Genomic DNA, 50,142 nt, shown 5'->3' with positions numbered 1-50,142 from the left:
AACCGGGCTAACGTGACCGGCAAAACTCCGGGGTGGAAGGCAGCGCTGAACGCGCTGTCGCTCTACTACGGCGACCGCATCACCCTCCACTAGAAATGATCACCGGCCCGCCCACAAAGATCCGGACAGTCCCGGGCACGAAGGTCGTGGTTGACTTTTCTTTCCTTTTGTTGGGCAGATGAGAGGCGTGTAGCACCGTGGACATCGAGGTGTATGCGGAGGTCTCAGAGCGGGTCAGGAGGATTGGCGACGACGAGGGGCTCGGCGTGCTGTAGGGGGTGTATCCGGCGGTGGTATTGCCCGCGACCCGATTCTGGATCGCCGGTGTGTTCGCGGTGGCGGGACTGGCATTGCTGGCCGAGGCCACTTTCCTCGCCGTTGTACTGCTGGTGATCGCGGCTATCTTCGCGGTGCGTATCCTGCCAGGCATCAGCACGAACAGAAGGAACGCGGGAAAGTGCGCGGTCACCTTCGAGCGCGGTCTGGTGTTCATCGGCGGTCAGGGGCGCGTCCGTATCCTTCCCTGGCGCACCGCCTCGGTCCTGCAGCGGATCGTGGAACACCGGCAGAACGGTGTCCTGGTGCGCACGACCTACCGATACCAGCTGACCGGTTCAGACGGGACAACGCTCACGCTGTTTGGCGGCCTGGTCAACCCCGAGAAGTGGGGCTGGGAGATCCAGGACGGCATCACCCGCGCCCAGTTGCCTGTTGCGTTGGAGACCGTGGCGGGGGCGCCTCGATGACCTTCGGCCCGATCGACGTCGACGGCCAGGCAGTGACGGCCGCAGGCAAGTCGGTGCCGTGGTCGGAGCGAACCGGCGGCCGACGGGTTCGGTCAGGAACATCCACTCGGGGCAGTCCGGCCGGTCGTTTCGGCATTGGAGGCATTGGAGCCCGCGTTCGGGGACCGGGCGGCGGCGGTCATTGCGCAGTTCCTCCCACAGGCCAGGCGGGCCGGGATGGCCAAGGTCGGGTTCGCTGAGGTCCAGCACGATGCCGAGTCCGACGTGGAAGACGCCGTTTGCCACTGGAGACTGCCTTCTACGACCGCGCTGCTGGATTCCAGGATGCGTCAAGTCAGGAGGTACCGGACATGCGATGCGCGTCTGCCGAGTTGGTGAGGCATCACTAGCTAGTGCCGCCTCAGGCAACATTCGCCCTGTTGACGACGGCTTGTAGCCGTTCGTCGGCGGCGTGTTTGTTCCGCCAGATGATGTAGCGGCGGATCATGCTGCCCTGTTCCTTGTGGCTGGCGTGGTCGGTGCCGTCGAGGGCGAAGTAGCGCAGGGCGGTGAACTGGGCTTCGATCCGGTTCAGGTAGGAGGAGTTGGTCGGGGTGTAGGCGATCTCGACGTTGTTGGCTTCGGCCCAGTCCGCGACTCGGCGGCAGCGTTTGGTGGTCAGGTGCGGGGAGTAGTTGTCGCAGACGATGGCGATGCGGACGTCGGCTGGGTAGAGGCTGCGCAGGTAGCGGCAGAACTCCAGGAACTTGCTGCGGTTCTTGGTCTTCTTGATGTGCCCGTAGAGCTTGTCGGTGCCCAGGTCGTAGGCGGCGAACAGGTGCCGGACCCCGTGGGGGCGTGTGTAGGTCGCTCGCCGCCGGGGCCGAGGCGCCCGGTCGGGGTCCTTGTGGCGGCCGCCGCGTTCGGTCCAGTGACGGCCGGGATGGGGCTGGAGGTTGAGCGGCCCGAACTCATCCATGCAGAACACCGCCTCGGTTCGTCATCGTCGGGAATGATTTCTCCGTCGGCGATCGCGTACAGGTGCTCAACACGGCTTTCTTGGCCGCGTAGTCCGGGTCACGGGAGGTCTTCCAGGTCTTTATGCGTTGAAACGAGACGCCCTCCTCGCGGAGCAGGACCCGAAGGCCCTCGTGGCTGATGTCGTCGACCACCCCCTCAGCGACCAGGAAATCGGCCAGCTTGGCCAGGCTCCAGGTCGAAACGGCAGGCCGTGCTCGGCGGGCTTGGACTTGACGATCTTCTTGATCTCCCGGCGCTCGGCAAAGGTGAACTTCTTCGGCCGCCCGCCCTTGTACTTCGGATACAGCGAATCGAATCCGTCGGCGTTGAAGTTATGGATGACATCCCGTACCCGGTCGGTGCTGGTGAACGTCACCTCAGCGATCTTGGCCACCGGCATGCCCTGCGCCGACAAGAGCACCAGCTGGGCCCGCCGCCAGGTCACTACCGATCCAGTGCCCCTGCGGATGATCCGCAGCAGCCGCCTGCCTTCGTCTTCATCGATCTCGCGGACCCGTACTCGTTCTGCCACTCCGACAGACTGCCGGTGACGTCCCGACCGGGACAGCACCCCGCTCGGCGCGTCACATCATGACAGGGCGAACGTTGCCTGATGCGGCAACTAGGACCGGGTGGGTGGGGCGCTGGTGTCGGCGGGTGCGCGGGATTTGCGGATGAGTGCCAGCCCACCGCCCGCGAGGGCCACGGCGGCGGCGATGATGATGGGGAGTTGCCAGCCTTCCTGGTAGAGCTTGGTCCAGAACTCGGCTGGCAAGTCGCTGTCGTAGCGTGCCTTGAGGCGGGTGGCGATGCGGTTTGCCGCGAGGTGGCCGAGGACCTGCGCCGACAGCGTGCTGCCCAGAAGGTAGGAGGCCTGCTGGATACCGCCGGAAAGAGCCGGCAGGCCTGCGGCGGGCCGGTTCAGGAGCTCTGTGGCGCCACCGATCGTGATGAACGTCAACGCCACCCCCGCCACGGCGGCCAGCACCGCCGCCATCGGCCGAGGGACGAAGTAGGCGATGTGGCCTGACCAGGGCCTGGCGACGAGAAGATCGGCGATTCCGGCCAGTACGGCACCGATAGCCAGCACTCCGCGTCCCCGCAAGCGGGCGACCAGCGGCGCGCCGGCGGCAGCAGCCGCGGCGACGGCGACGGCGACAGCGACGGCGCCGACGGCGACCGGCCAGCAGTACGTCGACAGGTTCTTTCCCGAAAAAGGCGAATAAGGAATGACACTGTAGGGGAAGACGGCGAGGAATCCGGCCACACCGAAGACGCCTAGAGTGGTGGCGGCAGCGGTCGTCAGGGCGGAGGCCGGCAGCAGGGGCGAAGCGGCCGCGTCGCCGCCTGTCGTTCTGGTGACGGCGACTGCCCCGAGGCCCAGCAGGGCAGCGGCGGTCAATGCGGTGACCGTCAACGGGTGAGTCCAGCCGTAGACGGTGCTGCCGTCAATCCCGAGCATCCCTGCGGTGAGCGTTCCTGACAGCAGGGCGATGGCCGGCAGGTCCAGCCGGCGGGCCGGTGGCGGCTGACGGCGGATCTCTCGCATTCCGATCAGGGCCAGGACAAGGACCAGGACGGCCAGCGGCGCCGGGGCGAGGAACAGCCACCGCCAGGTGTCGCCGTACGCCAAGCGCTGGAACGCGCCGAAGAGGTAGACGAATGCCGGCCCGGCCACGGTGGCGGCCGTCAGGGCGGCGCCCACCAGAGCCAGTGGCCAGGCCAGCTTGCGGCCGGGGAACATCTCGCGCAGCACGCCCAGGCCGCTGGCCAGTACGATGCCCGCCGCCGCGCCCCGGCCTGTCTGCCCGGCCAGGAACATGAGACCACCCTGAGCCATCCCGGCCAGCACCGTGCTGGGCACGAACAGCCCGAGACCGACGAGGAAACTGATCTTCCGCCCGACCCGGTCCGCCAGCCACCCCGCGGGCAGCACCACTGCCAGCAGCGCCAGGGTGTAGGCGTTGAACGACCAGAAGAGGAGCGTTGAGTCCTGGGCGAAAAGGTCGGTGCTGAGCGAGATCTGGCCCAGGTTCCGTTGGACTGCGGTGACGTTGAACGCGGTGGCGAAAGTACCGAGGGCGACCGCGACCGTCGCTAGCCACGGCACACCCAGCCCCCGCGCCCGTGCCGGTACCCGCGCCGGTGGAACGGCCCATGGCGGAGCACCTACCTGGCCGTAGGGACCTCCCCCGTGGGGATGGCCGGGCGGCGCGTTCATCCCGACGGCCGGTGTGACGAACGGGGCACCTCGCTGGAGGTCCGCCGCCGGTACGGTCGGCGGCGGCTGGAGGGGGAGGCTTCGCTCGACGGCCGTCGCACCGGCCGCCAGGATGGCCTCGGGACCCCCTGCCGCCTCCGCCGTGCCCAGGCCCAGCAGGGTGAGCAGGGCCTGCGGTGCGGTCGGCCGGCGGGCGGGGTCCTTGGCCAGGCAGGCGGTGACCAGCCCTGCCAGCGGAGGCTCGAGCGCGCTGACGTCCGCGTCGACGTGCAGGATCCGATGCATGACCGCCGGGACGGTGTCGGCGCCGAACGGAGTGCGGCCGGTGGCGGCGAACAGGATCGTCGCCCCCCAGGCGAACATGTCCGTCCACGGACCCGGCTCCAGCCCCTGTATCTGCTCGGGCGCCATGTACGCCGGAGTCCCCACCACCTGGCTGGTCATGGTGGAGATGCCCTCAAGCGCCCTGGCGATGCCGAAGTCGATGACCCGCGGGCCGTCCTTCGCCATCAGCACGTTCGGCGGCTTGAAGTCGCGGTGCATCACCCCCGCCTGATGAATGGCCGCCAGCGCGGTCACCGTGCCGATCGCCAGCCTCTGAAGGTCCGCGCCGCCGCGCGGCCCTTCGACCCCCACCAGCTCCTGCAGTGACAGGCCCTCCACGAACTCGCTCACGATGTAGGGCTGATCACCGTCCACGTCGGCATCCAGCACCTTGGCCGTGCAGAAGTCGGCGACCCTCTCCGCCAACGCCAGCTCCCGCACGAACCGCTCCCGCGCCCTGGCATCACCGGCCATCTTGGCTTGCAGCAGCTTCACCGCGACCAGCGCACCATCCGGCCCACGCCCCGCGTACACCACGCCCTGCCCGCCCTCACCCAGACGCCCGGTCAGCTCATACCGGCCCAGACGGAGGGGATCGCCTGACAGCAAAGGAGAAGACATAGTTGTCTATTTGACCATGTACACCCGACGCCGTGTGCGCGATCGTCTCGGAGCCTGGTGACAAAGGGGTTCTAGGGCCTGTCGGGAGTTCGGATCATGGGAGGGCTGGCAGGCTGCGTAGCCAGATGATGGATCCGCGTAGGCGGAGCCCTGCCAGGTAGCTGTCGGGTGTCTTGTCGTAGCGGGTGGCCGGTCCTCTCCATTCCTTGAACTTGTTGATGCAGCGTCGACGGTGTTGCGTTCCTTGTACAGCGCGGTGTCGTGGCTGAGTGGGCGGCCGCCAGAACGTCCCTTCTTCTTGCGGTTGGCGGCCTGGTCGGTTCTTCTGGGATCACCGCCTTGATATGAGGTCGGCGCAGGTCGGCGCGGTTGGCGCGGGAGGAATAGGCCTTATCGCCGGCGGCCGCGGCCGGCCGGGTGGGAGGACGCCCGGCCGGGCCTCGCACCTTGATCTTGTCCATCACGGGGATGAAGCGGGGACTGTCGGCGGCTTGGCCGGGGGTTGGCACCAGCGACAGCGGGCGGCAGCGCCGGTCGGCGGACAGGTGGATCTTGCTGGTCAGCCCGCCCCGGGACCGGCCAGCTGCGCGGCCTTCAAGCGGGCCTTGCGGCGTCGGCATACCCGGCGGCGCTGCTCACGGCCAGAGCCGTGGCCGGGGCCACCACCGGCAGCCGCGTCTACGGGGCCGTCCGCCCGTCCGGTTTGTCCCTTTGGCGGAGCCCCTTTTCCGCCACCACGGCCTTCTCCAGCTCCTGAAGCAGTTCGGGGGCCAGTCACACCGACCGCGTATGGGCAGGCGGCTTTGCCCGGTCCTTCCGCCCAGCGTTCGGTCGATGCTCGGCGACCGAGTCGAACTCGACGACGGGCTGAGCGCAAAGGCGTCCGCTCTCGTCGCGGGCTCCGGTAACATGGCTCCCTTCGGCACCCGCTGCAGCAAGTGGCCCAGTCGCGTGTTCCCGATGACGCACGACAGAGACTTGGGGTCCACGTCGCCTTCGAGCATGAACAGGTGGGTGCTCCGGGCGTACTGCGAACTCAGGCCGTCGATGCCGGCCTCGTGCGTGGCGATGCGGATGACCTTGGGCAGGTCGAGGAACGTCCCGACAGTGGTGTCGATCGCCTCGTCGGTGATGTTGATGTTGATGTTGGGGTTGGCGTGCATTCGGCGGTTCAGCGTGCTGAGGTCCTTCGGCTGGGGCAGCGGCAGCGGCCAGGGGACACGCTCAATCTGAATCTCGGTGCGGTCTTCGGTGACGACGGTCCTGATGTGGGGGGACATGCAGGACTTCCTCGCCTGCTCGATGCCGTCCGTTGCTCCTCACGGGACGGCTTCGCCGGCCGTGCAGGGGGACATGGCTCGACGCCCACGCGCAACCATCGGTGTACGCAAAGCCGGGCGAGCCCGGTCATCGAGGGAGGCCGCGGATGGGGGTAGCCGTCGTGCTATCAGAGCACTAGATGAGTGATTCCCAATTGATCATGCTGTGGTGGATGCGTCGCGGCACCCGAAGAGGGCGGGCGGCCTGGCGGACACGAGTATTTGACTTGCCAGCCGCCGGATACCCGGTAGTTGTTATGGGATGCAGAACAGAACCGACTTGCCGCGCGCGTTCGACCAGCGCAGCCTGCTCATGACGCTCCTCGACTACACCCGCGCCACCACCGCCTATAAATGCGAAGGGCTCTCCGATGCGGACGCCCGCGCGACACCGTTGCCGACTTCGCCGATGATGTCGATATCGGGCCTGGTCAGCCATCTGCGTTGGGTGGAGTGGTCCTGGATCGAGGAGCGTCTCCTCGGCGAGACGGCCGATCACCCCTGGATCGACCCTGATGACCCGGACCGGGAGTTCCACTACGAGCTCGACCGGCCGCTGGCCGACATACTGGCCGACTATCAGGCCCAGTCCGCTCGCTACAACGAGATCATCGCCGGCATGGATCTCGACACCAAGACCATCTGGAAGGCCCGCGAGACCGGCGAGCCGGTCACTCTGGGCTGGGTGATCATGCACCTCATCGAGGAGAACGCCCGACACAACGGGCATATCGACATCATCCGCGAGCTCGTCGATGGTCAGGTAGGCGACTGAACCCGACTAATCCGAACGATCGGGTCACGGCTAGTGGGAAGCAAGTGTGACCGACGGACAGGCCAGCGTATTCGGTTGGGTCGCATGGGCAATATGAGACCGGCCACATGGAGTTTCGGAGATCAGCGGGATTGATTCGAAGCGGCCATCTGCCCGTTCGACAAGATCGCGACGCTCGAGCATGGCGGCCATCTGCGAGCGCCCGGCGTTGTGCACGCACACGAACAGCACCGACGGCACGCCGGTGCTCATGCGCTCGCTCCGGTCGCGACGCCGGGGGTTTGCAGCAGGGCGGACAGCCGGGCCAGAGCTAGCCGCGACCACGAATTCGTCGTCCCAAGATCAATTCTGGCTGCTTTCGGCGTGTGATTATCTCCTGAACGCATGCCCGATGTCCGCTGGGCGGCCACCGGATCGGCCTGACTCGACGCTTGCCGCTCGAAGCGCCCAGCGCATCCTCATACCTGGTAATCCAGACCAGGCCGCCGGGGCGAGAGGTCTCTCGTGGGGCCCTGTCCACCCAGTCGCACAGGGGTTGCCCGCTGCTCACCGGCCATCCGTGTCGGACCACGTTCCCCTGGGGCAACACGAGCAACGTCGGCGGCCCGCCAACACGCCGAGGATGGTCCGGGTCTTCGGCGCCCGCTCGACGTCGACCCTGACCAGCTACACCTGGCTGGCCAGGCCCTGGGCGACCCGATCCAGCACCGCGTCCAGCCCGCGACACGGAGAGCACCATTTCGCCCACATGCCCAGCAGCGCCGGAATCGAGGCGGCACACCCGGGCGGGCCGTCTTCACCGGGCGACCTACCGCAGGATGCGGGGCGACCGGGCGGCGGCTACGGTGGAGTAATGCCGTATCGGCTGGTCTCGCCGATGCGAGTCGCTCGGCCATCGAGGTCTTCGCGCCGCCCCTGACCGGTTGCCCGAAAACACGCTTGCGGGCGTGTGGCCGCGCGTTCGCCGCACGCCGCTGAGACCGGCTCCTGACCGTGGGAGGAGCGACGGTGGACTACCGTGAGTTCATCCAGGTCACGCGGCGCAAGGGCGGCATCGACGGTGACCTGGCCGAACGCGCCGCGCGGGCGACCCTGACGACGCTGGCGAAGCGTCTGTCGCCCGGGCAGGCCCGCGACCTTCTCGAACAGCTCCCCGCAGAGATGGAGCCCTGGCTCCACACCCAACGCGCCGCCGAAGGCTTCGACATCGATGAGTTCCTGTGCCGCGTCGCCGAGCGTGAGGGTGCTGACGTCGAGACCGTCGAGCTGCACGCACACGCCGTCTTCTACGTGCTCGGGCGGGCGGTGAGCTGCGACGAGATCGCCGGCGTGGCCGACCAGCTGCGCCAGGGCTTCGCACCGCTGGTCGGCGAGGCCCGGTGCAGGTTCTTCGACGTCATGCCGGCCGAAGACTTCCTGGCCAAGGTCGCCGAACGCGTCGGCCTCGGCGTCGACGAGGCGCGCCGCGCTACCGAGGCGGTACTGGAGGCACTTGCCGAACGCATCGCCGGTGGCGAGGCGGACGACCTGATCCCGCGGCTTCCGCTCGCGCTGCACGGTCCGCTCAGACGCGGCCGGGCCACGAGCGGCGGGACGGCGCGACGGATGCCGCTGGACCGGTTCGTGGACCGCATCGCCGAGCTGGCGGGCGTGGACCCGTTCGAGGCGCGCGAGTACGCCCGCGCGGTCTTCGCCACGTTGTGCGAGGCGGTACAGGACGAGTACTTCTACGTCACCTTCCAGCTGCCGCCGAACTACCACGCGCTGCTGCCGGAGCCATGATGTCCACCCTTCCGGCGTACTGCACCGAGGAGGCTCACGGGCCGGCGACGCTGCGCGGCCGTGCGGCCGAATGGAGCGCCGCCCTCGATCTGCTGGCCGCGGTGCACGAGGGGCGCTCCAGAGTCCTGCTCGTCGAGGGCGAGCCCGGGATCGGCAAGAGCCTCCTGCTCCGCGAGGTGACGCGAACGGCCCGCACGCGCGGCTTTTCGTCGGTGACGGCCGGCGCCCCCGAGCTCGGCCGGATGCCACTCGTGGAGTCGCTGCTCTCGGCACTCGGCGAGGACGTGATCGCCAACGGCGAGGGACCGTCCGCCGAGCCGGACCGGCGTATGTGGCGGGTCGAGAGGATCCGCGCAGGCCTCGACAAACGAGCCGGAGCCGGTCCTGTGCTGGTGAGCCTCGACGACCTTCAGCTGGTGGCGCCGACGGCGCTCGTGACGCTGCGGGCCTGGACGTCACAGCTCGCCGGCCGGCCCGTCGCGTGGCTGCTGGCCCGCAGCACGGTGAGGGCGGGAAAGGCCGCCGGCAGCCTCTTCGACCTCCTCGAATACGACGGCGCGCGGCGGATCACCCTGCCGCCCCTCGAGGAGGACGCGCTGACCGGGATCGCCATCGACATGCTCGGTGCCGTGCCCGATCCGCGGCTGACGGCGCTCGCCGACCAGTCAGGCGGCAATCCATACCTGCTCACCGGGCTCATCGCCGGGCTGCGCGGCGAGAACGGGATCCAGATCTACGACGGCGGCGCACGTCTCGTCGCGGCCGGCCTGCCGCGGCGGTTTCAGGCGGCGGTACGGCACCTGCTCGACCAGCTGAGCCCGCGGACGCGCCATCTGCTGACCGTGACCGCGATTCTGGGCCGTTCGTTCTCGCCGGACGTCGCGGCCGCGGTGCTCGGCACGACCCCGGCCGCGATCGTCCCACGGCTCGACGAGGCGCTGTCCGCGGGTGTGCTCATCGTCGCGGGGGAGGAACTGGCCTTCCGGCATGGCCTGCTGTGGCAGGCGGTCACCGACGCCGTTCCGGTTCCCATCCGGAAGGCGCTGCACCGGCAGATCGGCGAGGTCCTGTTCGGCCGGGGCGGGCCCGCGACGGCGGCCGCGGCGCATCTGATGCAGGGCGTCCGCGCGGCCGATTCCCGTGGCCTCGACGAGCTGGACCGGCTGGTCGACGACGTCCTGCCGGTCTCACCGCGGACCGCGGCGGACATCGCGCTGCGGGTGGTGAGCCTCACCGATCCCGCCGAACCGGCCCGGCCGGACCGCATGCTCACCGCCGTCCGCACACTCATCGAAGCGGGCCGGCTGGACGAGGCCGCCGGTTTCACCGAATCGGCCCTCACCCGGCCGCTGACCGCCGCCACCCACGCGTGCCTGTGCTGCCTCCGGTCGGAGATCCTGCACATGCAGGGCCGGGCCGCCGAGGCCGCGGCGGACGCCGCGACCGTACTGGCCGAACCGGGCCTGCCGGACCGGCTCCGCGACGCCGCCGAACTCGCGCTACTCAACGCGCAGGTCGCCGCCCGTGACGGCACGCTCGCGCGCCGGCACGCGCAGGCGATCGTCGAGGCGTCCGGCGAGCACGGCGACGTCCTCGTCGCCGGGGCGTTCATCACGCTCGCGCTCGCCGCGTGGGACGCGGGCGACCTGGCCGAGGGCCTGCGGCTCGCCCGCGAGGCCGTCCGTCGGGCGGCGTCCACCGACGCCTGCTGCCTGCACCCCCGGATGATCCTGGCGATGCTCCTGACCGACGTCCGGCGGCTGGACGAGGCACGTTCGGTGATGGCGAGCGCGGGCGACGATACCAAGGTGCGCGGACGTCTCGTGTGGGCAGCGGCTCCCGCCGTGCTCCGCGCCCGCCTGCATCTGGCAGCGGGCCGCTTCGAGGAGGCGATCGCCGTGGCCGAGGCGGGCCTGGCGGCCACTGGCGGGCCGGGCCCGCACGTGCTGATGTCGTCCGCGCTGGGGGTGCTCGCCGTCGCCGCGCTGCGGTCCGGGGACCCGAACGTCGCACAGCGGTACCTCGACCGGGCACGGCCGGGGCTGTCGCAGTACGGTTCGCCACACGCGGAGGCCCGTTTCGCGCTCGTGACGAGCCAGATCGCGATGGCGCGCGATGGTGCCGGTGCCGTGGCGACCGCGCTCGCGGAGCTGTGCGAGCAGGTACCGGGGCACTCCTGGGCGTTGGTCAGCGACCCCACCGCGGCGGCCTGGCTGGTACGCACCGCGCTCGCCCTGGACGATCGCGCTCGAGCCGAGACCGTGGTCGGCGCCGCGGAACGGCTCGCCCGCGACAACCCCGGCTTTCCCACCGTCGCGGCGGCCGCCGAACACGCTCGCGGCCTGCTCGACGGGGACGCGTGCGCGCTGGACCGCGCGTCCGTGGACCACACCGACCCGTGGGCACGCGCGTCCGCGGCGGAGGACCTCGGCGCACTGGCCGCGAGCCGGGGCACCGGGTCACGGCAGTCGGCCATCGCCGGCCTGGACCAGGCGCTGGCCGGCTACGACGGCATCGGCGCGACCCGGGACGCCGCCCGGGTGCGCCGACGGCTTCGCCGGCTGGGCGTGCGGCGCCGCCACTGGACACAGGGCGACCGTCCTGTCTCGGGCTGGGGCAGCCTCACCGACACTGAGCGCCGGATCTCCGGGTTGGTCGCCCAGGGACTGACCAACCGGCAGGTGGCCGACCAGCTGTTCATCAGCGTGCACACGACCGCCTTCCACCTCCGTCACATCTTCCGCAAGCTCCAGATCGGCTCACGCTTCGAGCTGGCCCGGCGGGTCATGGAGGAGAACCGGCAACGGACGCAGCCCGACGCACGTCTCGGCGCAGCGACACCGGTCAGCGCACCTCCCCGGCCACGTCAGGGTCGTGGCGATCGAGCCGGCGGTCCACGGCCCGCATGACCTCCGTGCCGGCCGGGGCCCGCGCGGCGTACGGGCGGTGCCCGATGGCGACCGGCAGGACCAGAGAGGATGGACCCGTGTCGGCAGGAGTACGGCCGGGTATCGCGCAAAGTGACGCCCCGTCGGCGACCGTACGCCCTTGGCTGGTCGCGGTGATCGTTGATCGACGGGGGACAGTGGACACCGGTATGGCGCCACTCATGAGAGAGATGACATTGCCGATGAGGCGCTCCAGAGCCGGCCGACTGCACGGGATGGAGCCGGCCACGATGCTGCGACGGGATCCTTTCGCGGACGTGCAGGAGCTGGTCAACCGCATGACAGGGCTCATCCAGCCCGCGGTCGAGGCCGAGGCCGAACGGCCCTGGGTGCCGGTCGCGGAGATCGACGAGAACGATGAGGGCTATCTCGTCCGGCTGGAACTGCCCGGCATCGCGCCTGCGGACATCGATATCGGCATTCGTGACCGTGAGCTGTGTGTGAACGGCGAGGTCAGAGAGGAAGAGGAGGGCTCGAACGCACTGCGTCTACGGACCGGGCGGTTCCATTATCACGCCTCGCTGCCCTCCGATGTCGACCCGGACAACGTGGAGGCGTCCATGGACGAGGGAGTCCTGACGCTGCGCATTCCCAAGGCCAAGCGAGGCCAGGGTCACCGCATCGAGATCACGGATGGCCGGTCCGGACGCAAGCGGTCCGAGGGCAAACGGTCCGAAGGTAAGCGCTGACGACATCACAGCGCGCTGCGCAGCTGCCCGGGGCGACCCCGGACGGTGCCCGGCACGCCCGCCTTGGGCGACCCGAGCAGCTGGCCGCGGATCGAGGGGGAGCCATGGCAGTGAAGCTGAGTGAGCGGTCCTTCGAGTACGCGAAGAAACTGATCGACGAGGGGAGAGCCGCCGTCGACGAGATGGGCGAATGGAGCGAGCACCAGCCGTCCACACAGCAGGAGAACGAGTTCATCGAGAAGTTCGGATTCGACGACTACGGCAGGTGGTACCTCGGTATCGACGACGACTACTCCAAGGACGAGAAATCCAGGTACAAGTTCCCCTACGGGGACTTCGAGAGGGTTCACCGGTGCGGTGTGATCGCCGCGGAGGTGCGGGCGGCGCAGCGGAAGTACAACGACATCGAGGTCGCCGCGGCCCACCTGCACGGCATGCTCGACAAGCTGAAGTAACGCCCCGAGGTTTATCGCTGCGCGTTCCGGGCGACCGCCGCGAACTTGTCCAGCGCCCGTACGGTCTCGTCCGCGGGGAGCGTGGGTAGGTCGAACAGCACCCGGTCCACGCCCGCATCCGCCAGCCGGGCGACGATGTCACGATCGCCGGGCACGGCGTAGACGGTCACAGGGATCGATCCGCGTTCTGCGTCGGACGCGCGGCGCCGCAATTCGGCGATCTTGCGGATGATCTCCTCGACGCCCAACCCGTAGGTCGGCATCCAGCCGTCGCCGTACTCCAGCACGCGATCGAGCGTTTTCGGCCCGGAACCGCCGACGAGGATCGGGGGATTCGGGCGTTGTACGGGCTTGGGCCAGGAGAAGATCGGGTCGAAGTCCACGTAATCACCGTGGAACTCGGCCTGTTCCTTTGCCCATATCTCCTTCATCGCAAGGACCCGTTCGCGCAGCAGGCTCATACGGGTCTTCGGATCGGTGCCGTGATCGCGCATCTCCTCGCGGTTCCAGCCGGCGCCCACGCCGACGACGACCCGTCCGCTGGAGACGTGGTCGAGGCTCGCGATCTCCTTGGCCGCGATGATGGGGTCGCGTTCGATGAGGAGGAGGATCCCGGTGCCGAGCAGGAGCCGTTCGGTCGTCCCGGCCATCGCGGTGAGGGCCACGAACGGATCGAGCGTCCGGTAGTACTTCCGCGGAAGTTCGTCGCCCTCGGGCCACGGCGACTCCCGCTTCACCGGGATGTGCGTGTGCTCGGCGATGAACACCGACTCGAAGCCGCGCCGCTCGAGCTCGCCGCCCAGCCTCGCAGGGTGAATGCCCTCGTCCGTGATGAACGTCGCGATGCCGAATCTCATCCGTGCCCCCGGAATCTCCCCTGCTGACTCCTTCCAAGGCGGGCGTCCCGGCAAACTCGATCGGCTTCGGCGTGTCACTCGTTAGACGATCAAGGCGCAATTCGCAGCCCACCACGCGAGAGCGATGCCGGATGGAGCCCGCGCGAGATCTCGCGCAGGTCCTCCAGCACGTCCGTCAGGCCCTGAGCGGTCCGGGCCAGGCTGGTTCCTGAGTACGTCCTGCCCGGGGCCGAGGCACGCCTCCGCCGAGAAGCTCGCCGATCTCGCGGGACACCGTGCGGAAGATCTGCGGCTGCACTACACCATCAGGGGATGTCATGCGCGCCCGCCGGGGCGGAGTTCGTCCGGCGTCGATCCCCGCGCCCCCGGGCACGGCCCGGGAGGCCGCGCGCCCGCGCCGCGGCCGGCCACCGGGACCGCCATGTCTACCAAGGTTGAGGATGCGACCGGCCGCGCGATGGGCGACCGTCGAGATGTAGGCCTATTGGCGCAGGGCCTCGGGCGTCTGAGCCGGTCACGAACCGCCAAGTGGCCGACCAGCTCTTCATGAGCGCGCATACGGTCGCCTTCCACCTGCGGCACGTCTTTCGCAAGCTCGAGGTGACCTCGCGGGTGTGCAGTTGACCCCGCGTCATGAAGGCGAGCAAGTGATCAGAGCGGACCGCCGCTAGTGGCCGGTGATCCAGGACCCCTCCGGGACGGCCTAGCCGATTAGGGGATGTCGCCCGAAGTCCCGGTGCGGCGCGGCCTGGGTGGCTCCGGCCGACAGCGCGGGTCGGCCGCTGTGACCCTTGCGGTTCGGCCGCTGTGACCCTTCGGGAGGAGATCGAGATGAGCCAGGCCACGACGGTCGACCGCGGCAAGTGGGCGGAGTTCTTCGACACGCTGAGCGCGGATCACGCCGGTCACAGCGCCGCCATCGAACTGCTCGGCGCCGACTTCGGCGACCAGTTCGAGACCGAGCGGCTGCCGTTCGCGTACGCCTCCTACGATCTCCGCGACGATGTGGTCGTTATCGGAGTCGGGGGGAACTCGGCGCGATTCCCGGTTCTGCTCCGCCACATGATCGAGCATCCCACGGAGATCGACTTCACGGTCCCAGCCCCGGCCGAGGCCGACATCCGGATCGTCGGCGGGGACGGGACCGCGACCCTGCTGCGCCTGCGTCCGGAACCCGCCCTGCCTCCCTGAGTCAACCGGCGGACGCCGTGCGGCGGCCGTCCGGTGCCGCAGGCCCGGCGGACCGTGGAGATCTCGGGCTCCGGGCGGCCGCGTCGGCGGGCGAGCCCGCGTCCGGTCCACGGATGCGTCCGTGGTCCGGACTGACGTCGCTCACCCTCCGCCGTACCGTCCGAATCATCCGCTGAGACGCCCGTGGACCAGCCGGACGGCCATCGCGCCTTCGCCCACGGCCGACGCGACGCGCTTGATGGACCCACTCCTGACGTCGCCGACCGCGAAGACGCCCGGCAGGCTGGTCTCCAGGGGCAGCGCGTCGTCGCCGGTGCGGATGAAGCCTTTGGCGTCCAGCTCCACTTGGCCGGCCAGCCAGCCGACACAGGGGTCGGCGCCGATGAAGATGAACAGGTTCCGGGCCTCGTGGACGCGTCGTTCGCCGGTACGGTCGTCCTCGACGACGACCGCCTCCAGGGTCTCGTCGCCGACCAGCTCGCGCACCTCGGTGCGCAGGTGGACCTCGATGCCCGGGGAGCGCTCGATCTGGTCGATCAAGTAGCGGGACATGTTCTTGCCCAGGTCACCGCTCCGGACGAACAGCCTGACCCGGTCCGCGCGCTTGGCGAGATAAAGGGCGGCCTGGCCGGCCGAGTTGCCGCCGCCGACGACCGCGACGGGCACGTGGACGCACTGCAGCGCCTCGACCTCGGTGGCGGCGTAGTAGACGCCGCAGCCCTCGAACCGTTCGAGGCCAGGGACGTCGAGCCGCCGGTAGCGGGCACCGGTGGCGAGCACCACCGTGCGGGCGCCGATCCGGCCGCCGTCGCCGAGGGCGACGCCGTAGCCGCCGTTCTCGACCTCCAGCGCTGTGGCCTCCGCGGGGACGCCGAGCCGCGCGCCGAACTTCTCGGCCTGGATGACCGCGCGCTCGGCGAGTTCGGCGCCGGAGATTCCAGAGGGGAACCCCAGGTAGTTCTCGATGCAGGAGGACGTGCCGGCCTGGCCGCCGGTGGCGACCGCGTCGACGACGACCGTGCTCAGGCCCTCGGACGCGCCGTAGACGGCCGCGGCCAGTCCGGCGGGCCCGGCACCGACGATGACGAGGTCGGCGGCGTCGCCGTGGGCGGCCGGTGTAGGCAGGCCGATCGCGCGGGCCAGCTCGGCGTTGCTCGGGTTGCGCAGGATCCGGTCACCGTTGAGGATCACCAGCGGGGTCTCCTCGGGCCGGACGCGCAGCCGCCGCAGCGCCTGCTCGGCCTGCGTGTCCTGTTCCAGGTCGATCCACCGGTGCGGGAGCCGGTTGCGCGCCGCGAAGTCCCGCAGCCGGCGGATGTCGGGGGAGAACCGGGAGCCGATGATCCGCAGCCCGGCGCCGAGCTCGATCAGCAGCGAACGCCGAATGAAGTAGGCGCGCAGGACGAGGTCCCCGAGCGCGAGGTCCCGGGCGATCAGCCGGCGCAGGCGCTCCGCCGGGATCCGCAGGACCGCTCCCGGCTCGTCGACCACGGCTCCGACCAGCGCCGCCTGCCCGGTGAGCAGGCCGAGCTCGCCGAGGAAGCGGCCCGGGCCGTGTACCCGGATCACCTTGTCGGCGTCGACCATCGCGACCGAGCCCTCCAGAACCACGAAGAAGTCGTAGTCCGGCTCGCCCTGCCGGAACAGGACGTCGCCCTGTCGGGTCGGGAGGCGCTCGCCGTACGCGGACAGGCGCTGGATCTGCTCAGGGTCCAGCCGCGGCCACGCGCCGTGCAGGTCAGGTGTCTCTTGCAACGTTCTTTTCCACCCATGCGCGCAGCGCCGGAGCCGGCGCGGCGCCGGCCTGCCGGGCGATCACCGTGCCGTGCCGCATGAGGAGCAGGGTCGGCACGGCCTGGACGGCGAACCGCTCCTGGATCTTCGGCGCCCGGTCGACGTCGACCTTCACGAGCTTGATCCGGCCGGCCATCTCGCGGGCGAGCTGTTCGAGCGCCGGGCTGACCATGCGGCACGGGCCGCACCAGGTCGCCCACAGATCGACCACCACCGGCACGGAGGCGCGCTCGGCGACGTCGGCGAAGTCGTCGTCACCGGCATCGGCGATCCACGGAAGCGGCCGGTGGCAGTTCCCGCAGCGCGGCGTACCGTCGGCCACCGCCGGCACGCGGTTGCGCTTGCCGCAGTGCGGGCATTGGACGATCATCGATGCCCCCTCACGGGTTCTCGTAGGAGACCTCGAGCTCGCCGTCCTCCAGGTCCACGCGGATGACCGCGCCGTCGAGGATGTCCCCGGACAGCAGCGCACGGCCGATCCGGGTCTCCACCTCATGGGCGATGAACCGGCGCAGCGGCCGGGCGCCGTACACCGGGTCGAAGCCCTGCCGGGCGATGAAGGCGCACGACTCGGGCGTGACCTCCAACGTCATCCGGCGGTCGGCGAGGCGCGCCCGCAGGTCGTTGAACATCAGGTCGACGATCTGTTCGATCTCGCGCTGCGTCAGCGGTTTGAACAGCACGGTGTCGTCGACCCGGTTGAGGAACTCGGGCCGGAAGTGCGAGCGCAGCGCGTCCATGACGGCATCGCGCGCGTCCGGCTTGAGCTCGCCGTCGGAGGTGACGCCGACCAGCAGATAGTCCGAGCCGATGTTGGACGTCATGATCAGCACGGTGTTGCGGAAGTCCACGGTACGGCCCTGGGCGTCGGTCAGCCGGCCATCGTCGAGCACCTGCAGCAGAGTGTTGAACACGTCGGTGTGCGCCTTCTCGATCTCGTCGAGCAGTACGACGGAGTACGGCTTGCGCCGCACCGCCTCGGTGAGCTGGCCGCCCTCCTCGTACCCGATGTATCCGGGTGGGGCACCGACCAGGCGGCTGACGGTGTGCCGCTCCTGGTACTCGCTCATGTCCAGCCGGATCATGTTCTCCTCGGTGTCGAACAGCGCCGCGGCGAGCGTCTTGGCCAGTTCGGTCTTCCCCACGCCGGTGGGGCCGAGGAAGATGAACGAGCCGATCGGGCGGCGGGGGTCCTTGATCCCGGCCCGGGCCCGGATGATCGCGTCGGTGACGAGCCGCACCGCCTCGTCCTGGCCGACGACGCGCTCGTGCAGCACCTCGTCGAGCCGGAGCAGCTTCTCCCGCTCGCCCTCCTCGAGACGGCTCACCGGGATCCCGGTCCAGCGAGACACGATCTCGGCGATCTCCTCCTCGGCCACGACCTCGCGCAGCAGCCGCCGCCCGCCCTGCTTCTCGGACAGCCGCTCCTCCTCGGCCTCCAGCCTGCGCTGCAGCTCCGGCAGCAGGCCGTGGCGCAACTCGGCGGCCCGGTTCAGGTCGTAGTTCCGTTCGGCCTGGTCGGCCTCCCGGCGGACACGTTCGATCTCCTGGCGCAGGTCCTGCACCTTGCGCAGCGCCTGCCGCTCGGCCTCCCACTGGGCCCGCATCGCGTCGGCCTCGGCCCGCAGGTCGGCCAGCTCCTTGCGCAGGTCCTCCAGGCGCGCCCGGCTGGCCGGGTCGTCCTCCTTCGACAGCGCGGCCTCCTCGATCTCCAGGCGCATCACCCGCCGGGTGAGCTCGTCCAGCTCGGCCGGCATCGAGTCGATCTCCGTACGGAGCTTCGCGCACGCCTCGTCGACCAGGTCGATGGCCTTGTCCGGCAGGAACCGGTCGGAGATGTAGCGATGGCTGAGCGTCACCGCCGCGACGATCGCGGAATCCTGGATCTTCACGCCGTGGAAGACCTCCAGGCGCTCGCGCAGGCCACGGAGGATGGAGATGGCGTCCTCGACCGACGGCTCGTCGATCATCACCGGCTGGAACCGGCGTTCGAGCGCGGCGTCCTTCTCGATGTGCTTGCGGTACTCCTGCAGCGTGGTGGCGCCGATCATGTGCAGCTCGCCGCGGGCCAGCATCGGCTTGAGCATGTTGCCGGCGTCCATCGCGCCCTCGGCCGCGCCGGCACCGACGACGGTGTGCAGCTCGTCGACGAACAGCAGGATGCGGCCCTCGGCGGCCTTGACCTCGTTGAGTACCGCCTTGAGGCGTTCCTCGAATTCGCCGCGGTACTTCGCGCCCGCGACCAGCGAGCCCATGTCGAGAGCCCAGACGGTCTTGTCCCGCAGCCCTTCCGGCACGTCGCCCTGGTCGATGCGCTGGGCGAGGCCTTCCACGATCGCGGTCTTGCCGACACCCGGGTCGCCGACGAGCACCGGGTTGTTCTTGGTCTTGCGGGACAGGATCTGGATGACGCGGCGGATCTCGGTGTCCCGGCCGATGACCGGGTCGAGTTTCCCGGTCCGTGCCTCGGTGACCAGGTCCCGGCCGTACTTCTCCAGGGCCTCGTAGGCGGCCTCCGGCATCGACGAGGTCACCCGCTGGTTGCCGCGGACCTTCGTCAGCTCCTCGAGGAACCGGTTCCGCGTGACCCCCTGGATCAGCCCGTCCTCGATGAGGGCCAGCACGAGGTGCTCGACCGAGACGTACTCGTCCTTCAGCCGTTTCGCCTCGCGCTCGGCCGTGTCGAACAGCCGGGAGAGCCGCTGGGTCACGTACACCTGACCGGGCGCCGCGCCCGGGCCGGTGACCCGCGGGCGCCGCTCGAGCCGCGACTCGGTCTCCGCGCGCAGCAGGTCGGTGTTCACGCCGGCCCCCGCCAGCAGCCGGGGAGCCAGGCCCTCCGACTGGTCGAGCAGGGCGAGCAGGAGGTGCTCGGCGTCGACCTCGGTGTGTCCGAAGCGCAGGGCCTTGGTCTGCGCGTCGTGCAGGGCTTCCTGGGACTTCTCGGTCAGTCGGTTCAGGTCCATGATCGGTCTCCGGGACGTGGACGGACGCGTTTTTGTGCGGCCTCGAGAGCGGCGATGCGGTCGAGCAGGTCGCACACGAGGCCGAGCGCGGCGTAGTTCAACGAGAAGCCGGCGCGGAGTCGCTGCACGCGGGCGAGGACCGCGAACTGGTCGCGGGCGAGCCACAGCGCGCCGGAGGCGTCCCGCTCGGCGTCGAGGATGCCCAGGACGACCAGGCGGCGGACCAGTTCCGGATGGACCCGGGCGGCCCGCGCGAACGTCTCCAGGTCGAACCGGACGGGTGGTACGGGCCGTGCCGGCCGGACAAGCGCGTATCTCATCACCGCCTCCTCGGGTCGAAGGACGACGTGGCGGCAAGCTCCTGGAAGAGGCGTTTCTCCTCCGGACTCAGCCGGTGCGGCACCTGGACCTGGACCTCGGCGAACAGATCGCCGGGCCTGCCGCGCGGATTGGGCAGGCCGCGGCCCCGCAGCCGCAGCCGCCGCCCGCAGGACGTGCCCGCCGGCACTTTCACCTTCGCCTCGCCGGCCGGAGTGTCGACCGGGGCGGTGGTCCCGAGTGCGGCCTCCCACGGCGTCAGCGGAAGCCGTACGGTGACGTCGCGGCCGCCGACGCGATACCGCTCATGCGCCCGGAGCCGGACGACCAGGTACAGGTCGCCCCGCTGCCCGCCGTCCGAGCCGTGGCCGCCCTGACCGGCGAGCCGGATGCGCTGGCCGTCGGTGACCCCGGCGGGGATGTCGACGTCGATGGTCCGCGGGCCGTCGGGCCCGGAGATCGTGATCCTGTGGTGCCCGCCGTGGTACGCCTCTTCCACGGTGAGTTCCAGCTCGGCCTCCTGGTCGGCGCCCGGGATCGGCCCCCGGCCGAAACCGGCGCCGCCACGGTGCCCCCACCCGGATCGGCGGCCGAAGATGCCGCCGAGCAGGTCCTCGATGTCGACCTCCTCGGCGCCGGCCCCGCCGAACCCCCCGAAACCGGTGTCGCCGAATCCTCCGGCCCCGGCACCCGCACGCGTCCGCCCCCCGGCGCCGGCGCGGGCGCGGGCCCACGTCTGCGGGTCGACGTCTGGCGGCACGCGCCGGAAGTCCTCGCCGAAGGCGTCGTAGCGCTTGCGCTGCTCCCGGTCGGACAGCACGGCGTACGCCTCCGACGCCTCCTTGAAGCGCTCCTCCGCGTCCGGGTCCTTGTTGACGTCGGGGTGGTATTTGCGGGCCAGCTTGCGGTACGCGCGCTGGATCTCGTCCTGGCTCGCCGTCCGCGGCACCCCGAGGACCTCGTAGAAGTCACGAGCCGGGGCCATCGGTCTGTGTTCCCTTCGACACCACGACCTGCGCCGGGCGCAACTGGCCGTCCCCGGAGCCGTACCCGGGGCGGGTCACCTGGACGACCGTCCCCTCCGGCACCTCCGCGTCGGGAACGGTGGCCACCGCCTCGTGCCGGGTCGGGTCGAACGGTCGCCCCACGTCGTCCTGCCGCGGGAAGCCGAGCCGGGTGAGTAGCTCCAGCGCTTGGTCGCGTACGGCCCGCACTCCCTCGAGGAGGACCGCGCAGTCGGCACCGCCGTGCTCGATCGCCCGTTCGAGGTTGTCCACGACGGGGAGCCACTCCGCGACGGTGCGGGCCCGTTCGGCGAAGCGCTGCCGCTCGGCGTCGCGGGCCGCTCGCTTGCGGTGGTTGTCGAGGTCGGCGAGGGCACGCTTCCAGCGGTCCTCCAGTTCCGCGATCTTCGTCGCCGAACCGGTCTCGTCCTCTTTCGGCTCTTCCGGCCGCATGTCACTCATCGGTCGTGAACTCCGCGTCGATCACGTCCTCGTCGCCCCCGGCGCCGGGACCACCCTCGGGGCCAGGTCCGCCGGATCCGCCGGGTCCGGACGGGCCCGCCCCGGCGGTCGCCGCGGTCAGGCCGTAGAAGACCTGCTGCAGCTCGGCGGCCAGGTTCCGGAGCCGCTCGACCGGCGCTTCCTCCTTGATCGCCTGGCGGGCGTCGCCGACGAGCATCTCGGCGCGCGCCTTCTCGTGTGCCGGCACGCCCTCCCCGAGCTCCTGCAACCGCTTTTCGACCTGGTAGGCGATGGAGTCGAGCTGGTTGCGGGCGTCGATCATCTCGCGCAGGCGCTCGTCCTCGGAGCGGTGCTGCTCGGCGTCCTTGATCATCCGCTCGATCTCGGACTGGTCGAGGTTGCTGGTCTCGCTGATCGTGACCTTCTGCTCGGCGCCGGTGTCCTTGTCACGCGCGGAGACGTGGAGGATGCCGTTCGCGTCGATGTCGAAGGTCACCTCGATCTGCGGCACGCCGCGCGGGGCGGGGCGGATGTTCTCCAGCCGGAACCGCGCGAGGACCCGGTTGTCGGCGGCCCGTTCGCGTTCGCCCTGCAGGACGACGACGTCCACCGCGGTCTGGTTGTCCTCGGCGGTGCTGAAGACCTCCGTCCGGCGGGCCGGGATCGTCGTGTTCCGCTCGATGATCTTGGTCATGACGCCACCGAGCGTCTCCAGGCCGAGCGAGAGCGGGGTGACGTCGAGCAGGACGACGTCCTCGACCTCGCCCTTGATGACGCCGGCCTGCGCCGCCGCGCCCAGCGCGACGACCTCGTCCGGGTTGACCGTCATGTTCGGATCCTTGCCGGCGGTCAGCCGGCGCACGAGAGCCTGGACGGCCGGGATGCGCGTCGACCCGCCGACGAGGATCACCTCGTCGACGTCGTTCGCGGTGACCTTCGCGTCGGCCATCGCCGTCTCCACGGGATCGGTGCAGCGCTCGATCAGGTCCCCGGTGATCTGCTCGAACGTCGAGCGCATCAGCGTCGTGTTCAGGTGCTTGGGCCCTGTCGCGTCCGCGGTGATGAACGGCAGGTTGATCGTCGTCTGGGTCACCGAGGACAGCTCCACCTTTGCCTTCTCCGCCGCCTCGAACATGCGCTGCAGCGCCTGGGGGTCCTGGCGCAGGTCGATGCCGTTGTCGCGCTGGAATTCGTCGGCGATGTGGTCGACGATCCGGCGGTCGAAGTCGTCCCCGCCGAGATGCCCGTCACCGGCGGTCGCGAGGACTTCAACGACGCCCTCGCCGATGCTGAGCAGGCTCACGTCGAACGTGCCGCCACCGAGGTCGAAGATGAGCACCGTCTCGTTCGCGCCCTTGTCCAGGCCGTAGGCGAGCGCTGCCGCGGTGGGCTCGTTGATGATCCGCAGGACCTCCAGGCCGGCGATCTTCCCGGCGTCCCGCGTGGCCTGCCGTTGAGCGTCGTTGAAGTAGGCGGGGACCGTGATGACGGCTTCCGTCACCCGCTCCCCAAGGAACTTGCCGGCGTCGTCGGCGAGCTTGCGCAGCACCAGCGCGGAGATCTCCTCCGGCGCGTGCTGCTTGCCCCTGACGTTGAAACGGACCGCCCCCTCCGGGCCGGCCACCACATCGAACGAGACCGCGTTGATCTCGCTCTTCACCTCGTCGTACCGCCGGCCGATGAAGCGTTTGGCCGAGTAGATGGTGCCCTTGGGGTTCAGGATCGCCTGCCGGCGGGCGAGCTGCCCGACGAGGCGCTCGCCCTGCTCGGTGAAGGCCACCACGGACGGCGTCGTGCGCGATCCCTCGCTGTTGGGGATCACGGTCGGGTGACCGTCCTCGGTGGTAGCGATCACGGAGTTCGTGGTTCCGAGATCGATTCCGACTGCCTTGGCCATGCTCTCCTCCCGGCCGGTCCGGCGGAGCCCCGGCTTTCGACGGAGAACAACATGACCGGCTTGGACGCTCGGAGCTCCTGCGTCAAGATGGCGCTACACCATCCAACGCTCGCCCATTGCGTGGCCGGTCGCATCCTCAGGCTTGGTAGACATGGCGGTCCGCGTCTCGGCGGTGGCGCATGGTCTCCCGGGCCGTGCCGGGGCGGGGATCGACGAACGAACTCCGCCCCGGCGGGTGCTCGCTTGACATCCCCCGATCGTGTAGTGCGTCGGGTGGTGTCGTGGTGGCCTACAGCAGCAGGTCGAACACGCGGGCGCCGCGTTCCCACTGCTCGGTGTGCGGGTTCTTCAGCTTCGGATCGATCAGCTTGAAGGCACGGGCGAGCGCGACGGTCAGCCCTCCGGCGATCTCCGGCAGGCCGGCCTCGGTCTCGTCCGCGACCATCAGCTCGAACGGCGGGTGCTTGGCGAGCCGCTCGAGGAGCGACTCGAGCTCGATCTCCTCGTCGAGCTTGCGGAATTCGTGGATGCTCTCCTGCAAGCCTTTGGTCACGGGTAGATCGTGTGGCTGGATGATGTCGCGGGCGTCGGCCTTGGCGTGTGCCTGGCCGATGAGGAGCAGGTCGTAGATTTTGCCGTCGACGAAGTCGTCGTAGCGCTTGAGGTCGTCCTTGTCGACGTCCAGGCTCGCGGCGGCGCGGAAGAGGCGCTGAAACTTCGGTATGCCGGTCGGGGGCATGGGTACCACCTCCTGCCACCCAGCCTTGTCTCGGGACGGGCTCGCGGCATCCCACGACCGGACGGGGTATAAGCCACGGCGGCGGCACGGTCCGGGGCGCAGCGGTCCTCGGCGCGCCTCCGCCGCCCGACGGGCGGGGTCAGCGCGCGTAGTACTCGACGACGAGCTGCTCGTCGCAGATGACCGGAATCTCCTCTCGGGGCGGCGGTCGTACGAGCTTTGCACGCAGATCCGGCAGCTCGACCCGCAGGTACGACGGGTGCGCCGCGGCGTGGGCGCCCGTCGCCGCGATCACGAACGTACTGCGCCCGCAGCCGCTGCTTCTCCAGCAGCCGCGTCTTGTAGTCGCTGGTTCTCGTCCGAGCACAGCCGTGTTGCCCGGGTGGGGTCCGGTACCGGGCAGGCCGCAGCGCGCGTGCCCCGGCGATGACCGAAGACGCCTGCGAAACTGCCTGCCGCGGGACGGAGCCCCCGTCCTGACCGGGTGCCGGACCGCCCGGAGCGGCGGGCGCCACCGTTCGATGGCACGACGGAATCCATGCGGAGAGCCGGGGGCCGGGGGACGACCGCTCGTCCCGGCTACGTCTGATACAGCAAGCCACGACATCGGGCTGTTGGCCGGAGAGGCGCCGTGGCGATCGCAGCGGGGTGGTCGCGGTCGGCGGGCTGGGCGTGCCATGCCGATCATTCGACGTCGCGGATGTCGCGGACGTCGGGATCGTCGAGGTCGAGCCAGCGGTCCACGGCCCGCATGACCTCCCCGCTGATTCTGCCCTTGTGGTACAGCCGCCGGAGTCTCTCGCGTTGCGTCCGCACCAGTTCGCGGCGCAGGCCGACGGCGTCGGTGACCTCCTCTACCTCCTCGTCGAGCTCGGCCCGGATTCGGTCGATCCGGTCCTCATAGATCTGGCGGTAGGCCCGGGCGGTGCGCTCGTCCACCGCACCGGCTTCGATGAGCTCGTCGAGCCGCGCCAGCGCGGTCTCCAGCATCTCCCGGCGGGCATCGAGCGTCTGGATCCGGACGCGGTCCGACTCGGCGAGGCCGAGCCGGCGCAGCAGAACTGGCAACGTCATGGACTGTCCGATCAGGGTGATGAACACGATCGCGGCCGCAACGGAGATCTGCTCGCTGCGGATCTCCGGCAGCAGATCGCGCGCGGCCGTCGGCAGGGACAGAACGATCGCCAGGGTGGTGGCGCCGCGCATGCCGCTCCACCCGATGACGAGCCGCTCGCGCCACGGCAGGTGGTCGAAGGCGAAGTGCCGCCCCGGCAGGTACCGCGAGAGCGGGAACACGAGCAACGTCCACACCAGCCGCAGGACCACGACGACGGCCGCGACCACCATCGTGCCGATGATGGTCCGTGACCAGGGCAGGCCGGCCAGCTCACGGAACAGCGCGCGGGTCTGCAGGCCCAGCAGTACGAACAGGGCCGACTCCAGCATGAACACCAGCACTCGCCAGAACACCTGTCCGGTCAGCCGGGACGCGGGCTGCAGCATGCCCTCGCCGCGGGTGCCGAGGTAGAAGCCCGCGGCGACGGTGGCGAGGACCCCGGACAGGCCAAGCCGGTCGGCCGGGACGAACGCGAGGTATGGCGTCAGCAATGACATGATGATCTGGCTGCCGGCATCGCGGATCCGGCGGCGGACACGGGCGCTGACGAGGCCCACGACGAGGCCGTACGCGATGCCGCCGACGACCACTTCGGCCAGACGGATTGCACCGTGGCCGAAGGAGAACGGCCCCCTCAGCGCTTCGACGGCGAGCCCGAACGCGGTCAGCGCGACGCCATCGTTGATGAGGCTCTCACCCTCGACGATGGTCACGATTCGGATCGGCGTGGCCAGCCGTTTCATGATCGAGGTCGCCGCGACCGGGTCGGTCGGAGCGACGGCGGCGCCGAGGGCGATGGCCGCCGCACAGCCCATCGCGGGCATCGTCCACCACGCCGCCGACCCGGCGGCGACGGTGGTCACCAGCGTCAGCCCGACGGCGAGCGTGATGATCGGCACCGCGTCCGCCTTCGCCTCCCTCGGCGCGGTGAAGAACGCCGCATGGTAGACGAGCGGTGGCAGGAAACCGAGCAGCACGAGCTGCGCCGGGAGCCGGGTCTCGGGCATGCCGGGGAGGAATCCGACCGCAGCGCCGAGGATCACCAGCAGGATGGCCTCGGGGATCCCTGCCTGGGCGGACAGCGTGCGGGAGAGCAGCACCACCACCGCGATGGCAAGGCCGACGACGAACAGGGACGCGGGGCTCATGGTCGCGGTCCTTCCCCGGAGAGCGGTCGTTCGAGCCTTGGCGGCGGGCGGCGGCGCGCAGATCCGGGCATCGCGTCGTGACCGCGGGGAACGCGGTTCGCGCCGACGGCCCGATCGTCGTGCTGCGCAAGGAATGAGGCAGGGCATGTGCGAGCCCGATCAGGGCGTAGGGATGTGGTGCGCCTTTCTCGGCGGCGCCGGGAGCCTGGTCGTCGTCGACGCGGGCGTGGGGCCGCTGCACGATCCGCTCAGGCGCGGCAGGGCGGCGGCACGGCGCGGCGGATGAGCCTGGGCGAGTTCCTCCGGATCATCGCCGACCGGGAGGGAATCGGGCCAGCGCCGCGGAGATCAGGCGGGCGGTGCCGCCGACCGGCCGCGCCCGCCTGACCTGCGTGCCGAGATAGGTCCGAACGGCGGGCGCGTAGCGCCCCGTCAACGCCACCTGGGAGACCACGTCGTCGGCGACGGCCTCGGCCAATTCCTCTGCCCGGCCAGGTCGCCGGCGATCGGCCTGGTCAGCGCCGGTGCGGTCGCGCTGGCCTGCCCAAGCAGCCCGAAGGGACGTTCGTTATATCCGAGTGCCACCTTGGACCAGCACAGCACGGCTTCCCTTTGCTGGAGATCCCCTTCGCCCTGGACCCCTTCTGATCGGGTCCCACCTCTTGTGGCGTCCCGCCCAGGCCGAGCCATGAAATCCATGCTTAGCCGTACTTGGCTCTGTGCTGCAGAGACGTACGCCGACACGAGGTGTTTGCCGGTTCGGGTCCGGCGCGAGGAGCGCTTCAACAGGCTTCTAGCGAGGAATCCCGGTCCTTCAGGGCCGGGAGGAATCGCTTCCGATGTGTCGCGGCGCGTTAGCGCCGCTGGGTGGGGTCGGTGTTGGTCGGGGCGTTTCTGCTGGTCGAGGTAGTCCTTGATGATCGATGGTGGGCGTCGCCGCAGGAGGCGGCGAAGTAGGGCGGGGACCGGAAGTGATCGCCCCACAGGTGTTTGCGGATGTGGGCGGGGAACTCCTGGCGGAGGCGGCGGGCGCAGACGCCCTTCAGTGAGTTGACCAGGGTGGAGATGGCGATCTTGGGCCGGTAGTGCACGAGTAGGTGGACATGGTCGGTCTCACCGTTGAATCCGGGAGTTCGACACCGATGTCGGTACGCAGTAATAGAGTCACTGAACGTGAAACTGGTGGTGCGGGTGAAGCTGCTGCCGACGCCGGAGCAGGCGACGGCGCTGGCGGCGACGCTGCACGCCTGCAACGCGGCCGCGAATCGGGTGTCGGTCAAGGCGTATGAGCAGAGGGTGTTCTCCCGGGCCCGGCTGCAGAAACTCCTCTACGCCGAGTTGAAGGCCTCAGGGTTGTCTGCGCAGCCGGCGTTGCATGTGATCCGTAAGACCGCCGACGCCTACACGACGCTGCACGCCCTGATCGACGCTGGGCTGCTCGGCCCAGAAGGGTCCAAGCGGCGACGCGAGGCCACCTCCAAGCCGATCGCGTTCCGCCCGGACGCCGCCCACCCGTTCGACGACCGCTGCCTCAGCTGGCGATACGACGCCCGGACGGTGTCGATCTGGACCACGGCGGGCCGGTTGCAGGGCATCTGCTTCACCGGCGAACCGTCCCACCTGAAGACCCTGGCCGCCCGCCGCAAAGGCGAAACCGACCTGGTGCTGCGGGACGGCACGTGGTTCCTGTACGCCACGTGTGAGATCCCAGAGGCCGCCCAGTATGAACCGGCCGATTGGATCGGTGTGGACCGGGGGATCGAGAACCTGGCCACCACCAGTGATGGGGACAACCATCAGGGCCAGGCGCTGAAGCGGTACCGGCGGGCCCAGGCGCGCCGGCGGGCCGAACTGCAGGCCAAGAAGGCGGCCGGTTCGAGGTCGGCCGCGCGGCGGCTGGCCAAACGCCGGCAGCGGGAGACCCGGCACGCCACAGGCGAGAACCACAAGATCAGCAAGCAGATCGTGGCCGATGCCCAACGCACCGGACGCGGCATCGCCGTCGAGCAACTCGACGGGATCCGCGACCGGGTCCGGCTCAAGCGGCACCAGCGGGCCACGCTCTCGTCCTGGCCGTTCCACCAGCTCGGCACCTTCCTGCACTACAAGGCCCGCCGGGCCGGGGTGCCGTTCTGCGAGGTGGACGCGCACTACACCTCACAGACCTGCCCTAACCCGTGGTGCGGGCACGTCTCCCGTAAAAACCGGCCCACCCGGGGCCGATTCTTGTGCGTCGCGTGCGGGCTCGCTGGCCTGGCCGACGACATCGCCGCCGTGAACGTCCGCCAGCGGGAGCGCACGGCGTGGGCATTTGTCACCATGCCCGACCCCGGTCCCGAGCCTTCGGGCAGGGACCGGGGTGATGCGCCCCCGGCACGACGGCCAGCCGCGACGGGGAGCGCGACAAGGCGTGATCACCGGGCCTCCAAGCCCGGTCGTTCACGGCCGAGAAGGTGACTGAAGCCGGTGATGATGTGACCGGCCCTAGCCGGCCGAGCATTTCGGTCGGCTAGGGGCCTAATAGCCGCTTCATTCCCCGGCCTCCGGGCCAAGTGCCTAAGCCGACCGCAGCTCCGTGCATCGTGGTGGGTAGGCGTGAACGACGTGGGGTAAAGGGGCGGAGACCGCCGCCACGTCGCCAGGGGGGAGCAGGCCGTGCGGTCATCGCTGTTGTGGCTGCGCCGGGCGTTCGCCACGTTCGAGGGCGGCGCGGCGCCGGTCTACGGGCTGGTGACCGCGGCCGGCGTGTGTGTCCCGCTGGTGGCGGGCCTGATCACCGGGCATGTCGCCGAGTGCCAGCTCGTCGCCCTGGGGGCCTTCTACGTCGGGGTCATCGCGCCGCAGGGGCCCCAGGGCGCCCGTGCCCGCTCGATGATTATCAGGGTCACCGTCGTGACACTGTTCTCCTGGCTCGGCGGCCTGGTCAGCAGCCATGACTGGCTGATGGTGGTAGTCACATCCGCAGTCGCAGCGCTCGGCGCGGCGATTCCCGAGCTGGGACCGATGGCGGCGCTGTGCACGCTGGTCGCGGCGCTGCGACCGGTGACCAGCCCGGTGCTGTACAACGGACTGCTGGAGACGCTGGGCGGTGTGTGGATCTGTGTACTGCTGCTGGCGCCGTGGGTCGCACGGAGGCTCCGGCCGCTACGCGCTGGTATCGCCGCCGCCGCATGTTCGGTCGCCGACACGCTCGACGATCTGGCGGGCCCTGACCTGGACCCGGGCGAATGGTCTCGCCGGCGCGCCACGGCGTATTCGGACCTTCACTCCGCCCGGATCGCCTACGGCCTTTACCGCTCGGGCGGCTTTGAGGAACAGCGGCGACCGGCTCGGATCATTGCGGCGGTCGACCAGGTGATGGACGAGGCAGCCGTTCTGGGCGCGCTGCGCCTGGAAAGTCGGCCGTATCCAACGGAGTGGCAGGCCGAATTCGGGGCCGCCCTCACCGCCGTCGCCGTCCGGCTGCGCACGCTCGGCATGGCGATCGAGACGGATACGGACGTGCCGCCCGACACTGTGGCGGCCTCGGTTCCGATGGGCCGGCTGGGCGAACACGACAGCCGGGGTATCGCCGGGCGGGCCGGTCTGCCCACCGTCGCGCTGCGCCTCCACGCCGACCGGATCATCGGCCGGATGGATGCGTCGGCCGACACGGTGTGCCGGGTTCTAGCGCAAGAGCGGCGCATCGCCGGGCGACGACTGCCCGGGATCCGGGCCTGGTGGGCCCGGTGCGTCGAAGCGGTCAGGACCCGGTCACCCCGGTTCCGGCACGCCGCACGCGTGGGTACGGCGCTGGCGCTGACCATGATCCTGGCCGTCGAACTGCACCTGTCTCACCCGCACTGGCTGATCCTCACCGTGCTGTTCAGCCTGCGCGACTCGTACACCGACACGGTGCGGATGGTCCTGCAGCAGGCCGTCGGCACCACGGTCGGCGCCGCAGCCGCCGCCGTTGCCCTGGCACTCGCGCCTGGGCGGATCACCCTCCTCGCCATGATCTTCATCAGCGGTGCGCTGGGGTTCACGCTCAAACCGGTGAACACGGGCTATTGGATCACGCTCGGCACGCCGATGACCATGCTCCTCATCGACTTCACCGCGCCGCTGAGCTGGCGGGCCGGGATCCTGCGCATCGTACTCAGTCTCGTGGGCGCCCTGCTCGCGCTGCTCTTCGCACAGCTGCTGTTTCCGGCCGGGATCCAGCGGCGGATAGCCGAGCGGCTGGCCCGGCTGCTGCACACCCATGCCGTTCTCGCGCGTGCGGTCGCCGAACCGTCCAGGGGCCGCGAGGCCCGGATCCGCGGCGCGGACCGGAAGGCGGCGTCGGTCGCCGCCACGTTCGAAGCGGCCGGCACCAGGCTCAGGCGGAAGGCTGCGTCGCCCGACGAACAGATCGCGCGCATCGGTGAGACGGGCAGAGCCGCGCGGCGGCTACGAGATCGCCTGACGTCGCCGGCGTCCTTTGCCGCCGTCCCGGTCGGTCCCATCGCTACGGCCGCGCGCAAAGTCGCCGACCACCTTGACCAGGGCGCCGACGAGGTCCTCGCCTTTCCCCGCCCGGGTTCGGCAACGCCGCAGGCCGAAGTCGGCATCCGCGATCAACGCTCGCCGGAGCCGCCCGGCCGGCGCCGGGCCGGACTCGTCGGCCACATCGCCCCCGATGCACCTTCGGCGGAGCCTGCGGGTGCTGCGGACACTCGCGACATGGTGTACGGGCTGATCGCTGACGCCGAGCGGCTCAGGGAACTCAGCCGCGCGACGGTGACCGGCCGGCCCGGCGGACGGTGACCTCGCGACGAATGGGTGGCTTCGGTCGCGTCGATGGCAGCTCGTGAGGAACAGGGAGGCGGAGAACCAGGGAAGTGGGTACCGCCCGGCGGATCTCACCCTTGCGGGGAAGGTCGTTTACGGGCAAAGGCCGGGCACGGCAGTCGTGTGCCACCCTCACGGCCGGGATCGAGCCGGATGACCTCGGCATACGCTGGCCGTGTGGAGCGCGCGCATGGACGGCCTGATCGAAACGGCGATCGCCGCCCGGAGGAGCAGCCGACCATCGTGCTGAGCGCCGCGGAGGAATATCGCCCGCTGAGCCTAGAAGACGAGCGGTTGCTGCGGGAGGTAGGCCGCCACTGGGCATCGGTGCCCGCCGGGCGGCGCGCGGACCGGGCGCTGCCGGTCGATCCGGCGCTCGGCTACTTCCGCGATGAGCCGGTTCCAACGAGATTTGGACGCTTTGCTCCAATTCAGATGTTCCGCGCGGAAGCGCCGGACGAACTCGTGACGACTGAGACGGGAATCATGCCTGATTCCCGTCTCGGATTGGTGCTCGTAAGAGCAAAAAGGCTGGTACTGGGCCCGCCGCTGCAGACTACAGCGGTCGCGCATGAACGAATGCGCAAGCTGGTCGCGCTGCCGGTGCTGTCCTCCGATCTGCTGTCCTCCGTCGCCTATGGCCGGAGGCGATGCTGAGCGTCCTGATGCTGGCGGGTAGCGCGGCGCTGCGCCTGTCCGTGCCCCTCACCCTGGTACTGATCCTCCTGGCGATCACGGTCGCGTTGTCCTATCGGCAGACAATCGCCGCCTATCCCCAGGGGGCCGGGTCGTACGTCGTGGCGGGCGACAACCTCGGACCTCGCTGGGGACTGGCGGCTGGCGCCGGACTGATGGCCGACTATGTGCTCACCGTTTCGGTGTCGATCGCGTCCGGCGTCGATGCGATCGCGTCTGCGGTCCCCGCGGTCCGGCCGTACTCGCTGGTCCTCGGGCTGGCGGCGATCGCCGTTCTGCTCGCGGGGAACCTCCGCGGTGTTCGCCAGGCGGGAAATCTGTTCGCGATCCCGACGTACGCCTTCCTACTGGCCATGTTCCTGCTCATCGCGGTGGGCATGGCGCACGCCGCCGCCCATGGGTTCGCCGCCGCACCGCCACCGGCGATCAGGGCGACCGAGAGCCTCGGCCTGCTCGTGATACTCCGTGCGTTCACCTCTGGCGCCACATCGATGACCGGCGTCGAAGCGGTGTCCAACGCCATACCGGTCTTCCGACCAGTGGAATGGCGCAATGCCCGGACCACCCTCACCCTGATGGTGGGCCTGCTGGTGGTGATGCTCGCGGGCCTGGTCGCGCTGATCCATCTGGACGGAGTCGTACCCCGGCCGGGCCAGACCGTGCTGTCCCAACTGGCGGACCGGACGTTCGGCCGCGGCCTGTTGTACGGCTATACGCAGGCCGTCATGACGCTGATCCTCGTGTTGGCCGCGAACACCGCCTTCACCGACTTCCCACGGCTGTTGTACTTCATGGCTCGCGACCACTACGCGCCGCGGCGATTCCTCCACATGGGCGATCGGCTCGCCTTCAGCAATGGCATCATCGCGCTCGCGGTCACGGCCACCGTCATCTTCCTGGCCTTCCGCGGGCGCATCCAGTCGCTCATCCCGCTGTACGCGGTCGGCGTATTTCTGGCCTTCACCCTGTCGCAGACCGGGATGGTCGTGCACTGGTGGCGCGACCGCGGCACCCACTGGCGAAAGAGCATCGCCGTCAACACCGTTGGCGCGCTGGTCTCCGGTCTCGTGCTGCTCACGGCGGCCGTCACCAAGTTCACGGAAGGCGCTTGGGTCCTGGTCCTCGGCGCGCCGTTGCTGATCGTCGCCGCGCTGCGGATCCACCGGCACTACGCGACGGTGCGCGAGGCGCTCGCGCTGCGCCCGCCGCCGGAGAGCGCGGGCGGGATTGCCGGCACGGTCGCGCCCGTTCTGCCGGGGAAAGCCTCGACTCTACGGTCGGCCGTCAGGGAGGAGCAGGAGAGTCCGGACGAGATCCGCGTGCTGACCGTCGTGCCGGTCGCCCGGCTCGACCGCGCGGCGCTGCGCGCCCTCGCCTACGCCACCTCACTCCGCCATCGTAACGCCAAGATCTCTACGTCCTTCGACGCCTGTGATCGAGCGAGCAACGCGATCCACCCGAACACACGCAAGGCGATCAAGTACAACAGCCCCAAAGCCATCCTGTGATCCTGCCGGAGCCGAGCTGCTAAGCGCGGCGAAAGCCCAGATCAGGCCCTGTGACACGATATTCGACACCCACAGGCACAGCGCCAACGACGGGCTCGCCCCGATCATGTTCGAGCATCAGATGGCAGAACAACGGAGGGCCTCAACGGCCCAGCTCAGGGCCGAAGGGGCATAACACCGTCTCCACGCTTTCAGGGGATTGACAGTCGCGGAAGTGGGAGTGTCTAACAAGGCCGTCCGCGCCCGCAGCTGTCGCTTTCGGCGAATGCCCTGGGTCAAGGCCCTCAGCTGGTGGTCTGGTTGGTGTAGATGTTCCAGATCTGCCAGTTGTTGGTCTTGGAGCAGTTGTAGGGGCTGTAGAATCCATACACGCCGATGCCGCCGTCCAGGCAGGTGTGGGTGGCCGGGTTGTAGAACTCGATGAAGTGCTTGAGTCCTGCCGGGTTCCCGACGTTCTGTGGCGGGGCCGCCGTCCACATCGCCCATACCTGGTGAGGGTCCTGCTCGCTGCAGGTGGCAATCGTGGTGAACGTCGACATCGGCCCGTTGGGCCCGTAGCCGTTGTCGCCGGTCCGTAGGCAGTTGAAGGGCGCGTTCGTCGCCTGGATGAGCACCTGGGCATAAGTGCCATGAATGCTGTCCCACGCCTCGCCCGGGTTGGCAGGGTAAAGGGCCCACCAGTCGGTACCGCGTGCCATACAGCTCGGCACCGTGACGCCGCCCTCGCCGAGAGCGCCCGCGTGCAGGCACTCCTGACTTGCCTGGTCGACCAGCTGAATGCCGTACCAGTGGATGGTGGCGTCCGCGGTCCCGGCCGTGCCGACCAGCACGGTCATCAACGCCAGGAGCACCCCGACGGGCTTGCCGATGTGGTGACGCAGAAGCTTTCTCACACTCACACCTTGCTTCGAACGACGGCCGCCGCCGTGGTGCGGCGGTGCGATGATCTGCCGGCGCCCGGTCGCGTTCACGTCGATGCGCGCGGCGACGGGCCGGGAGAATGGCGCTACATCGCGGCAGCTTAGAGCAATGGACTGTGATCGGCCCAGGCAGAATCACCGGCAGAATCACCGGCAGAAATTAGACCGCAGCGCCGGTGGAGCCGGGCTTTTACAGGAGTAGACGCCAGCCGAACACTGAATTGGGCGGTCGGTCGCCGCCAGGCCGTGCGGCACTGGTCAGCGCCCTCTACGTGCATGCGGACCTGCTTCTGGCAGGACCGCACCAGCGGACCGTCCAGGTGGTGTGCCGCGCGGTCCCGCTGCTCTGGCGGCAGGTCGACCTGTCCGGTGTACCGGAGCGCGAGCGCGCCGACCACCTGGACCGGCTGGTCGAGAGCGCGCGGTCGGAGCGGTTCGCGGTGACCAAGGCTCCGCTGAGCCGGTTCCTGCTCGTGCGGCTCGCCCCGGATCGGCACCGCTTCGTCATCTGCACCCACCACGCGGTGCTCGACGGCTGGTCCTCCTGGCTGGTGCTGAGCGAGCTGGCCCAGTTGTACGCAGGCGGAGGTGACGCCGCGGGCGTGCCGGAGCCGCCGTCGGCCGAGGCATATCACCGCTGGCTTGCCGGGCAGGACCGGGCCGCCGCGGAGGCCGCCTGGCGGGACGCGCTCGCCGGGCTGCCGGGACCCACGCTGCTGGCCGGCCGGCCCCGACCGGTGGCAGGCGCGCGGCGAGCAGTTCCGCCTCCAGGCGCCGGCCGGTCTCGGCACCCGGCTGCGCGCCTTCGCCCGCGCCCGCAGCCTGACCCTCAACACCCTGGTCCAGGGCGCGCTGGGCCTGGCGCTCGGGGTAACCAAAAGGCGCGCGCAGGGCATAGGGCCTCGGCCGGCCGCGGCTCCGGTCAGCTGGCTCGCCGTCCGCCAAACCCGGAGGAAGTGGCATAACACCGTCTCCACGCTTTCAGGGGATTGACACCGACCACGTGCCTAAGCGTGCGGCCATGCGCCCACCGCTTGCCTACGGACGTGCCTAAGGTCGTGCCCAAGGCGTGGACCGCTTGCCTACGGACGTGCCTGATGTGCCCCGGCTTTCGTGGTGTCGGCTTACTGGACCCTCATGCCGGTTGGGTGGTCGGGTAGATCCTCTCGTACTCGATCGGGGTGAGCATCCCCAGGGCGCTGTGGCGGCGCCGGCGGTTGTGGAAGAGCTCCAGGTATTCGAAGATCGCGTTCGCGAGCTCGATGCGGGTCTTCCACCGTTTTCGGTTGAGTAGTTCGGTCTGCATCCGGCCCAAGAACGATTCGATGACGGCGTTGTCGTAGCAGTCGCCGATCGATCCCATCGATGCGACCAGGCCGGATTCTTGAACACGCCGAGTGAAAACCCAAGAGGGGTATTGCACTCCATGATCGGAGTGGATCACGGTGCCCACGGACAGTCCCCGGTTCTGGACGGCCATGCCCAGGGCGTTGGTGACCAGGGTGGCTGTCTGCGTGGAGTCGATCGACCAGCCCACGACCCGGCGCGAGTAGGTGTCCAGCACGACGCAGCAGTAGACCTTGCCCTCGCGGGTGGGGTGTTCGGTGATGTCGGTGACCCACAGCTGATCCGGCCCGGTTCGGGTGAATTTGCGGTCGACCAGGTCGGCGGCTGTCGGTGTCTGGTGGATCGGGCGGCGGCGTTTGTGTCCGGGCAGGCCCTTGATGCCTGCTCGGTTCATCAGCATCTCCACTGCCCCGTGGCCGATGGTGATGTGCGACCAGTTCGGCGTGGTCGGCCGAGCTCAAGCCGGGTTCGAGGCCGGAATCGATCCGGTCCTGCTTGCGCCAGGAGTAGATCGTCTGGTCACTGATCTGCAGATCAGCAGCGACCTGCTTCACCGACCTGCCGGCTTTGATCAGGTCCAGCACTATGCGGCGGAACTCCGGGGGATAGCTCCGTGGCATCCTCGCCCTCTCCTCATGATCAACGTCACGAGGATTCCAGCAAGCACACCCCACCGAAGCCGGGGCACATCAGTCCACAGAACCGGGGCAACTTCATCACCAGCCTGCTCGCCCCCGGCGACACCCGCCGCTGAGCCGCGTTCCTTGCTTCTTCTCGGCGGTAGCGGCCGTTCCATAGTGCCTCGTGATCGAGCATGCTCAGCGGGCGACGGCGGAGGCGGAGAGGAGCGTCGCGGCGGCGAGGCTGCCCCAGAGGGCTGCCGGGCCGTGGGGTGCGAGAGCGGTGATGACCGCCGGGGAGACGGCGAGGCCGAAGCCCGTGGAGAGCTGGAAGCGGGTGAGGGCGCGTCCCAGGACATGGGCCGGGGCGAGTGCGGTGACGAGCGCGGTGGCGCTACCGGCATAGATGATCTCGCCGAGGGTGGAGATAACGGACACCGCGGCGACGGCCGGGGCACCCCAGCCGTGTCCCAGGGAGGTGGCCGCGAAGAAGCCGAGGTAGGACGCGGTGACCACCACGCCGGCGAATGCCAGCACGGACCGGCGGGGAAAGCGGGACATCAGGACGGTGACCGGAACCTGCAGGGTGACCACCATCACCGTGTTGGCCACGAAGATGGCCGCCGACCACACCGGGGAGGCGTGCATCTGCGTCACCAGGACCAGAGGGAGCGCGACTTCGGTGACGTTGAGGCAGAAGACGTAGATCACGTTGGCGGCCAGCAGCGCGCGCATCCGGGGTGCCGGCTCGTCGTCGTTGTCCTTGGCTGCGGCAGCGGCCGGATGAGCGTGCACGTGGACCGACCACGCCAAGGCCGCCGCGGCGAGGTAGGCGAGCCCGGTCACGCCTGCCAGCGCCTGCAGCGCGGTGGTGCCGCCCGCCAGGCATGCGGTGGCGAGGAGTCCACCGGCGCCCAGGCCGGCGTTGCGCAGGGAGCGGCCCCCTGCGAGGGCGGCGTCACGTTCCCGGCCGTGGGCGACCGTGGCCACGAGGGCGGCGTGGGCGGCCGGCCACGCCTGGTTGCCGATGCCGAGGAAGAGCGCCGCTGCCGCGAACAGCCAGACATGTCCCGCCGGGGTGGCCAGCAGCAGCGCCACGCCCAGCACCCGCACCAGCATCGACGCCGCCACGACCGTGCTGCGTGCGCCCCGGTCCAGCCATCGGCCCACCGCGGGCATGCACACCAGACCCGCGATGGCGCCGGCTGTCATGGCGGTGCCGGTGACCGGCGCGGACAGCCTCAGCACCGTCACGCCGTAGAGCAGTAGAAAGGGCCGCAGCAGGCCGGTGCCGAGCGCGTCCACGGCCAGGGCGACGGCATAGCGGGGGCCTCCGGAGGCACGGAGAAGGGCGCGGGGCCGGATTCGGGTGGTGGTTGCCATGGCGCCAACGGTTGCGTCGGGCCGCCGGATGCGGCACGCCGGTTGCCGGACATCGTCAACCGACGCCGCCGCCAGCCGTCCGACCAGCGAAGATGGGGGGATGACGCTGCGCATCGACATCACCGGGCTACCGGCCGAGCGGCTGCGGTTCGCCGCCTCCCCACTGGCCGAGCTGACCGCGATGCTGCACGTCCTGGCCGAACCCGGGCATCACCCGCAGCTGGCCGTCTGGGCCGGGGACGTCTGGGCCGGGCTGCCGCCGGAGCTGGCCGAGCGGTTGCGGGAGGCGGAGTTCCTCTGGCGTTCCTCACGAGCCGACTTCCTGGTCCCCGCCCGGCCTCGGCAGACCCTCGCCGAGGAGTTGGACGATGTAGACCGGATCGACGACGAAACCTATGTGACCGCCGCGCTCGTCACCACGTGCGGCAGCAACCGGGTCCACTTCGCCGCGCCGTCACCGCTCTCCGACGCGACTGCGCGCGAGCGGGCCCTGGGCCTGGCCCAGGCCCGCGGCGCGCTCCAAGAGGCCTTCGCGGAACGGCTGCTCGCGGACCCGGCCGCTGTGCGGGCGCGGGTGCGCCACACCCTCGAACAGTGCGCCGAGGCCTTCTTCGACGCCGCCTGGACGGGCATCGCCGTGCAACTGGCCACCGACCTGCGCCTGAAGAACGACCTGCTGAAGCGCCAGGGCATCGGGGCGGCACTCACATCGGTCTCTGGCGCGGTTACCCTGGCACCGGACGGCGACCGCATCATCGTGGACAAGCTGCAGGACAAGACGACCGCCGCCCACGGCACCGGGGTCACCTTCATCCCCAGTGACTTCGGCCGCCCGCACCTGGTGGTGGTCCACGCACCTGGATGGCATCCGGTGGTGCAGTACCCCGTGGCCGAGCCGAGTCCGTCAGAGCCGGTGTCGCTGGAAACGGTCACCCTCCGGCTGGAGGCGCTCGCACATCCGGTACGGCTGCGGCTACTGCGCACCCTGGCCCGCGGCCCGCACACCACCAGTGAGCTGGCCCACGCCTGGGAACTTTCACCCCCGGAAGTTTCCCGCCACCTCGCCGTCCTGCGCCGCGCGGGCCTGCTCACAACCCGGCGGCACGGGCGCTACGTCCACTACACCCTCAACCTGCCCGAGATGACGACGCTGGGCACAGACCTGCTGGCGACCGTCCTGCGCTGAGCAACTGCGGAATGCCAGAATCCTTCGCACCATCATCCGACTCGGCAGGCCGGGCCAGCCAGCAACTTACGGAGGCCGCACGCCCGGCGCGCACAGACGATGAACCGAAGGCCGTCGGCGATGACGAAGCGGCGGCTCCGTTGCGGATCGCGGTGATCGAGCCTCCGCCGGACCGGCCCGAGGAGAACGCGATCGAGTTCGAGGTCCGTATCCCGTCCAGCGGCGAAGTCAACCTGGTGCCCGACCGGCAGCGGTTCTCCCTGCCCCGCGCACTGGCCAGCCGCACCGTGACCGTCTGGGCCGACCTGCGCAGCCTGCACATCCTGCTGGACGGGCACCTAGTCCGCACCGTCGTCTCCCGGCTTCTCCCACAAGACCTGGCCTACCTGGTCATGCGCTACGGCGCCCGCCCCGTCGGCCCGGCCCCGGCCGCACCGGCACCACGCCACATCGGCGGCAATCCCGTGCTTGGGGCGGGCCAGGCGGTCGAGGTCGAACGGAAGGCTCAGCGAGACGGCCACGTCACGATCGCCGGAGTCAAATGCCAGATCGCCTTCGCCCTGGCTAGGCGAACTATCACGCTCCGGCTGGACGGCCACCTCATGCACGCCACCGCCGACGGCGCCCTGGTGGGCACCTGGCCGTGTCCCATCACCGCCGAGCGGGCCGCCCGCCTGCCTGGCGCTCGCACCGCGGCGACCCCGCTGCCGCCTCCGCCGTTGCCCGCCGGATTGATCAGGGTCCAGCGACGGGTCCACGCCAGCGGCCGGTTCATGGTCAACGGCCAGTTCATCAAGCTCGGGCCCCGGCACGCCGGCAAGCTCGTCACCGTCGTCGTCGAAGACACCATTACCGGGTCCTGCACGGTGAGGAAGAACTCGCCATCCGGCCCCGCCGCGACACCACACCCATCACCCGGCTCTACGTCCGAGGCAAGGGCATCCAGCCCGGCTGACGTCAAGAACGTGTGGGTCATGCAGGGATGTGGCCTGCGCATCGGCGAGGCGTTCGCCCTCAACACCAAATGCCGCGTGGGGGATGGGCAGACTCTGCGAATCACTGAGCAGGTCAATCCAACCGCCCAGCTACGATCGCTGAAATTCCGCAAGGCGGGGGAGTACCGCGATATCCCGCTGCCTCGCTATGTCTCCGGCGCGATCGACAAACACCTGGCCGACCACGGCGCCAGCCAGGACGGTTACCTCTTCCGCGGCCGCAAGAAGAAACTGGTCACACGCAACACCTACCGCGAGCACTTCACGACCGCGGTCAAGGACGCGGGGCTCCCGGACGGGTTCGTGCCACACTCGCTACGTCATTACTACGCCTCGCTTGCCCTGTCCCGAGGGATCCCCATCACCGATGTCTCCCGCTGGCTGGGGCACAAGAGCATCGAGGTGACTTAAGTGCCTGGCTCACGGGAACGCGCGCGAGAAGTCCTCGACGCCGCCTACCGTGATGGCCAAACGGGCCGATAACCGCCTCGTGCTGACCCCGTGCTGACCCAGCCCACCCCCACACACCCCTGACCTGCGAAAACTGCCGTGCATTACAAGATCTTCACCATCTTCGAGGGCACGTCGGAGATCCAGCGCCTGGTGATCGCCCGCACGGTCACCGGATTGCCGGTCCGCTAGCGTTTCTGCAGGTCAGGCGCATTACGCATGCACGTCTGTGCTGGGTTCGATCACGCTGCGCGTCGATCAGCGATTGCTCGTCAGACCCCATCGTTTACCGTCGGTTCCCAATGCGGTCAATGTCGTCCCGATCAATCGCTGACCTGCAGATTTTTCAGAAGTCGCAGGTCAGCGGGTAGCAATGAGATTCTTTGGCGTCGGTTCAGCGACCATGTGTGCTCCCGGTGCTCCCCGCTCCCGGAGGGAGCACGGGAGCACGGGTGGGGAGCTTTCGGGGAGCACTGTCAGGTCATTCCCGGGCTTGTCGATGGTCGGGGGAGCCGGTGGCTCTCAGATTGAGCGCTGAGGCTCGGCGGCGAGAGTCCGAGCTCGAGTTACCGTCGCACGATCCCCTGCGCGTCGCAGCGGTACAGCGTCTGGCCTCCCGTCGCGCGCTGGCCCGATTCGATCATTGTGCAGTTCCGCTGCACCCAAGGGGCGATCACCTGAGTGCGGAGCATCGAGGTCGGGTCGAGCAGCAGGTAGTGCAGCCTGCCCGTCGTGATGTACCCCTGAAGTTTCGGGAGCGTCATCGCGTTGTCCTTGCCGGTGAAACCGCCGATCGCGATGACGGGTCGGCCCGTCTGGATGATCAACGGATACGCGAAGCTGGCCTTCGGTACGGCCACCAGCCAGGTCGCCCCGTCCTGGTGCGTCATGAGGCTTGCGACCAGCGGAGTCGGCAGCGGGCTGCGTATGGCGTGCGGACCGGGTTGGGTGCCCGGCCGGTCGGAAGGGCCGGCGAGCGGGTCGCTGGCCCTCCATGAAGTCATCTGTCCGTATAGCGGCGACATTGCGTATGCCGCCGGGCCGGCGAGCACGGCGGCCAGCCCGAGCGCCACGCCCGCGGTCCGGACCCGGGTGCGCGGGGCGAACCGTACGGCCACGAGCGTCACGACGGCGATCCCGGTGGTGGCGGCGACCGCCCAAGGCAACCAGGGCAGCCAGTACGGTGTGCGGCGCAGCAGCACGAGTGACCAGGCCCCGCTTGCGGCGATCGCTGGGGAGAATGCCCAGAAGTCGGCGAGCGCGACGACACCGATGCCGGTCAGCGCGCCGATCGCCGGAGCCATGGCGTTCGAGTAGTAGGGATGGAAGTTGCCCGAGGTGAAGCTCAGAACCAGGTAATGGACGGCCAGCCAACTGCCCCACAGGGTCAGTGACGCCCGTCGGAGATCCGTACGGGGCCGTCGGCCGCAGCGGATCAGCCCGGCGGCGAGTGTGATTGCGACGAAGGGCAGCAGCCAGGAGATCTGGGCGCCGAGGACGTGGTTGAACATCCGCGTGAGTCCGGGCGCGCCGCCTGGGCCACCGCCGCCGTCGCCGAGGAGCCGACCGGCTCCGTTGTACCCGATCACAAGATCCAGGACGGTGCCGTCCCGGCTGCTCCCGACGTACGGGCGGTGGTTCGCCGGGATCAGGTCGACGATCAGCAGCCACCACAGACCCGAGGCGGCCAGCGCGATCCCTGCCGCCAGCAGGTGACCGATCCGGCGGAACCAGGTCCCCTGCGCCGCGAGGAGGTAGACGAGGGCGAGGGCCGGTAGCGCGACGAACGCCTGCAGCATCTTGGTGTTGAACGCGCACCCCACCGCGGCCCCGCACAGGACCAGGTAACCCGCCCGTCCCGTGTCGATCGCCGCCAGGCACGCCCAGGCGGCCACCACCAGCAGCAGCACCAGGAGGGTGTCCGGGTTGGTGTCCCGGTTGATCGCGACCACCATTGGCGTGAGCGTGAGCGCCAGCGCGGCGATCAGGCCGGCCACCGTGCCGGCCGCACGCCGTACGGCGGCGTACAGCACGGCGACGGTGGCGACGCCCTCGATCGCCTGAGGTAGCAGGATGCTCCAGGCGTTGAAGCCGAAGGCACGGGCGGACAGGCCCATCACCCACAGCGACATCGGCGGCTTGTCCACGGTGATGTAGGAACCGGCGTCGAGGGAGCCGAAGAAGAACGCCTTCCAGCTCTTCGTACCGGACAGCACGGCGGCCGTGTAGTAGCCGTTGGCGTTGCCGATCGACAGACTCCAGCCGTACAGCACGGCGGCGAGCGCGAGGATCGCCCAAAGGACCGGACGTGCCCACACTTGCTCGTCCGGGGGGCCGAGCAACAGCCGGCGAACCCGGCCGTGCCGCTCCGGGAGGGGCGGGGCTGGTGCGACTTCCGTGGTCGTCATCGGGGCTGGTCCTCCAGGACGGGTTCGCTCCGCGCTCGGCGGGGGTGGAACACCCAGGCGCGCAGCAGGATGAAGCGCATAAGGGCCGCGAACAGGTTGAGGGCGAACAGTGCGGCCAGTTCCACCAGCCGGGAGGCGTGCGGGGAGACGGCGTGCACCGCCGCGAGGCCGACGGTGCTGATGATGAGCCCCACGAGGAAGGCGACGCCGCCTTCGAACTGGTGCCGAACGGCACGTGCCGAGCCGATCACGCCGAAGGTGAAGCGACGGTTCGCGGCAGTGTTGGCGATGGCGGCGAGGAAGTAGGACACCACGTTCGCCGCGAGCACCGGCATCAGCAGGCGCATCAGCGCGTACAGCCCGAGCTGGACGACGGTGCTGATCACGCCGATGATCGCGAAACTTGGCAGCTGACGCCGCATTCCGGTCGGCAGCTGCGCCTTCTCCGTCCGCGACGGCAGCGGCACGCGGAACGCGCCGCACAACACCCGGCGGATGACCCGGGCGATGCCGCGCAGGTCGTCCAGGGCGGTTTGGATCACGTCAACGCGGCTGTCCAGGTCATCCACCCAGTCCACCGGCACCTCGTGGATGCGCAGGCCGTTGCGTTCGGCGAGCAGCAGCAGTTCGGTGTCGAAGAACCACTCCTCGTCCTCGATGGCGGGCAGCAGCGCCCGCACGACGTCGGCGCGGCCCGCCTTGAAGCCGCACTGTGCGTCGGAGAACCGCGCGGCGAGCACGGTACGCAGCAGCAGGTTGTAGGTGCGTGAGATGAACTCACGCTTAGGACCGCGGACCACGGCCGCGTTCCGGGACAGGCGGCTGCCGATGGCCAGGTCGCTGTGGCCGGACACCAGCGGCGCGATCAGCGGCAGGAACGCGCCCAGGTCGGTGGACAGGTCCACGTCCATGTACGCGACCACCTCGGCGACACTCGCGCCCCAAACCCGGCGGAGCGCTCTGCCTCGTCCCTTCTGGTCCAGGTGTACGGCCTCGACCTCGGGAATCTCCCGGGTCAGCCGCTGGGCGACCTCCCACGTGGCGTCGGTGCTGGCGTTGTCGGCGATCGTGATCAGGAACCGGTACGGGAGCGTCTCGCTCAGGTAGGCATGCAGCCGCCGCGTACTTCCTTCCAGGACCTTCTCTTCATTGTGAACGGGAACGGCCACGTCGATCAGAGGTCCCCGCGGCTCGCCGGTGCCGGACGGCCCATCGATGAGGGCGAGCGGGGAGCGCGGGCCGTCTCCGTAAACGCTCATCCAGGTCGTCAACTCGGTCATTCGACCAGGGATAGAGTGCCATCGTTGAAGCGGTCTGATCCATCAACTAATCCGGCATGAACGGTCGCTAAACACATTCACAAATTTACGTCGCATTTACCTTAACGTATGACTGTCTTATCATTTGGGAACGTCGCGCAGCCGGGATCGTCTCAAAGGTTGGTCTCATTCGTATCCGTCTAAAGCCGACGGAAGGCAGAGCAAGACCGCCACGAAGCGAGCCGCACGTAACTCACGCATGCTTGGCCGAAAATCACCCTAAAGCGGACACTGGGCGTTCTCGGTGGAACCGAGAACGCCCAGGCCCGTGAAAGAACTCCTCCGATGTCGTCTTCGGTAACTGGCATATTCATAGGGTGAGCGCGTACGTCGCCGTCGGTGCGGCGCCTTTCCAACCTCTGCGTGACTGTGTAACTACTGGATGTCGTAGGTCGTCAGAGTCCGACCGTATGAAGGAGGGACACCCATGTCACGCATCGGTATGGCCATCGCCACCGTGGCCTTCGCCGGCACGCTCACTGCCACCGGCGTCACTGCGGCGAACGCGCAGCCGGCAGGTCACCGCGGGTTCTGGGCCACCGGTCATGGAAGCCAACAACGCTTTACCCACCGAGGCTTTCGCCACCATCACCGGCATCACCACCGGCTCTTCCGGTAGGAGCCCGAGGTGACGCCGTCACGCCTCCGGGCGCCGAGCCCGGAGGCGTGACGGCGAGTCGTCCAGCTGAGGGGTGAGGGTCGTGTCGTCCACGACGAAGGATGTGCCGCTCGGAAATCCTGTTCCGTGCTGTGAGCTGGGGTTTCGTTGAGGGATCAGAGGCGTGGCTGGGACGATCTCCTCTGGTCGCCGGCGACTTCATCGGGCCTGACCAGCCGCCGATGTCCAGTCTGGTGGTCGCACCGCCGGCGCTGGCCGGCGAGCCTGTCACGTTCCGGCCGATCTGGACGTCGATCAGTCCTTCTATGGCCCGGCGGGTTCCCGAACCTGAGTCTTCCCGAGCCCGGAAGGGGGTTCCCTCGCGAGAACCCCCTTGGCAGGGGCTCAACCGATGCTGACGCCGTACGCGTTCAGCACGGGCGGGACCGGCTGGAAGAAGGTTTCGCCACCGGAGGTACAGTCGCCGCTGCCGCCGGAGGTAAGGCCAAGGGCCGTGCTGCCGTCGAATAGTGCGCCACCGCTGTCACCGGGCTCAGCGCACACGTCGGTATCGATGAGGCCGTTCACCGTGCCTTCGGAGTAGGTCACGGACGCGTTCACACCAGTGACGGTGCCGCCATAGACGCCGGTGGTGCTGCCGCTGCGCTGAACGGACTCGCCCACTGTGGCATCGGCGGCACCGGTGATGGGCTGCGCTGTGCCGTCGTAGAGGTCGACCTCGCTCGGGTGCGAGACCCCGCCCACGTAGGCGGCGATGGAGTAGTCGGTGCCCGGGAACCTGCTGTCCTGTGTGGTGGCGATCTGCTGGGTCGAGCCCTGGTCGGCGTACCAGGTGGAGACGACGTTGCCGCAGTGCCCCGCGGTGATGAAGTAGGCGTTGCCGCTGCCGTCCGTCACGTTGAAGCCGAGTGAGCAGCGGTACCCGCTGCCCCAGATGGCGTCGCCGCCGCTGATCAACGGCCGGAATCTGCCCTTGATCTGCCGGACCCGTACGGAGCTTCCGAGCTTCTTGACGGCTTGTTGGACCTTGGCCAGGCGAGCGCCGGCGACGGTGCTGTCAACGGACAGGACCACCTGGTCGGTGTGCGGATCGATCACCCTTGCGGTGCCTGGCACGGCGATGTCGTCGAGTTCCTTTTTGGCCTGCCGCAGTTGCGCTCCGCTGCGCGTGACGATCCGCGGGGTCGCGCCCGCAGCCTGCACGGTCCGCGCATCCGAGTTGTTCGTCACGTCGACGATCAGCTTCTTGGAAGAGTGTTCGACGTAGGAGCCGGCGGAGCGGTATCCGAGCCGCTGGGCCAGTCTTGATGCGACAGCTGAGGGTGAGGCGGCGTTCGCCGGAGCCGTCGCATGTGCCGCGGGGGCTGCGGAGAGAGCCAGGAGTCCGGCGGCTGTGACGGTCAGTCCAATACGCCGGGCCGGGGGATGGAACATCACATGTGCCTCCCTGGGGAACGGGCACGCCCCGATGGCGCGCCCCGGGTGGCGTGGGCAAAAGGCACTCGGCTCCCGACGGCACATGGCTGCGGTGGGTCTCCCGGCGGCCGCCGGAGGCGGGGGTGAGAACCGGCTGCCTAGCCACTGAAACATTCTGATAGTTGCGCAATTGACGCAATAGCTAGCAGTCGTCCTGAATCGGCCATCGTGTAGCTGTTGCTGCGAGTACACGGGCGCGCACGTACGGCTGCGGCCGCAATCGCCGGGATCGCCAGGCAACGGCTGGCCCGACCAGGGCAGGGCGTGGGTACCGAAATCGTGTCACGGGAGATCTGGGGCTTCGCGGCGCTCAGCGGCTCGGTTCCGGCAGGATCGCTGGATGGCTCTGCGGCTGCTGTATTTGATCGCCTTGCGTGTGTTCGGGTGGATCGCGCTGCTCGCCCGGTCACAGGCGTCGAAGGACGTAGAGATCTTGGCGTTACGGCATCAGCTCATGGTTCTTCGTCGCCAGGTCGCCGTTCCTCGGCCATCGTGGGCGGACCGGGCGACCCTTTCCGCGCTCGCGCGGCTACAGCCTCGACGAACAGCAACCCCTGCCCCCTTCGTGATCAGCCGATATGACGCAGCCTGCGGGAGACGGCACGCGGCCTAATGGATCCAGTGCTCGCGTTTTCTGCCATGGTGGTTTCAGGAGCGGGCGCCGAGGGGTGGGGTCCAGGACAGGGCGGTTCCCGCCGAGCTCACCAGCAGCGACGTGGGCAGTGCCGAGGCGACGGTGTCGCGCAGCAGGGCCGCTGCGGGGTTGCGCGTCTGCATGATGCGCCCGAGCCTGCCGGACGTGCGCGCCATCCGTTCGGTGCGGGGACGCCTGAGTTTGTCGTAGGCGCACAGCCCGGCGTCGACGCCTCGCTCCTCGATCGCGGCGGCGAGGGTCACGGCGTCCTCGATGGCCAGGCAGGCACCCTGGCCGATGTCCGGAGTCACGGCGTGGGCGGCGTCGCCGAGCAATGCCACTCGGCCGTGGACGAATCCGGGCAGCCTAGCCCGCAGGTAGTACACATCGTGCCGCAGAAGGGTGTCCTCGGGGGTCGCCGAGAAGAGCCCGGGAATGGGGTCGTGCCATCCCCGGAACCGGGCGGCCAGCAGGCCGAGGTCGTGCTCCGGAGTGGCGTGCTCCGGGACGCTTTCGCAGGCGAACCAGTAGATCTGGCCGTCGTTGATCGTCGCGGAGCCGAAGCGGGCGCCACGTCCCCAGGTCTCCGACAGCACGGTCGGCACACCCATGGGCTCGGCCCGCTCTGCGGGAACGATGCCGCGCCAGACGGTGTATCCGGCATACGTCGGGCCGGGGTAGCCAGGGAGGAGTGCCGCGCGCAGCCGGCTGCCGACGCCGTCGGCGACCACGACCAGGTCGGCCGTTTCCGACACGGTGCCATCCGAGGTGCGCAGGGTGACCGTGGCCGCGCCGGGCCCTGGGGCGATCTTCTCGGCGCGGTGGTCCGTTCTCAGTGCGTCCGCGTCCAGCCCGGCCATGAGGAGGCGGTGCAATTCGGCCCGGTGCAGGGCGTAGAAGGGGGCGCCGTAGCGGCGCTCGATCTCGTCGGCGGGGATGTGCCCGACGCGGCCCCCTGAGCGCAGGCGGATCTCCAGGCCGGTCTGGCGCCGGCCGCGATCGCGCAGCGCCGGCCCGAGGCCGAGGTAGTCCAGAGCCTTGACGGCATTGGGAGCGATGCCGACGCCCGCCCCGACCGCCGCGATGGCGGGAGCCTGTTCGCAGACCGTCACGTGCCAGCCGATGCGACGCAGGGCGTGAGCAGTCGTCAGGCCGCCGATCCCCGCGCCGATGATGATCGCCGTCTTCGCACTCATCCGTCACTCCCGATTCAAACAGTCGTTTCAAACGGTCATTTGAAACGGATGCTATACCCTGGCCCTGCCACTGCGACCCGCCCGGGGGATGCGATGACCGCGCACGACGACCAGCCCGTTCCGCGAGAGACGAGGACCACCCGGGAGCGGTTGATCGACTCGGCCGTGCGGCTGTTCGGCCAGAGGGGAATCGAGGGGACCTCGCTGCGAGCGCTGACCGAAGCGGCCCGGACCAACATCGCCGCGGTCAACTACCACTTCGGGTCCAAGGACGGCCTGCTGCGCGCCGTCATCGAGCAGACGATGCAGGCGGTCAACGACGAACGCCGTCGCCGGCTGGACGAGCTCGAATCCGAGCCCCAGCCCCCCTCCGCGGCGGCACTGGTACGCGCATTCGTCGAACCGGGCACCGGCCTCGTGGCGGAACACGGCCCGAACGGACCCGACGTCGCGCGCTTCATCGGCCGCATGATCGGCGAACCCGATCCGAAGGTCCGGCAGATCTTCGCCGACCAGGTCGACGCCGTGGAGGGCCGATACCTCACCGCGCTGGGCCGGGCCCTGCCCGGCCTTGATGAGGAAGGCGTCCGATTCGCCTACACGAGCATGCTGGGGCTGCTCAGCCTCCATCAGTCCGGAGCGTTCGCGACGGTGGAATGGCCCCAGCGGCAGACCTCCCGCCCCGAGGGAGACCGTTCCGGCACCGCCGACCGTGAGCGCCTCATCGCCTTCATCACCGGCGGAATCCTCGCCGCCGCCACGGCCGAAACCGCTACCAGTGCTCGAGAGGAAGCACGAAGGGCGTCACGATGATTCCGGTCGGGACGCCAGCCGTTACGGCGGCGCCACTGATGGCAACAGCCAGCGACGAACCGTCCAATTCCTTGGCAGGCCAGCCACTTATGGGCTGCCAGCGATTCCTCTGCTGAGGAGCCAGGTCGCGAGTTCGGCTCGTTGGCAAGATCGTGGCATCCGAGCAACCAGCGAGCAACCATCGTCTCCCGATGGAGCCCTGGAGATCATGACCGCGGTGCCCGATGATGGCAGGGGACCGTCGGATCCGTGCGTGGGCGAAGGCCTGCGGAATCGAGGTCAGCGAACTCCCGGCGACGGTTGTCGAACAGTACGAGCGATCACATTGACAGCCGGCGCCTGCGCTGCGGCGTGTTGCTCTGCATTGCCGCCTGACGTGATCGCCAGGTTCCGTCGCCCCACGATGCCGTTGGCCATGTCAGAGCCCGAACAGTGGAAACAGCCCTGAGCCGTGGAACGCGACGATCCGGCAGACGCCCCGGACCACTGCTCCTCACGGGGCTGGCGTTCCGTTCGGGACTGACCCGGTAACCCCCATTAGGCTCGTTTATCCCGTCGTGCTCAGGCCGGAACCGGCCGCCGCGTGGGCTGCGCGCACCGTGGGTGAGCGCGCGCGGAACGGGTTCGGTGACCCTGCTGTGACCGGGATCCGCGCCGTAGCGCGGATTCTCGTTCTCCAACTCGTCATCCCCCGATCAGCGCGCGTAGCCCGTCGAGGCAGGGGGTGAGATCGGTGACCTGTTCGATCCGTACGTCCCTGGGGGCGATGTCTACCGCTTCGATCACCAGGCCGGTGTCATCCGGGAGGCGGGTCCAGCCGTACCAGGTGGCACCCGCCCCGCGCACGGTGAACGAGGCGGGGGCGTGGTCAACGGGCAGGTCGACGGCCTCACGGGGTCGGGTGGGGAGGTGGCGCTGGAGGCGTCGCAGTTCGTCGTCGTCGCGGGGTTGCGCTGCGGTGTGGGGCTGATCGCCGTAGTGCAAGGATGTCGCTAGCTGTTCGGGGTCGAGCACGGTGGTGTGGACGACCAGCAACGGGCCGGGCTCGTGGACGCAGCCCCGCAGAAGCGCGATCCGTTCTGCCCGGTCGTCAGTGACCGCCAGTTCGCCGATCGCGTATGTGGTGCTGCTGAGATCAGGTCGGGTGGTGGCCGGGCAGTAGAGGGCGGGCAGTTGCTCGGCTATGTGGCGGATCGTGGCCAGTAGGTCGTCGGCGAATTCCTCAGCGCTGGTCATCGGTGTCGGTGGTCCTTCTCGGCCGCGTGCTTGCGAGCGGGTCGGGGGGGGGGGGGGGGGGGCCCCCCCCCCCCGGGGGGGGGGGGGGGGGGGGGAGGAGGGGGGGGGGGGGCGGGTGTGTAAGAAAAAAAAGGTGAAAATGTGGGGGGCGG

42 protein-coding genes and 4 pseudogenes are annotated in these 50,142 nt (G+C 69.4%); 18 read left to right on the top strand and 28 right to left on the bottom strand.

Translation table 11 applies throughout. From position 1 onward, the window contains the following. Positions 1-278 precede the first annotated feature (278 nt). Positions 279-746, top strand: a complete 468-nt coding sequence (locus AB0I04_RS49680) for a DUF6585 family protein (RefSeq protein WP_360902024.1) — start codon at positions 279-281, stop codon at positions 744-746. A 400-nt stretch (positions 747-1,146) separates the two neighbouring features. Here AB0I04_RS49680 and AB0I04_RS49675 read toward each other — a convergent pair whose 3' ends face one another. The 5 genes and pseudogenes from AB0I04_RS49675 to AB0I04_RS49655 all read right to left on the bottom strand — a co-directional run bounded on the left by AB0I04_RS49675 (position 1,147) and on the right by AB0I04_RS49655 (position 6,191). Continuing rightward, entirely contained in the window at positions 1,147-1,704 is a 558-nt protein-coding gene (locus tag AB0I04_RS49675; RefSeq protein ID WP_360902021.1) for a transposase, read from the bottom strand. A gap of 120 nt (positions 1,705-1,824) precedes the next feature. Next, positions 1,825-2,277 (bottom strand): helix-turn-helix domain-containing protein, encoded by a 453-nt coding sequence (locus AB0I04_RS49670; RefSeq protein WP_360902018.1) that lies wholly within the window; start codon positions 2,275-2,277, stop codon positions 1,825-1,827. Positions 2,278-2,367: 90 nt separating this feature from the next. Next, on the bottom strand, positions 2,368-4,911 hold the full coding sequence (locus AB0I04_RS49665) for a bifunctional serine/threonine protein kinase/MFS transporter (protein WP_360902015.1): 2,544 nt from the start codon (positions 4,909-4,911) through the stop codon (positions 2,368-2,370). 94 nt (positions 4,912-5,005) lie between these two features. Beyond that, positions 5,006-5,554: pseudogene (locus AB0I04_RS49660) on the bottom strand (IS5 family transposase); the annotation flags it as partial. Beyond that, positions 5,547-6,191, bottom strand: coding sequence for a hypothetical protein (locus tag AB0I04_RS49655; RefSeq protein WP_360902027.1), 645 nt, complete (start codon positions 6,189-6,191; stop codon positions 5,547-5,549). The gene AB0I04_RS49655 and the pseudogene AB0I04_RS49660, both read right to left, overlap by 8 nt. A gap of 352 nt (positions 6,192-6,543) precedes the next feature. Here AB0I04_RS49655 and AB0I04_RS49650 point away from each other — a divergent pair, with 352 nt between their 5' ends. Next, positions 6,544-7,005 carry a DinB family protein gene (locus tag AB0I04_RS49650; protein ID WP_360902012.1) on the top strand — a complete coding sequence of 154 codons (462 nt, stop codon included), beginning with the start codon at positions 6,544-6,546 and terminating at the stop codon, positions 7,003-7,005. 30 nt (positions 7,006-7,035) lie between these two features. Here the strand turns inward: AB0I04_RS49650 and AB0I04_RS49645 are convergent, their stop codons facing one another. Next, positions 7,036-7,257 carry a hypothetical protein gene (locus AB0I04_RS49645; protein WP_360902009.1) on the bottom strand — a complete coding sequence of 74 codons (222 nt, stop codon included), beginning with the start codon at positions 7,255-7,257 and terminating at the stop codon, positions 7,036-7,038. 756 nt (positions 7,258-8,013) lie between these two features. On the opposite strand from AB0I04_RS49645, the gene AB0I04_RS49640 reads away from it, so the two are divergent. From AB0I04_RS49640 to AB0I04_RS49625, 4 genes are all read left to right on the top strand, one after another. Then, a complete protein-coding gene (locus AB0I04_RS49640; protein WP_360902006.1) occupies positions 8,014-8,787 on the top strand; it encodes a DUF2267 domain-containing protein in 774 nt (257 codons plus the stop codon). Beyond that, complete coding sequence (locus AB0I04_RS49635) at positions 8,787-11,696, top strand: AAA family ATPase (RefSeq protein WP_360902003.1); 2,910 nt, start codon at positions 8,787-8,789, stop codon at positions 11,694-11,696. The genes AB0I04_RS49640 and AB0I04_RS49635 overlap by 1 nt, the downstream gene beginning before the upstream one ends. A 269-nt stretch (positions 11,697-11,965) precedes the next feature. Beyond that, positions 11,966-12,424, top strand: coding sequence for an Hsp20/alpha crystallin family protein (locus AB0I04_RS49630; RefSeq protein ID WP_360902000.1), 459 nt, complete (start codon positions 11,966-11,968; stop codon positions 12,422-12,424). Positions 12,425-12,528: 104 nt separating this feature from the next. Further along, on the top strand, positions 12,529-12,879 hold the full coding sequence (locus tag AB0I04_RS49625; protein WP_360901997.1) for a hypothetical protein: 351 nt from the start codon (positions 12,529-12,531) through the stop codon (positions 12,877-12,879). Between the two features lie 11 nt (positions 12,880-12,890). Here the strand turns inward: AB0I04_RS49625 and AB0I04_RS49620 are convergent, their stop codons facing one another. Further along, positions 12,891-13,736, bottom strand: a complete 846-nt coding sequence (locus AB0I04_RS49620) for a TIGR03619 family F420-dependent LLM class oxidoreductase (protein ID WP_360901994.1) — start codon at positions 13,734-13,736, stop codon at positions 12,891-12,893. Between the two features lie 528 nt (positions 13,737-14,264). On the opposite strand from AB0I04_RS49620, the gene AB0I04_RS49615 reads away from it, so the two are divergent. Both AB0I04_RS49615 and AB0I04_RS49610 read left to right on the top strand, forming a co-directional pair. Further along, positions 14,265-14,360, top strand: a complete 96-nt coding sequence (locus tag AB0I04_RS49615; protein ID WP_360901991.1) for a LuxR C-terminal-related transcriptional regulator — start codon at positions 14,265-14,267, stop codon at positions 14,358-14,360. A gap of 207 nt (positions 14,361-14,567) precedes the next feature. Next, the gene (locus AB0I04_RS49610) at positions 14,568-14,927 is read left to right on the top strand and encodes a DUF5335 family protein (RefSeq protein ID WP_360901988.1); all 360 of its coding nucleotides are present in this window, start codon (positions 14,568-14,570) and stop codon (positions 14,925-14,927) included. A gap of 165 nt (positions 14,928-15,092) precedes the next feature. Here the strand turns inward: AB0I04_RS49610 and AB0I04_RS49605 are convergent, their stop codons facing one another. The 10 genes and pseudogenes from AB0I04_RS49605 to AB0I04_RS49560 all read right to left on the bottom strand — a co-directional run bounded on the left by AB0I04_RS49605 (position 15,093) and on the right by AB0I04_RS49560 (position 26,372). Then, a complete protein-coding gene (locus tag AB0I04_RS49605; protein ID WP_360901985.1) occupies positions 15,093-16,682 on the bottom strand; it encodes an FAD-dependent oxidoreductase in 1,590 nt (529 codons plus the stop codon). Next, positions 16,666-17,091 carry a thioredoxin gene (trxA, locus tag AB0I04_RS49600; protein WP_360901982.1) on the bottom strand — a complete coding sequence of 142 codons (426 nt, stop codon included), beginning with the start codon at positions 17,089-17,091 and terminating at the stop codon, positions 16,666-16,668. Before trxA ends, AB0I04_RS49605 begins: the two co-directional genes overlap by 17 nt. A 10-nt stretch (positions 17,092-17,101) precedes the next feature. Further along, positions 17,102-19,687 carry an ATP-dependent chaperone ClpB gene (gene clpB, locus AB0I04_RS49595; RefSeq protein WP_360901978.1) on the bottom strand — a complete coding sequence of 862 codons (2,586 nt, stop codon included), beginning with the start codon at positions 19,685-19,687 and terminating at the stop codon, positions 17,102-17,104. Continuing rightward, positions 19,678-20,007: a chaperone modulator CbpM gene (locus AB0I04_RS49590; RefSeq protein ID WP_360901975.1), complete on the bottom strand. Its 330-nt coding sequence runs from the start codon at positions 20,005-20,007 to the stop codon at positions 19,678-19,680. The genes clpB and AB0I04_RS49590 overlap by 10 nt, the downstream gene beginning before the upstream one ends. After that, positions 20,007-20,990 carry a DnaJ C-terminal domain-containing protein gene (locus AB0I04_RS49585; protein WP_360901972.1) on the bottom strand — a complete coding sequence of 328 codons (984 nt, stop codon included), beginning with the start codon at positions 20,988-20,990 and terminating at the stop codon, positions 20,007-20,009. The genes AB0I04_RS49590 and AB0I04_RS49585 overlap by 1 nt, the downstream gene beginning before the upstream one ends. Continuing rightward, positions 20,974-21,471, bottom strand: coding sequence for a nucleotide exchange factor GrpE (locus tag AB0I04_RS49580; RefSeq protein WP_252844478.1), 498 nt, complete (start codon positions 21,469-21,471; stop codon positions 20,974-20,976). The genes AB0I04_RS49585 and AB0I04_RS49580 overlap by 17 nt, the downstream gene beginning before the upstream one ends. Further along, on the bottom strand, positions 21,464-23,368 hold the full coding sequence (dnaK, locus tag AB0I04_RS49575) for a molecular chaperone DnaK (RefSeq protein ID WP_360901968.1): 1,905 nt from the start codon (positions 23,366-23,368) through the stop codon (positions 21,464-21,466). The genes AB0I04_RS49580 and dnaK overlap by 8 nt, the downstream gene beginning before the upstream one ends. A 289-nt stretch (positions 23,369-23,657) precedes the next feature. Further along, a complete protein-coding gene (locus tag AB0I04_RS49570; protein WP_360901965.1) occupies positions 23,658-24,107 on the bottom strand; it encodes a DUF1931 family protein in 450 nt (149 codons plus the stop codon). A 139-nt stretch (positions 24,108-24,246) separates the two neighbouring features. Continuing rightward, a pseudogene (locus AB0I04_RS49565) lies at positions 24,247-24,493 on the bottom strand (hypothetical protein); the annotation flags it as partial. A 298-nt stretch (positions 24,494-24,791) separates the two neighbouring features. Then, positions 24,792-26,372, bottom strand: coding sequence for a Na+/H+ antiporter (locus AB0I04_RS49560; RefSeq protein WP_360901962.1), 1,581 nt, complete (start codon positions 26,370-26,372; stop codon positions 24,792-24,794). A 145-nt stretch (positions 26,373-26,517) separates the two neighbouring features. Between AB0I04_RS49560 and AB0I04_RS49555 the strand changes: the two genes are divergently transcribed. Beyond that, on the top strand, positions 26,518-26,658 hold the full coding sequence (locus AB0I04_RS49555; protein WP_360901959.1) for a hypothetical protein: 141 nt from the start codon (positions 26,518-26,520) through the stop codon (positions 26,656-26,658). 21 nt (positions 26,659-26,679) lie between these two features. Here the strand turns inward: AB0I04_RS49555 and AB0I04_RS49550 are convergent, their stop codons facing one another. Beyond that, complete coding sequence (locus AB0I04_RS49550; RefSeq protein WP_360901956.1) at positions 26,680-26,850, bottom strand: hypothetical protein; 171 nt, start codon at positions 26,848-26,850, stop codon at positions 26,680-26,682. Positions 26,851-27,226: 376 nt separating this feature from the next. After that, positions 27,227-27,493: pseudogene (gene tnpA / locus AB0I04_RS49545) on the bottom strand (IS200/IS605 family transposase); the annotation flags it as partial. A 52-nt stretch (positions 27,494-27,545) separates the two neighbouring features. On the opposite strand from tnpA, the gene AB0I04_RS49540 reads away from it, so the two are divergent. From AB0I04_RS49540 to AB0I04_RS49525, 4 genes are all read left to right on the top strand, one after another. Then, positions 27,546-28,829, top strand: a complete 1,284-nt coding sequence (locus AB0I04_RS49540) for a transposase (RefSeq protein WP_360901953.1) — start codon at positions 27,546-27,548, stop codon at positions 28,827-28,829. 198 nt (positions 28,830-29,027) lie between these two features. Further along, complete coding sequence (locus AB0I04_RS49535) at positions 29,028-31,160, top strand: FUSC family protein (protein ID WP_360901950.1); 2,133 nt, start codon at positions 29,028-29,030, stop codon at positions 31,158-31,160. Between the two features lie 201 nt (positions 31,161-31,361). Next, entirely contained in the window at positions 31,362-31,841 is a 480-nt protein-coding gene (locus AB0I04_RS49530; protein WP_360901947.1) for a hypothetical protein, read from the top strand. Next, a complete protein-coding gene (locus AB0I04_RS49525) occupies positions 31,835-33,388 on the top strand; it encodes an APC family permease (RefSeq protein WP_360901944.1) in 1,554 nt (517 codons plus the stop codon). The genes AB0I04_RS49530 and AB0I04_RS49525 overlap by 7 nt, the downstream gene beginning before the upstream one ends. A gap of 284 nt (positions 33,389-33,672) precedes the next feature. Here the strand turns inward: AB0I04_RS49525 and AB0I04_RS49520 are convergent, their stop codons facing one another. Beyond that, positions 33,673-34,281 carry a hypothetical protein gene (locus tag AB0I04_RS49520; RefSeq protein ID WP_360901940.1) on the bottom strand — a complete coding sequence of 203 codons (609 nt, stop codon included), beginning with the start codon at positions 34,279-34,281 and terminating at the stop codon, positions 33,673-33,675. Positions 34,282-34,580: 299 nt separating this feature from the next. Here AB0I04_RS49520 and AB0I04_RS49515 point away from each other — a divergent pair, with 299 nt between their 5' ends. Continuing rightward, positions 34,581-35,273 carry a condensation domain-containing protein gene (locus AB0I04_RS49515; protein ID WP_360901937.1) on the top strand — a complete coding sequence of 231 codons (693 nt, stop codon included), beginning with the start codon at positions 34,581-34,583 and terminating at the stop codon, positions 35,271-35,273. A gap of 170 nt (positions 35,274-35,443) precedes the next feature. Here the strand turns inward: AB0I04_RS49515 and AB0I04_RS49510 are convergent. After that, a pseudogene (locus AB0I04_RS49510) lies at positions 35,444-36,275 on the bottom strand (IS3 family transposase). Between the two features lie 198 nt (positions 36,276-36,473). Continuing rightward, positions 36,474-37,658 (bottom strand): MFS transporter, encoded by a 1,185-nt coding sequence (locus AB0I04_RS49505; protein ID WP_360901934.1) that lies wholly within the window; start codon positions 37,656-37,658, stop codon positions 36,474-36,476. A gap of 100 nt (positions 37,659-37,758) precedes the next feature. Here AB0I04_RS49505 and AB0I04_RS49500 point away from each other — a divergent pair, with 100 nt between their 5' ends. The 3 genes from AB0I04_RS49500 to AB0I04_RS49490 all read left to right on the top strand — a co-directional run bounded on the left by AB0I04_RS49500 (position 37,759) and on the right by AB0I04_RS49490 (position 40,481). Continuing rightward, positions 37,759-38,844, top strand: a complete 1,086-nt coding sequence (locus AB0I04_RS49500) for a helix-turn-helix domain-containing protein (protein WP_360901931.1) — start codon at positions 37,759-37,761, stop codon at positions 38,842-38,844. A 152-nt stretch (positions 38,845-38,996) separates the two neighbouring features. Next, positions 38,997-40,250, top strand: a complete 1,254-nt coding sequence (locus AB0I04_RS49495; protein WP_360901928.1) for a site-specific integrase — start codon at positions 38,997-38,999, stop codon at positions 40,248-40,250. Between the two features lie 138 nt (positions 40,251-40,388). Further along, on the top strand, positions 40,389-40,481 hold the full coding sequence (locus AB0I04_RS49490) for an acyl-CoA dehydrogenase family protein (RefSeq protein ID WP_360901925.1): 93 nt from the start codon (positions 40,389-40,391) through the stop codon (positions 40,479-40,481). A gap of 374 nt (positions 40,482-40,855) precedes the next feature. Here AB0I04_RS49490 and AB0I04_RS49485 read toward each other — a convergent pair whose 3' ends face one another. The 5 genes from AB0I04_RS49485 to AB0I04_RS49465 form a co-directional block, all read right to left on the bottom strand. Continuing rightward, positions 40,856-42,697 (bottom strand): glycosyltransferase family 39 protein, encoded by a 1,842-nt coding sequence (locus AB0I04_RS49485; RefSeq protein WP_360901922.1) that lies wholly within the window; start codon positions 42,695-42,697, stop codon positions 40,856-40,858. Continuing rightward, positions 42,694-43,977 carry a bifunctional glycosyltransferase family 2/GtrA family protein gene (locus AB0I04_RS49480; protein ID WP_360901919.1) on the bottom strand — a complete coding sequence of 428 codons (1,284 nt, stop codon included), beginning with the start codon at positions 43,975-43,977 and terminating at the stop codon, positions 42,694-42,696. The genes AB0I04_RS49485 and AB0I04_RS49480 overlap by 4 nt, the downstream gene beginning before the upstream one ends. Before the next feature lie 469 nt (positions 43,978-44,446). Continuing rightward, positions 44,447-44,617, bottom strand: coding sequence for a hypothetical protein (locus AB0I04_RS49475; RefSeq protein ID WP_360901916.1), 171 nt, complete (start codon positions 44,615-44,617; stop codon positions 44,447-44,449). Between the two features lie 402 nt (positions 44,618-45,019). Further along, positions 45,020-46,069, bottom strand: coding sequence for a S1 family peptidase (locus tag AB0I04_RS49470; RefSeq protein ID WP_360901913.1), 1,050 nt, complete (start codon positions 46,067-46,069; stop codon positions 45,020-45,022). A gap of 690 nt (positions 46,070-46,759) precedes the next feature. Beyond that, the gene (locus tag AB0I04_RS49465) at positions 46,760-47,941 is read right to left on the bottom strand and encodes an FAD-dependent monooxygenase (protein ID WP_360901910.1); all 1,182 of its coding nucleotides are present in this window, start codon (positions 47,939-47,941) and stop codon (positions 46,760-46,762) included. A 93-nt stretch (positions 47,942-48,034) separates the two neighbouring features. Between AB0I04_RS49465 and AB0I04_RS49460 the strand changes: the two genes are divergently transcribed. After that, positions 48,035-48,754, top strand: a complete 720-nt coding sequence (locus AB0I04_RS49460) for a TetR family transcriptional regulator (protein WP_360901907.1) — start codon at positions 48,035-48,037, stop codon at positions 48,752-48,754. 684 nt (positions 48,755-49,438) lie between these two features. On the opposite strand, the gene AB0I04_RS49455 is transcribed toward AB0I04_RS49460, so the two are convergent. Further along, on the bottom strand, positions 49,439-49,990 hold the full coding sequence (locus AB0I04_RS49455) for a hypothetical protein (RefSeq protein WP_360901904.1): 552 nt from the start codon (positions 49,988-49,990) through the stop codon (positions 49,439-49,441). Positions 49,991-50,142 lie beyond the last annotated feature (152 nt).

This window comes from Actinoallomurus sp. NPDC050550 (assembly GCF_040655075.1).
Taxonomy (GTDB): domain Bacteria; phylum Actinomycetota; class Actinomycetes; order Streptosporangiales; family Streptosporangiaceae; genus Actinoallomurus.
The sequence above is the reverse complement of the archived record's forward strand: the minus strand, read 5'-3'. Positions and strand labels throughout refer to the sequence as shown.

Coding starts and splice junctions, on each gene's coding strand:
- AB0I04_RS49485 (WP_360901922.1), bottom strand. CDS start 42,697: ATGACGACCACGGAAGTCGCACCAGCCCCGCCCCTCCCGGAGCGGCAC.
- AB0I04_RS49560 (WP_360901962.1), bottom strand. CDS start 26,372: ATGAGCCCCGCGTCCCTGTTCGTCGTCGGCCTTGCCATCGCGGTGGTG.
- AB0I04_RS49650 (WP_360902012.1), top strand. CDS start 6,544: ATGACGCTCCTCGACTACACCCGCGCCACCACCGCCTATAAATGCGAA.
- AB0I04_RS49585 (WP_360901972.1), bottom strand. CDS start 20,990: ATGGCCCCGGCTCGTGACTTCTACGAGGTCCTCGGGGTGCCGCGGACG.
- AB0I04_RS49480 (WP_360901919.1), bottom strand. CDS start 43,977: ATGACCGAGTTGACGACCTGGATGAGCGTTTACGGAGACGGCCCGCGC.
- AB0I04_RS49655 (WP_360902027.1), bottom strand. CDS start 6,191: ATGTCCCCCCACATCAGGACCGTCGTCACCGAAGACCGCACCGAGATT.
- AB0I04_RS49460 (WP_360901907.1), top strand. CDS start 48,035: ATGACCGCGCACGACGACCAGCCCGTTCCGCGAGAGACGAGGACCACC.
- AB0I04_RS49665 (WP_360902015.1), bottom strand. CDS start 4,911: ATGTCTTCTCCTTTGCTGTCAGGCGATCCCCTCCGTCTGGGCCGGTAT.
- AB0I04_RS49645 (WP_360902009.1), bottom strand. CDS start 7,257: ATGAGCACCGGCGTGCCGTCGGTGCTGTTCGTGTGCGTGCACAACGCC.
- AB0I04_RS49635 (WP_360902003.1), top strand. CDS start 8,787: ATGTCCACCCTTCCGGCGTACTGCACCGAGGAGGCTCACGGGCCGGCG.
- clpB (WP_360901978.1), bottom strand. CDS start 19,687: ATGGACCTGAACCGACTGACCGAGAAGTCCCAGGAAGCCCTGCACGAC.
- AB0I04_RS49525 (WP_360901944.1), top strand. CDS start 31,835: ATGCTGAGCGTCCTGATGCTGGCGGGTAGCGCGGCGCTGCGCCTGTCC.
- AB0I04_RS49455 (WP_360901904.1), bottom strand. CDS start 49,990: ATGACCAGCGCTGAGGAATTCGCCGACGACCTACTGGCCACGATCCGC.
- AB0I04_RS49505 (WP_360901934.1), bottom strand. CDS start 37,658: ATGGCAACCACCACCCGAATCCGGCCCCGCGCCCTTCTCCGTGCCTCC.
- AB0I04_RS49675 (WP_360902021.1), bottom strand. CDS start 1,704: ATGGATGAGTTCGGGCCGCTCAACCTCCAGCCCCATCCCGGCCGTCAC.
- AB0I04_RS49610 (WP_360901988.1), top strand. CDS start 14,568: ATGAGCCAGGCCACGACGGTCGACCGCGGCAAGTGGGCGGAGTTCTTC.
- AB0I04_RS49630 (WP_360902000.1), top strand. CDS start 11,966: ATGCTGCGACGGGATCCTTTCGCGGACGTGCAGGAGCTGGTCAACCGC.
- AB0I04_RS49580 (WP_252844478.1), bottom strand. CDS start 21,471: ATGAGTGACATGCGGCCGGAAGAGCCGAAAGAGGACGAGACCGGTTCG.
- dnaK (WP_360901968.1), bottom strand. CDS start 23,368: ATGGCCAAGGCAGTCGGAATCGATCTCGGAACCACGAACTCCGTGATC.
- AB0I04_RS49500 (WP_360901931.1), top strand. CDS start 37,759: ATGACGCTGCGCATCGACATCACCGGGCTACCGGCCGAGCGGCTGCGG.
- AB0I04_RS49465 (WP_360901910.1), bottom strand. CDS start 47,941: ATGAGTGCGAAGACGGCGATCATCATCGGCGCGGGGATCGGCGGCCTG.
- AB0I04_RS49590 (WP_360901975.1), bottom strand. CDS start 20,007: ATGAGATACGCGCTTGTCCGGCCGGCACGGCCCGTACCACCCGTCCGG.
- AB0I04_RS49555 (WP_360901959.1), top strand. CDS start 26,518: ATGTGCGAGCCCGATCAGGGCGTAGGGATGTGGTGCGCCTTTCTCGGC.
- AB0I04_RS49570 (WP_360901965.1), bottom strand. CDS start 24,107: ATGCCCCCGACCGGCATACCGAAGTTTCAGCGCCTCTTCCGCGCCGCC.
- AB0I04_RS49620 (WP_360901994.1), bottom strand. CDS start 13,736: ATGAGATTCGGCATCGCGACGTTCATCACGGACGAGGGCATTCACCCT.
- AB0I04_RS49470 (WP_360901913.1), bottom strand. CDS start 46,069: ATGTTCCATCCCCCGGCCCGGCGTATTGGACTGACCGTCACAGCCGCC.
- trxA (WP_360901982.1), bottom strand. CDS start 17,091: ATGATCGTCCAATGCCCGCACTGCGGCAAGCGCAACCGCGTGCCGGCG.
- AB0I04_RS49625 (WP_360901997.1), top strand. CDS start 12,529: ATGGCAGTGAAGCTGAGTGAGCGGTCCTTCGAGTACGCGAAGAAACTG.